Consider the following 57,671-nt stretch of genomic DNA (forward strand, 5'->3'; position numbering starts at 1 on the left):
CGGTCTCTGCGCAGAGCCTGTTCGGCACCAATGATGCGCCAAGCGTACCCAATTCCGGCGATGCCAGCCCTGTCGAAGTTGGCGTCAAGTTCACCGCATCCGTGAGCGGAACGATAACGGGCCTGCGCTTCTACAAGGGATCGTCGAACACCGGAGCCCATGTTGCGAATTTCTGGAGCTCGACCGGCACTCTGCTTACAAGTGCTACATTCACGAACGAGACCGCCAGCGGCTGGCAGCAGGTCAATTTCTCCAATCCCGTGGCCATCACGGCAGGCACCACCTACGTCGCATCCTATCACACCAACGGCAACTATTCCGGTACCCAGAACTACTTCGTGACATCGCTTGCCAACGGCCAGTTGACGGCCCCGGCCGGTGCCAACGGCGTCTACAGCTACGGGTCCGGCAGTGTGTTCCCGACCAATACATTCAAGTCCTCGAACTACTGGGTCGACGTCGTCTTCAACGGCTCCTCCGCAGCCAGCGTGCCGCAAGCCAACGCCGACAGCGGCTTCACGGTTACCCAAAATGGTGTGCTGAACATCCAGGCATCAGCGCTGCTCGCGAACGATACCAACACGTCCGGGCTGGCTTTCTCGCTTACCAGCGTCGGTAATGCCGCCAATGGAAGCGCAAGCTACAATTCGCAGAACCAGACCGTGACGTTTACTCCCGCCGCCGGCTATGCCGGGGCGGCGAGCTTCAGCTACACGATCACGGACACGAGCGGTCAAAGCGGTTCGGGCCAGGTGTCGCTCAAGGTCAACTATCCGGCCTCTGCGCAGAGCCTGTTCGGCACCAATGATGCGCCAAACGTCCCCAATTCCGGCGATACCAGCCCTATCGAAGTCGGAGTCAAGTTTACCGCATCCATAAATGGGACAATCACCGGTCTACGCTTCTACAAGGGATCGTTGAACACCGGTTCCCATATTGCGAATCTCTGGAGCTCGACCGGAGCCCTGCTTGCAACTGCCACGTTCACGAACGAGACAGCCAGCGGCTGGCAGCAGGTCAATTTCTCCATTCCCGTGGCCATCACCGCAGGCACCACCTACGTCGCATCCTATCACACCAACGGCAATTATTCTGGCACCCAGAACTACTTCGCGACACCCCTTGCCAACGGCCAGTTGACGGCTCCGGCTGACGGCAACGGCGTCTATAGCTACGGCGCCGGAAGCGTATTCCCGACCAATACCTTCAAATCCTCCAACTATTGGGTCGACGTTGTCTTCAACGGTTCCTCCGCCACCACAAATACCCCGCCAACCGCGGTCGCGGACGTCGCTGATGCGACGGAAAAAGGGGGCGCAAACAACGCTACGGGCGGCACGGCGGCCACCGGTAACGTACTGACCAACGATACTGATCCCGATTCCGGTGATACCAAAACCGTTAGCGCAGTCAGATTCGGCTCGACCAACGGGACGCTCGATACACCTCTCACGGGTGCGCACGGCACCCTCTTGCTCGGTGCTTCGGGTGCTTTCACCTACACGGTGAACGAGAACGATGCAGCCGTGCAAGCCTTGCGGCAGTCGGCCAATACGGTGAGCGATGTCTTCAGCTATACGATGCGGGATGCTGCCGGTGTCGCATCGTCGAGCACGCTTACTGTCACCATTCATGGGGCCAACGATGCGCCCGTACTGGGGATCCAGACCGGCAACCAGGCCGTTACCGTTGACTCGGCGCTCTCGCTGACGTTGCCCGCCGGCACCTTCACCGACGTCGACGCCGGCGACTCGCTCACCTACAGCGCAACCTCTGGCGGTGCAGCCCTTCCCGCCTGGCTCACGTTCAATGCTCAGAGTCGTACCTTTAGCGGCACGCCGACGTCGGCGGATGTTGGTACGCTCAGCGTTACCGTCTCTGCTGCCGATCTGGGCAACCTCGCGAGCAGCGCGACATTCGATATCGCAGTTTCGCCAGTTCCTTCGACTGTGAGCCTGTTCTCCAGCACCGATACTCCGGCCATACGATCGGGTTCGGACACTTCCCAAATCAACCTCGGGGTGCAATTCGCGTCGTCCGTGGCCGGAACGATTACCGGAATCAAATACTACAAGAGCGCAAACGATTCCGGCACCCATACGGGCTCGTTGTGGAGCAGTACCGGCGAGCTGCTGGCGACCGCGACGTTCACGAACGAGAGCAGCAGTGGTTGGCAGACAGTCACGTTCAGCAATCCCGTGTCAATCACGGCCGGAACCACTTACGTCGCGAGCTATCACAGCAACGGCCATTACGCCTCCACCACCAGCTACTTCACATCCGCTCGCACCAATGGTCCGCTCACGGCTCCTGCGAACATTAATGGCCTCTACAGCTACGGAACAAGCAATCTGTTCCCGACCAGTACCTATAAGGCGAGCAATTACTGGGTGGATGTCGTGTTCAAGAGCTCGAGCGGCGGCCCCAACCAGTCACCGGTCGCAGCGAATGACAGCGGCTTCCACGCCACACAGAACGTTCCGTTCGGGATTCCGAGCTCAGCACTGCTTGCCAACGACTCCGATCCCAACGGTGATACGCTCACGATCACAGGCGCGAGCGGCGGTATGAATGGCGTCGCCAGCTACAACGCCCAAAGCAACATCGTGACGTTCACTCCGACGGCCGGCTACACGGGACCCGCGTCCTTCAACTATAGCATCTCCGACGGTCATGGTGGCATAGCGGATGCATCTGTTGCGCTTGATGTAAGCGCTGCGTCTTCGACGACGGTGCGCCTGTTCAGCGCAAGTCAGGAGCCCGCCATCGTGGCGGCCAATGATCCAAATTCAGTGGAACTAGGCGTCAAATTTCAGGCGTCTACCCCGGGCGATATTATCGGCATTCGCTTTTACAAGGGGCCTTCCAATACCGGCACGCACGTTGCAGATCTCTGGAGCGGTACCGGGACATTGCTGGCGACGGCGACCTTTACAAACGAAACGGCCGATGGCTGGCAGCAAGTCAATTTCGCCACACCTGTGACGATCATGCCGGGATCCACCTACGTCGCCTCCTATCACACCTCCGGGAATTACGCCGCCGATCCGGGCCTGCTGGCCAATGCGATCACCAACGGACCTCTGACCGCCCCATCTTCGGCATCGATCGGCGGCAACGGTGTGTTTGCGTACGGCACGGACAACCTGTTTCCAACCAACACCTACAACTCAACGAGCTATGGCGTTGACGTCGTTTTCAGGCCGCAGCTGGCAGCAGCATAGGAGAGCAAGATGCACGCCGAACTCTATACCGATGGAATCGAGGAAATTACCGTTAGCGGAACAATCGTCCGCGTCGACCTAGTCAGTCTTTCTCCGACAGAGCGTGATGCCAGCAATGCCCCCAAACGGGTGTTCTCTCAGCGGCTGATCTTTTCGGTCGAGTCCTTCGCCAATTCGGTGGATGTGATGCAGAAGGCGCTTCAGGGCCTGGTTGATGCGGGCGTGGTCCGGCGGAATCAGCCTGCCCAGTCGCATAATGGCGCTTCGGGGGCGCGTGATGCGCTCGCGCCCAACACACGGCCTTTGAATGTCTCTTCAAATTTCCGCTGAACTCGACGAGGCTGGCGGCGCGACGGACCAGGTCGCGGAGGCGTCCGGCTTGGCAACGCAGACGGCATTGGAATGCCTGTCGAAGATTTCCGGTCACCATGGCATCGATCTTCCGGTCGAACGCCTGAAGCACACCTACGCGGTGGCCGGCCCGCTTCCGTTGACTCTCCTACTGCGCATGGCGAAGGATGCAGGCCTGCGCGCGAGAAGCACGAGACTGGATTGGGGCGCGCTGATTCGTCTTGGAGAAGCCTATCCCGCGCTGGCTCGGCTCGCCAATGGCAACTGGATCGTCGTCCTTGGTGCAGGCCAGGGAACCGAGGGCATCGAGGTCGTCAGCGTCTTCGACCCGCTTGCCAATCGCAAGGACGAGGTGCTGGTCGTCGACCGGGACCGATTCTGTGCTCAGTGGGCCGGTGAAACGGTCCTGATCAAGCGCGAACAGTTGGCACAGGATGCACGGAGGAATTTCGGCCTCCGCTGGTTTTTGCCGGAGCTGCTTCGCCAGTGGCGACTGTTCAGGGATGTCGCGATCGCCGCGATCATGCTCTATGCGTTGGGCCTCGTCGTCCCGATCTTCTTCCAGCTCGTGATCGACAAGGTTCTGGTTCACGAGAGCTTCACCACGCTCTACGTGCTCGCGGCAGGGGCGGCCGCAGCGCTCGTCTTCGATGCGATGTTCGGCTTTCTGCGGCGTTACCTGCTGCTCTATGCGACCAACAAGGTCGATATTCGCGTTGCGACAAAGACGTTCGGTCATCTCCTCGGGCTTCCGGTCACGTTTTTCGAGCATATGGCCGCGGGAGTCTTGGTCAAGCACATGCAGCAGGCAGCCCGTATTCGCGAATTTCTGACCGGGCGACTGTTCTTGACCACTCTCGATGCGCTTTCGCTGTTCGTCTTCCTGCCGGTACTTGCTCTCTACAGCGTCAAATTGACTCTTATCGTTCTGGCCTTCACTGCCGCGAGCGGTGCTGTTGTCGGGCTGCTCATGGGTCCTTTCCGGCGGCGTCTTTACGACCTTTACCAGGCGGAAGGCGCGCGGCAGGCTCTTCTCGTCGAAACGGTTCACGGCATGCGCACGGTGAAGTCGCTGGGGATGGAGCCCCTGCAGGGGCGCATCTGGGATAGCCGCTGCGCGCAATCGGTGACCATGCGGTTCGGTGTCGAGAAGATTTCCGCAGGCGCCCAGGCGCTCACCGGATTCCTCGAGAAGATCATGACACTCGGAATCATCTCCGTCGGAGCAATCGACGTCTTCGCGGGAGAAATGACAATCGGCGCGCTGGTCGCCTTCAACATGTTGGCCGGGAGAGTTTCCGGACCGCTGGTCCAACTCGTGACCATGGTCCACGAATACCAGGAGGTTGCTCTTGCGGTGAAAATGCTCGGTGAGGTGATGAACCAGAAGCCCGAGCGTGATGGCAGGAAAGATGGGCTGCGGCCTGACCTCGCCGGCAAGATCGAGTTCGAGAGTGTTTCGTTTCGTTACGGAGCTGAAGGCGCGCCGGCGCTTGATGATGTCTCCTTCACCATCGAGCCAGGTTCGATCTTCGGGGTCGTGGGCCGGAGCGGCTCCGGCAAGACGACGCTCACAAGGCTGATCTCGGGGATGTATCCGGTGCAGCAGGGGCTGCTGCGTATCGACGGATATGATTCAAGGGAGCTCGACCTGACACACCTGCGCCGACACCTCGGAATCGTCCTGCAGGACAATTTCCTGTTCCGCGGGACGGTCCGCGACAACATTGCCTGCGTGAAACGTGACGCGACCTTTGCCGAGGTTGTCGCTGCGGCGCAGCTCGCAGGCGCCGACGAGTTCATCGAGCGGTTGCCGCGTGGCTTCGACACCATGCTGGAGGAAGACGCTGCCAACCTCTCCGGTGGACAGAAGCAGCGGCTCGCGATTGCGAGGGCTCTGATCGTCAATCCACGGATCCTGATTCTCGACGAAGCGACGAGCGCTCTCGATTCCGAAAGCGAGATGATCATCAGGCGCAATCTCCGTCGGTTGGCAGCAGGACGTACCGTCATCATCGTCTCGCACCGGCTGTCGATGCTGACCGAAGCAAGCCGGATCCTCGTCATGGACCGCGGCCGGATCATTGACGTGGATCGCCACGATCACCTCCTGTCGAAATGCACGATCTACAGGCATTTGTGGAACCAACAGATGAAGCAAGTTGCATGAAGCAGACGAGGCAATCACGCGCGGATGCAAGTCCGGACGGACTGGTCGTGGCCAGGACGGTCGAGCGGCGCCGAAAGGTCAGGCCGGGCCCGAGGCCAGCGCGATTGATCGCAGAGTTCCAGTCCGATGCAGCCGAGGTGGAGCAGCAAGCGCCGCCGCGGCTGGCGCGTCTCACTCTCTACGGCGTACTTGCACTGATCGTCTTTGCAGTGACCTGGGCATCGGTTTCGCAAGTGGAGATGATCGTCACGGCGCAAGGCAAACTAACCACGACACGTCCGAACTTGGTCGTGCAGCCCCTGGAAACATCGGTCATCCGCGAAATCCACGTGAAGGCCGGTGATCGTGTCAACCGCGGCTACGTTCTGGCGACCCTCGATCCAACCTTCTCGCAAGCGGATTTCGACCAGTTGCGCGGCAGAGTGGCCGGATTAGATGCCTCGATCGATCGCCTGGGCGCCGAACTGGATGGGACCGAGTATGCGGTCAAGGAGCTCACGAATGCGGACCAGATCCTGCAGGGCAAGGTGTTTCTGCAGAGGAGAGCCGCTTATCAGGCGCAGATCCAGAACTACGACACACAGATCGCTTCCGCCCAAGCCAATCTCAAGACAGCGAAGGATGAAGAGGGGGTCCTTCTTCAGCGGCTCGACACCATGCGCGCGATAGAAGCCATGCGCAGCACGCTGATGGACAAGGAGGTCGGCTCGAGGTTGAACTTCCTGCTGTCTCGTGATGCGCGGCTCGAGATTGAGAGCAATTTGGCACGCGTTCGCGGCAGTATCGCCGACAGTGCGCATCGGCTGGAGAAAGCCCGTGCTGACCAGAAGGTCTTTGCCGAGGAATTCCGCCGCACGACCTACCAGGAACTGGCGGAGACGGTGCCGAAGCGGAATAGCGCAGCTGAGGAATTGAAGAAGGCCGAGCTTCGACGACAGTTGATCGTCCTGCAAGCGCCCGCAGACGCCGTGGTGTTGGAGATCGCAAATCGCACAGTGGGCTCGGTCGTTCGCGAAGCGGAAACGCTGTTCGTCCTAGTCCCGCGCGACGTGCCGCTGCAGGCGGAGGTCAAAGTCGAGGGGCGTGATATCGGCCAGGTGGCGCTTGGACAAGCGGTCCGCATCAAGTTCGAAGCATTTCCTTTCCAGAAGTATGGAACTGCGACGGGAGAAGTCCGCGTCGTCAGTCAGGACACGTTCTCGCCGGATCCGAAGGCCGAAGGTGCGGGCCACGCGCCAGCTCCCTATTACCGCGTACTGGTCGATTTGTTGGACACGCACCTTCGGCTGCCGCCCGAGCGCATTCAACTGATTCCAGGCATGGCGGTTACGGCCGAACTGAAAGTCGGCAAGCGCACCGTGATTTCCTACTTCCTCTATCCGTTGCTACGCGGATTGGATGAAAGCATTCGAGAATACTAACCCGGCTTGGAATGGCGGTTCACCATGATGATTAGTCCGAACTTTGAAGTGAAGCTCGTGGTGCCTACGGCGGCGAGTACGCTCTCGCAAAATGCACCATTGGTGAATTACGCGCTCAACGGGCTAGAGCGTTGTTGGCTACCTGAACACCGGCGGTGGTCGCATATCTACCATCTCGATGGACGTCAGTCGCCAAACGAGTCGATACCAAGCAGCGACGTATTCTATACCCTCAACGTTCTTCTCGGCATGTCGCGCGTTGCCGAAGTTCCAAGTGGCATTGATATTCCCGAGATATTCCGTCGCAACGCTCTGCAACTCACGCAGCTTCCGGTAAGGAAGTATGCCTTCGGCATGGCGCTATGGAGCGCCGCCGAACTTGGTCTCGAAATACCGGACCCGGTCAAATGCGAGCTGAGAGCCATTCTTTCCGATGAGGGCCGGTGGAAGAGCTTCCGGGCGCAGGATCTTGGCATGCTGCTCACCGGAGTCGTGGCCCAGGCGAGGGCAGGCGAGAACGAGTGGTGGCGCTACGCCATGCCGCTTTATCGCCTTTTGAAGGAGCGCTTCCACAGCGAATCGGGATTGTTCTTCGATGCACCGTTTGGCCTTCGTCGCCGGTTCTCGTCGTTTGCGACGCAGACCTACCTCTCGATCGCCTGTTATCAGTATGGCGAGTTTTCCGGCGACGCGTCCGCGCTTGTCATGGCCGATACTTGCGTTCGTAATCTGATAATGCTCCAAGGCCCGCAAGGTGAATGGCCTTGGTTTTTCGACGCGCTGAGCGGCCGCGTCATTGATTTCTACGAAGTCTATTCGGTCCATCAGTATGGAATGGCCCCGGCGCTGCTGGAATGGGCCGAGCGCTTTGGGCAGAGGCAATCGCGGGACGCCCTGGTCAAGGGGTTCAACTGGGCCCTTGGCCACAATCAACTGGGGCGGGCCATGCTCGTTCCCGAACTGAACCTGACTGTCCGCTCGCAGGTTCGCAAGGGTGAATCGAGGACAAAGGCGCCGCGGGTGTTGCGCGCATTCAAGAACGCCTGGCTCGGAAACAAGGGGCGGCTGATCGACGCTGCGAATGTGGAAGTTCGGCTTGAATGCCGCAGCTACGAGCTGGGTTGGATCCTGTGGTCATTCGGGCGACGTACTGATCTGCCGGAGTTGACACACAATTGTGCCTTTGATGGCGTCTGACGAAATTCCGTTTCGCTAACGGTTCCAGGCGACCGCCCGTCGACCTCGCAAGTGCGAGAGCATGGTCACGGCGCGGTGCGTCCGGACAGCACACAACACGGCAATTGCTTTGAGGCGGACGCCGGTGCCATGTAGGCGGTCGCTGGTCAGCACAGTCACTGCGTTTGGCGCGAGTGATGCGAAGACGAGCAACGCTTGCGCGATCCAGCGCAATTGCCAGACAGGTTTACCTTCCGCCATGTTGCGATAGTGTGCGATGTGTCGGTCCCACTTGGTGTAGAGCTCCTGGAGAGAGCCGCGAGCCGGATGGAACACGATCATTTCTGGGATGTATCGAAATCGAAGTCCTGCGCGTAGCGCGCGCTGCCCCCATTCCATATCTTCGGCTACGTCAATGCCGGCAAAGGGACCGACGCGATCGAAGTCGCGGCGGAACAACGCCATATTGCCAGTACCGGAATAACCGTGCCGCTCGATATAGAGCTTGAAGCGATACGCGAAGACGCTCTCGTAGGCCGCGATGGCGTCAAGCTCCGTATTCTGCGGCCGCCAAATGCGAACGTCGCCCCCGAGAACCGTGCCGGCTGGCGATGAGTAGGACCATGCCATCACGCTGCTCAGCCAATCCGGATGAGCTCTACAATCGGCGTCGATGAAGGCGAGGATCTCGCCTTTGGCGGCGGCGACGCCTGCATTTCGCGCCGGGCCAGGGCCCGGATGCAGTTCGTGCTGCAGTCGTACACCAGGATGACGCGCAACGACGTCGAGTGGGGGCGTTGCCGAACCGTTGTCCACCACGACGATCTCGAACGCGTCCCGAGTCAGGGTCTGTGCGTCCAGGCTGCGTAAACAGGCTTCCAGCGCGTCGGTGTGATTAAGATGGGGAATGATGACCGAAATCATCAATTAATTCCTCCATTTAAGTTGGCGTTGATTGTTGCTGGCGCGTTTGCGTAGAGGCCTTGTTTTTGCCGCGCATTTCGATTCATTTAAACCTTGCAATTAAATATCTGCTGCGTATTATCTCTATAATAATGTTAAATGCAAATTTAAACCGGACTCGGATTTTTTGGAGTAGGTTCCAATGCGCGCCTCATTTCTGGGATGTCCCGTCGACCTGCTGACGATGGCCGAGACCGTCGATCTCGCGCGCGGCGCTATGCGCAGCCGCCGGCGGCTGCAACATGTGGCGCTGAACGTCGCCAAGTTCATCAATATGAGATCCGATCCCATACTGGCGGCCGATGTCGCCAACAGCGACGTTGTCGGCCTCGACGGCATGGGGATCGTCTGGGGCGCTCGAGCGCTGGGCCTTCCGGCGACGTCACGGGTTGCTGGTGTGGATCTCCTTTCCGAGTTGCTCGCGGTATGTGCGCAGGACGGCTTCAAGCCCTACTTCCTTGGCGCTACTCCCGTCGTATTGAACCAGGCGATGCAGGTTGCGCGCGAGAAACATCCTTCACTTGTCTTCGCAGGCTGGCGCGATGGCTACTTCAAGCGCGAGCAGGAGGGTGACGTCGTACGCGACATCCGATCCAGCGCGGCCGATTGTCTCTTCATCGGCATGCCGACGCCTCGAAAAGAGCGCTTTCTCGCCGCCCACCGCGATGATCTCGGCGTGCCTTTCATCATGGGCGTGGGTGGTTCATTCGACATTCTGGCAGGCACGGTTCGGCGCGCGCCGGTCCAGATTCAGAAGCTCGGCCTCGAATGGCTCTACCGCATCTATCAGGAGCCTGGGCGGATGTGGTGGCGTTACGCCACGACCAATACGCTGTTTGCGGGCGTCCTGGCGCAAGCTCTCATCAGGCAGGCGCTTCGGCATCCGCTTGCTCCGCCTGGCCCTCTTCCGCCTGGTACGAGCCGGATCGGAGGTTGAGGCGTGCGGAAGCATTTTTTTATCCTTCTGGGAACCCGGCCGGAAGCAATCAAGCTCTTTCCGGTCATCAACCGGCTCAAGGCCGAGCAGAGCAAGGACCTCTCCGTAACAGTCTGTGCGACGGCGCAGCATCGGCACTTGCTTGATCAAGTCCTTAAGCTGGCCAAAGTGGTCCCGGATTTTGATCTGAACGTGATGACGACCAATCAGACTCTGGATCACCTGACCGCCCGGCTGCTCGGACAAGTCGGCGAACTCCTCGAAAAGCTGAAGCCCACCAGGGTCATTGTCCAAGGCGACACGGCAACCGCCATGGCGGGTGCGCTGGCATCCTATTATCATCGTATACCGGTCTCGCACATCGAGGCTGGACTGCGCAGCGGCGACATCTACGCCCCGTGGCCCGAGGAGGTGAACCGCAAGATCGTCGGCTCGATCGCCGATCAGCATTTCGCCCCCACAGAGCGCGCTGCGCAAGCGCTGCGTTCCGAAAACGTCTCGAATGACCGCATTCACGTTACCGGAAACACGGTAGTGGATGCTCTCATTCTCGCGAAAGCCATGGTCGAATCCGACCCAGGACTCTCGTGCCGATGGGACGGCATCAAGCAGCGTTACGGCAATCGGCGCATCATCCTGGTGACTTGCCATCGCAGGGAAAACTTCGGCGGCGGGGTTACCAATATCGTGAACGCACTGGAGACGATCCTGCGGCGTGAGGACGTTGCCGTGGTGCTTCCCGTTCATCCAAATCCGAATGTTCGTGATCTGTTTGCGTCGCGATTGTCGGACCACCCGCGAGTCGCCCTCATCTCCCCTCAGGAGTACACGGACTTCGTGAGCTTGCTATCGTTGTCCTACCTGGTCCTGACAGATTCAGGCGGAGTACAGGAGGAGGCCCCAACTTTCGGGAAGCCCGTCCTGGTGATGCGCGAGACCACCGAGCGTCCCGAGGGAGTAGAGGCGGGCACAGCGCGCCTGGTCGGTGCAAACTATGACAGGATCGTTGCGGAGACTTTTCGTCTCCTCGACGACGACGAGACTTATGCTGCCATGGCGCGCTCGCACAACCCGTTTGGTGACGGGCACGCGAGTGAGCGGATCGTGAAGGTTCTTCTCGATGCCTGAATTCCAAAAGATCGATGTCATTGGACTTGGTTATATCGGGCTGCCGACCGCGGCGCTAATTGCGAGCCGAGGGCTGCAGGTCGTCGGGATCGATACCAACGAACGCATAGTCGACACCGTCGCGTCCGGAAAAATCCATATCGCCGAGCCAGATCTGGATGGTCTTGTTTCCAAAGTCGTGTCGAGCGGTGCGCTCACGACGTCGAGAAAGCCGCGGCCGGCGGACGTGTTCATCATCGCGGTGCCGACCCCGATCGATCACGATAACCATCCAGACTTGTCAAGCGTGAATGCCGCCGTCGACAGTATCATCGATCTTCTGGTGCCCGGCAATCTTGTCATTCTTGAATCGACCTCGCCGATTGGGACGACCGAAGCCATCGCAAGTCGAATCGTTGGACGCCGGCCGGAGTTGCACATAGGCGTCAACGACAAGGAGGACGGAGCGGTCTACGTCGCATACTGTCCCGAACGCGTGTTGCCGGGTCGGATCTTGACCGAGCTTATCAACAATGACAGGTGCATCGGCGGGATTACGCCAACCTGCACGCGGCGTGCTCAACGCTTCTACAAGATGTTCGTTCGCGGAGCTTGCGTCGGTACTACCGCACGAGCGGCCGAGTTGGTCAAGCTGACGGAGAACGCCTTCCGCGACACCAACATCGCTTTCGCCAACGAGCTTTCGATGATTTGTGACCGGTTCGACATCAACGTCTGGGAAGTAATCGACATCGCCAACCGCCACCCTCGCGTGAACGTGTTGCGACCGGGACCGGGTGTAGGCGGGCACTGCATTGCGGTCGATCCCTGGTTCATCATCGACTCGGCCCCCGACCTGGCGCGCGTGATGCGCACCAGCCGCGACGTAAACAACACCAAGACCCACAAGGTCATCGAGCGCGCAGAGGCGCTGATCGACGATCATCCCTACGCGAACGTTGCTTGTTGTGGATTGACGTTCAAGGCCAATGTCGACGACTTGCGTGAAAGCCCGGCGATGGAGATAGCCACGCATCTCGCGGCGAAATACGGCGAGCGGATCAAGGTTGTTGAACCGAATTTGCGCCGTTTGCCTCCTCAACTGGCCGACTATCGCGTCGCATTCGTGAACATCGACGAAGCCATGCGCAGTTGCGAGATTGCGATTCTGCTCGTCGATCATGATGAATTCAAAATGGTGCCATTGGCAGAGCGGCGACACCTCGACGTCATCGATACGCGAGGCATATGGCAGGATATGCCTGCGCGAACCTAACGTACCGTATCGCAATTCCGAATCGATCGAGGTCAGTATGCGAGATAGTCAGCTTGGAATCGGGGTCGTGGGATACGGCTATTGGGGTCCCAATCTCGTCCGCAATTTTTCGAGCAATTCCGCCGCTGGTGTCGTCAGCGTCAGCGACCTCGATCCAGGCAGGCTGGCGGCCATTGGGCAGCTGTACCCGGGGGTAGCGACTACCACGCGATATGAGGATCTGCTAACGGACGCCTCGATCGACGCAATCGCCATCGCGACGCCGGTGCACACACATTACGAGCTGGCAATGGCTGCGTTGAGAGCTGGCAAGCACGTGTTGGTCGAGAAGCCCCTGGCGCCGAGCTCGGAGCTGGTGTCACGCTTGATTGACGAGGCGGAGCGGCGCGGATTGACGCTGATGGTCGATCACACCTTTCTCTACACGCCGGCGGTTCAGAAGATTCGGGAGCTATTGCTGAAGAAGGAGCTCGGAGACATCTACTATTACGACAGCATACGCTCCAGTCTCGGGCTGTTTCAAAAAGACGTAAATGTGATCTGGGACTTGGCCGTGCACGATATCTCCATCATCGATCATATCCTCGATGAGGAGCCGATCGCGGTTTCGGCGACGGGGTCGTGCCATGTTGTCGGTTCGCCGGAAAACATGGCCCACATCACGCTGTTCTTTGGCAACTCATGCGTGGCCCACGTCAGCGTCAACTGGCTCTCGCCTGTCAAGGTGCGACAGACGTTCATTGGCGGCAGCAAGAAGATGATCGTCTATGACGATCTCGAGCCGACCGAAAAGGTGAAGGTCTACGACAAGGGAATTACACTCGACAGGCCCCCCGAGAGCGCGCATCAATTTCGGATCGGGTATCGCGCGGGCGACATGTGGGCACCGCATATCTCGCCTAAAGAAGCGTTGCAAACAGAGGTCGAGCATTTCGTTGATTGCGTGCGCTCCGGGCGACAGCCGGTCTCGAGCGGCAGGTCTGGGCTTCGCGTGATCGAGGTGCTCGAGGCGGCCTCGCGATCGATCACCGAACAGGGCAGACCAGTCGAGATCAGGCCGTCGCCGCGCCGCCTGCCGGAGCTGGCCCGGGCTACGGCGTAGTTGGCCGTTTGATCGCGTGGCCATTCGCCAGCCGAGATGCCGTGACGGAGCCGCGATGAATTCAGTGCAGCGTTCTGTCTTGTTCTCTGCGGTCGACCGCTATGCGGGTCTTGTGCTGTTCTTCTTCTCGACCGCGGTGCTTTCGCGACTGTTGACGCCGGGCGAGTTTGGGATTTTTGCGGTGGTCAACGCGCTCACCGCCGTGATCGCGGCAGCTTTCCAGGAGTTTGGAGGAGCGAATTACCTGCTTCAGAAGCATGAGCTGTCGCGCGTGACTATTCGTACGGCGTTCACTATCAGTTGCGCGATCTCACTGGCAGTCGCGCTGAGCCTGCTAGCCGCGGCCGATATCGTATCGCAACTCTTTGGCCAGGACAGCATAAGGCGAGGTATCGAAGTTTCTGCGCTGAACCTGCTCCTTCTACCCGTCTCGGGAACGTTGGCCGCCTTGTTTCGCCGCGACATGTTGTTCGGGACACTCGCCCTCTGCAATCTTGCAAGCAACATGACGATCGCGCTGGTTTCGATTGGTCTTGCGGTACTGAATTTCAGCTACATGGCCCCGGTCTGGGGTAGTGTGGCAGGGAGCGTGATCCTCACGACCATGCTGCTGATCTCGTATCGGGATTTCAGCGTGCTGCGTCCTTCACTGTTCGAATACCGAGACGTCCTCAAATTCGGTCTCTATTCGAGCGGCGTCGGCGCCATCAACATCTTGTACAACCTTGCACCCCAGCTCTTTCTTGCAAAGATTCTAGATTTCACGGCCGTTGGTCTCTATAGCCGAGCCATAAACCTAACCCAGGTATTCGACAGGCTCGTCACGCAGGTGCTGAACCCGATCATCATGCCGGCAATCGTCGAGAGGCGTGCAGCCGGGGCAGATCTGAAGGGCGTATATCTGGACGCGGTCCAACTGCTTTCCGCCGTGCAGTGGCCATTTCTCGCGTTCGTCGCGATTATGGCAAGGCCACTTGTCGCGATCTGGCTTGGTGAAGCCTGGCTTGATGTTGTTCCGCTGGTGCGCATTCTCTGCGTTGCAAATCTCGCGCTGTTTGCGGCATGTCTGACGTATCCCGTATTCCTGGCGGTCGGACGCGTGCAGGACGCGCTGACCTCGTCCTTCATCTCGCTGCCACCGTCGTTACTTGCTCTCCTGGGTGCGTCCTTTTTTGGCGTCGAGGCAGTCGCGGCTTGCGCATTGCTGACGCTGCCATTTCAGGCGGCAGTGGCGATATACTATCTCAGTCGGCACCTGGCACTGCGGCCGGGCGAGTTTGGCCGTGCCCTTCTGAAGAGTGGTGTCGTTGCCGTGGCGACCGCATCGGGCGCAGCCACATGGGCCGTTTTGATCGAAGCAGGGGCTGTCAATGTCATTGTAGGCCTCGGGTCGGCATTTGTGTTCGCCGCGTTGTGCTGGTGGTTGGGTCTTATGGTAACAGGGCATCCTCTGCTGCAGCACCTACGTCAAACGGCAACGGGTCTTGCCAGGATGGCGCCCAGGCTGCTCCATTCACGTTCGGCGCTATGAAGGTTTACTTGACTGTAGAGACGGGGAACTGACATGCCGATAAAGGACACCCAGCTTGGCCGCGATGTCCGCATCCTGCATCCGGATCTGGTCAACCTGTATGGTTGCGCCGTTGGTGATGAGAGCAGAATTGGAACTTTCGTCGAGATCCAAGCGGGGGCAAAGATTGGTGATCGATGCAAGATATCGTCGCATAGCTTCATCTGCGAGGGCGTCACGATCGAGGACGAAGTGTTCGTCGGTCACGGCGTGATGTTCACGAACGACAAATATCCAAAGGCGACAACCGCGGGTGGTCGCCCTCAGCAAGCCTCGGACTGGGCGCTGCAACGCACTCATGTCGGTAGAGGGGCTTCGATCGGCTCGAACGCTACGATTCTGTGCGGCGTCACGATCGGTGCGGGTGCATGCGTAGGCGCGGGTGCGGTGGTGACAAAGGACATTCCGCCGGGGGCCACTGTCGCCGGCGTGCCCGCTCGGATTCTGCCCGCGCCTGAGAACATGGTCCGGAACGCTCGGAGCTCAGCAAAGGAGCTTCAGAAATAGCATTAGCATTAATATGCATTCGCTATTTAATGCTTGATTAAATATGATAATGATCTTTAAATGGATAATAATCTTAGTCCAACCCGCGGTGTTGAATCTTGATACCCTTCCTGGACCTCAAAGCGCAATATAGCCAGATCAAGCCGGAAATCGACGCGGCAGTCGCGAGGGTCGTCAGTAGCGGGCACTTTGTGCTCGGACCCGAGGTCACGGCCTTCGAGGGACGCTTTGCAGATTATTGCAGGACCGCCCATTGCCGCGCGGTGAACAGCGGCACTTCGGCGCTTCACCTTGCCCTTCTGGCAGCCGGCGTCGGTGCCGGCGACGAAGTCATCACGGTCTCCATGACGTTCGTCGCAACCACCGCGGCCATTCTCTACAGTGGGGCCAAGCCGGTATTTGTCGACGTCGATCCGGTCACATGGACGATGGATCCCAGCTTGATCGAAGCCGCCATAACACCGCGAACCAAGGCGATCCTGCCAGTCCATCTCCACGGGCTGATGGCGGACATGGATCCGATAATGACCATCGCGCGTCGTCACGGGTTGGTCGTCATCGAAGACGCCGCGCAGGCGCACGGCGCGGAGTACCGTGGACGTCGTGCAGGCTCGATCGGCGATCTGGGATGCTTCAGCTTTTACCCCGGCAAGAATCTCGGAGCGTTGGGCGAGGGTGGGGCGGTCGTCACCGACCGGCCTGAATTTGCCCGTCGCGTGTCACTGCTGCGAGATTGGGGGCAGGAGGCGAAATACGACCATGCCATCCCCGGATACAATTATCGCATGGACGAAATTCAGAGCGCGGTACTGAACGTCAAGCTTGACTACATTGAGCGCTGGACGGAGGCGCGTCGGTCGTTGGCTGAACGATACAATGCATTGCTGTCCGATCTCCCGTTCGGACGGCCGCAGCCGCCGCAGCACTCCCGTCACGTGTATCATGTCTACGCGGTCAGATTGGACGGGCGCGATGACGCCCTGAAGCTGTTGCGCGACGCCAATGTTGGCGCTGGGATTCACTATCCGGTTCCGGTGCATCTGCAAAGAGCCTATGCAGAACTCGGCTATCGCGCCGGTGATCTCCCCGTCACTGAGATGCTCGCGAAAGACTTCCTCTCCCTTCCGATTTATCCGGAGATGCCGCCGGATGGGGCGAACGAAGTTGTCGCCACGCTGAGGAGCGCGGCGGCATGGCAGCCCAGCGTAGCCGTCAGCAACCAGGCCGAGCGTCAACTTAGTATCATGACATGGTCGCACAACAGGAGAGCGTCTTGATTGATCTCAAGGGTAAACGGGTTCTGGTCACCGGCGGGGCAGGATTCATTGGCTCCCACATCACCGACCTGCTCTGCGACGAGGGGTGCATCGAAATTGTCGCCCTGGACAATATGATCAGAGGCCGGCCGGAAAATCTCCGTCGCGCGCTCGGGCGTGGGCCGGTGAGATTGGTTCACGGTGATATTCGCGACCGCAAGATGATGGAAGCATTGGTCAAGTCCGCGGACATCGTCTTTCATCAGGCCGCGCTCCGCATCACTCATTGTGCGGCCGAACCACGCGTCGCCAAGGAGGTCATGGTGGACGCCACCTACGACCTCCTGGAGCTTTGCATCAAGCACGATATTGAGAAGATCATCGCGGCATCTTCGGCTTCCGTATATGGCATGGCCGAGGAGTTTCCGACGACAGAGCGGCAGAACCCGTACAACAACCGAACTCTCTATGGGGCCGCCAAGGCGTTCAACGAGGGGCTCCTGCGGGCTTTCAACGATTCATATGGACTCGATTACGTGGCATTCCGGTATTTCAATGTTTATGGCAGCCGGATGGACATCCACGGACGGTACACCGAGGTCTTGATCCGCTGGATGGAGCGTCTGGAAGCTGGATTGCCTCCCGTTATCTTTGGTGATGGCCATCAGAGCATGGATTTCGTTCACGTCCGCGACATCGCGCGCGCCAACATCCTGGCAGCCAGGGCGAAGATTACTGATGAGGTCTTCAACGTGGGGAGCGGCACTGAAACAAGCCTGATAGAGCTGGCTACGGTGCTTGCGTCCGTGATGGGACGCCGCGGCCTGAAACCCGAATTCGCGCCGGAGCGCTCGGTCAATCCGGTGCCACGACGACTGGCATCGACGGGCAAGGCAGAGCGTTTGCTAGGCTTCCGCACCACGGTTTCGTTGGAGCAGGGGCTCTCCGATCTCGTAAAATGGTGGCGATCCGAGCGCGAGCTCGCCTCGGACCATCAACGTCAGGCGGCGGTTTCGTGATTCCGATCGCCACGCCACTGCTTGCCCACGAAGAGGCTGACGCTGCGCGCGCAGTCGTGCTGTCGGGCTGGGTATCGCAAGGCCCGCAGGTCGCAGCGTTCGAGCGCGAGTTCGCTGCACTTCTCGGCGCGCCGCACGCCTGTGCCGTGTCCAATTGCACCACAGCCCTGCAGCTCGCCTTGGCGGCGTTGGACATCGGCGCCGGCGACGAGGTGATCACGGTCAGCCACTCCTTCATTGCGACCGCGAACGTCATCCGACATCAAGGCGCCACTCCGGTTTTTGTTGATATCGACCCCGAGACATACAATCTGGATTGTACTCGGCTGGCCGAAGCCATCACCGAGCGGACGCGCGCGATCATTGCAGTTCATCAGATGGGCATGCCATGCGATATGGCGGCGCTCTTGCCCATGGCGCGCCGCCACGGCATCGCCGTGATCGAGGATGCCGCCTGTGCCGCCGGATCGCGGATCCGGATGAATGGCGAATGGGAGCCGATCGGCAAACCGCATGGAGACATTGCGTGCTTCTCCTTTCATCCGCGAAAGGTGATCACCACAGGTGAGGGGGGGATGCTCACCACCGCGGATGCCGAGCTTGATCGCAAGTTCAAGCTGCTGCGCCAGCACGGTATGAGCGTTCCTGACACGGTGCGACACAGTTCGTCGAGCGTGATCTTCGAGGATTACGTCGCCTTGGGCTACAATTTCCGAATGACGGATATGCAGGCCGCAATTGGGCGCAGACAGCTCGAGCGGCTTCCAGAGCTGGTAGCACGTCGGCGGGCCGTCGCCGCCAGATATATCGAACAGCTTGGCAATCTGGAAGGACTGCGGTTGCCAACCGAACCGGCGTGGGCCAGATCCAACTGGCAGAGCTATTGCGTTCGTCTTCCAGACCGCCTCGACCAACGGATCGTCATGCAACGCCTCCTCGATAACGGCATTGCGACCCGCCGCGGCATCATGTGCGCCCACCGTGAGGCGCCGTATTCGGGGCTCGCGCAAAGACAGGATCTGCGCCAATCCGAGCGCGCCCAGGATCGGTCGATCTTGCTGCCAATCTACGCACAGATGAGCGCGGAGGATACGTCGAAGGTAAGTGCTGCGGTGCGAGCAGAGCTAGAACGATGACTTCGGGGATCGCCGATCGGAAGCCATTGCGACTTTTTGTCGTGATCGCGAGCTATGGGACCGCCAACAATGCCTACCTGGATCGCGTGATCCAGGAGTACCGGTCCATGTCGTTCGATGTGGACATTGTCATCATTTCCAACATCGACAAGAGGCCCGCTGCAGACGTCGAATGCATCGTCGGCCTTCCCAACAAGAATCCATGGTCGCTCCCCTTCGCGCACAAGGAGCTGTTTGCAGCGCGCGTTGATCGATACGATCTGTTCATCTATTCCGAAGACGACATCTTGATAACTGAAAGTAACATCAGGGCATTCCTGGACGTGACTTCGGTGCTGAATGAGGACGAGGTTCCCGGATTGATGCTCGTCGAGAAAGCCTCAGACGGCGAACTGAACTATCCGCAAGCCCATGGCTCCTTTCACTGGGATTGCACGTCGGTCAGGATCAGGGGCAAATACTACCTCGCGCAATTTACCAACGAGCACGCTGCCAGCTATGTGCTCACCCAGCAGCAGCTTGCGAGAGCGATTGCGTCCGGTGGATTTCTGGTTGGACCTCATGAAGGCAAATACGACCTTCCGTGTACCGCCGCAACTGATCCATACACCCAGTGTGGTTTCAAGAAGCTGATACCGATTTCCCACATCGATGATTTCTCGGCCCACCATTTGCCGAACAAGTATGTCAACCAGCTCGGCGTTGATCGCCACCAATTGGACGCTCAATTATCTGTCCTGATGCGGATTGCGCGCGAGGGCAGCAATGCTGTTCCGCTATTCAGTGCCGAGACCCGGCTCTGGCATAGCATGTATTCGAAGGACTATTACGAGCCGGCCAGGGTCGAAGTGTTGTCCGCTGTCCCCGAAAGCGCCGCGGTATTATCGATTGGATCCTGCTCGGCTGCGAATGAGCGTCGACTGCTGGAGCGAGGAAACCGCGTGGTGGCTATACCCCTCGACCCCGTGGTGGGCAGCGGCTTGGCCCAGCTTGGGGCTGAGGTGGTGTTGGGCGACGTTGTGACGGCGCGAGCGAAGATCGCAACGGAGCGTTTCGACCGCTTGCTTTTTGTCGATGTCCTGCAGTTCGTCCGTGATCCGGCTCATCTGCTCAGGCAATTTGCCGATCTCTTGGCTCCGGACGGCAAAGTGATCATATGCACGCCGAATCGACCCTCTCTTCGTTACGTCTGGGAATGCGCGAAATCCAGCAACGTCTTTCGGCACTGGGGGACCTTCGAGGCTGTAGGGATTCACGACACGACCATCGGAAAAATTCAAAGGTGGTGCGAGCAGGCTGGTCTGGCGATCGAAAAGATTGAAAGACGCGCTCCAAAAAGAACTCGTCCGATGTTGCAACTCCTGTCGCCCATACTTGCGCCCGATCTGATTGTCACCGCCAAAAGACATGAAGCGTGGAAGCCATTCTTTTGTGGCGGGCACGGGATGGAGCAAATGGAGGTTTCCGGAAGGAGAGCCACTTCATGAGCATGGAGGCCGCCACAAGGATCGAAATCCGGGATATGCAGGGGCAGGGGCGTGCCTTGCCGGTCTCGGATGCGAAAGATTACTATAGCCGCTCTCGCCGCGAGATACGGTCGTTGCTGCCCAGCCGCGCCTCGCGGATACTCGAAGTTGGACCTGGCGCAGGCTTCACTCTGATCTGGCTCAAATCGCTCTACCCTGACGCCACGACATTCGGGGTCGAGCTCAATCAGGCACTCGAGGTTGACCTGCGAGAGCATGCCGATGTCGCGATTATCGGAGACATCGACGACTTGATATCACGAGTCGGCAGCAAGTTTGACCTGATCTTGTTGCTCGATGTGCTTGAGCATGTCCCGGATCCAACCCGTACGCTCCAGGCGATCACGAGGAGGCTTCTCATGGATGGTGGTCGCGTGATTGTTTCCGTTCCGAATATCGCGCACCTTAGCGTGACCCTGCCGCTTCTTTTCCAACGTCGATTTGCCTACACGGATTCGGGAATTCTTGATCGCACTCATTTGAAGTTCTTTGTCGAAGAAACAGCCCTCCAGCTTCTCAATGAGTCAAATCTGGTGGTCAAGGATGGTCTGGTCACGGGCCTTGAAGGTCCAAAGTCCAAGTTGCTGGACGGACTGACCCTCGGATTCCTGACCCATCACTTGGCAAAGCAATACATTATGGCGGGTGAGCTGACTGATGGGCCGGTTGCACAGCGGAAGATCAACTGGAAGAAGAGCCGGCTAATCAGCTAGTGCTGCGATTGGCAAGAGGCGGACCGCCTTGCTGCCCCGAAAATGCGCAATACCCCTCCAGCGTCTACGGGCCACTACACTCGGCGAACTGGCTCTCGGTCGCAGATTGTGAAATCATCGAAAGAAGGACCTCCGCATGCCGTCTGGAACATACGACGGGATCGAAGCGACTCCGTGAATCTGCGGACAGTTGTTCACGCACGCCAGACCAATGATCTCGGCGTGCGAGCACTGACGTCATGGCGCTGACGAGTTCATCCTTATTCTTCTGTGGCTGAAATCGCATAAGACATGAGGTATGCCAATTGGCCTTTTCGGAATCGCCGACCGGGTTCGCCACAACGAAGCCTCGGCTACCGTCCATACCGACCTGTTCACGCGCGCCGCCTACGTCACTCACAATCGCAGGCAACCCCGCGCTTAAGGCTTCCATGGAAGCCAGCGACCATCCCTCGAAGAAGGAGTTCAGAACGAAGCAATCGGCGGCGGCCAGCAGGACGGACGGATCAGGAAACGACTGCCGAAGGTGAATGCGGTCCTTGCAGGGAATCGTGTCGCGAAGAATGCGCACTTGACGTGTGTAAACTGCATCGTCCAGACGGCCGGCGATCAGCAGATGTGCCTTGCGATCATTCTCGGCGACCTCGGCAAAGGCCTGGACCAGGCCGTAGGCATTCTTCTGAACCGTATGACGGCCCAGCGAGAGAAAGAGAAATTCGTCATTGAGGCCTAGCCAGGCCCGGGCTTTCGACCGGTCTACTGCCGGGCGGTGAGTCTGGTTGAACGCGTTCGGGATGGTGATGACCGCGGACTCAGGATAGGATGGATTACCTGAAAGGTACTGACGCCTGACGAACTCGCTTACCGCGACGAAACGGGTGACGAGTTGTGATCTCTGGCGCTCTTCGCTCCAATTCGTGCTTATGGGCGTTGGAATGCCGTGGAGCGTCTCCAAGACCGGAATGCGGAAGTCACTGGCCGCCCGCAACAGCCAACCCGGCGGGTCGTGCGCGCTGACGACGTGAGGGCGGTTCGTCTCGAGCCATAGGCAAGCGTCTTTTGGTGAGGCGGCGACGACTGCTGTTCCCTCCCTCTGCAGAGTTGTGAACAAATGTCCGACGGGCGCCGGCGATGAATGTGCACACATTACCGTTACGCGAAGTCCAAAGTGGGGAAGGCGCCTTGCAAGAAAGGCGACAAATTCATCAAGCCCGCCAGCGTCAAGCACCGGAGTGACGATCAGGCAGTGCACGCGTCCCGGCGGTACAAGAAGTAAGTCGCCTGATCTCGACACGCTGGCGGTCGGAATCGAGGCGGGGGCGGCCGGTGCGGTCGGCGCGACGCTTGTAACGTATGGCACGAGGGGCCTCGACCAGTCGTCGATAATCCAGTCGCTTCTGGAAGCCAGCTGGCTGCTGATCAGGAGCTTTTTTGCGACACCTCTTACGCCTCGCGGCAGTCGCCAGGAGTTCCGTTGGGCCCAAAGTGTTGCGCGTTCGCGCAAAGAGAGGCCGTTCTGACTGAGACCCGTCTTCATGGGTTCAAATGCCGTCCGATGTCCTGATTGGGATATGCCGCAAATTAATAGATAATATATATTGCCTTGAAAATAAAAGCCAATTAAATGGACGTGCATTTTATTTGGCGCCCACTCTGGGAGTGCACGATCAATATGTCGCCTCGAGACCTCATAAGCGCCCGATCTAGATCGAGGGCGGTCAACATTGTCATCCAGGACTCTGGAATCACAGAGGCCCTTTTCGGGAGGCCTTCATGAGTTCCGTCGACGCGATCATTCCCTGCTATCAGTACGGGCATTTCCTCAAAGAGTGCGCCGAAAGTATATTGAAGCAGTGTGGATCTGAGTTGCGCTTGCTGATTATTGATGATGCGTCCACCGATAATACAGCCCAGGTTGCGCAAGAACTGGCTAGTTCAGATCCTCGGGTCGAGTTTCGCAGGCATGCTACCAATCACGGCCATATTGCTACCTTCAATGAGGGGATCGACTGGGCGGCTGCCGACTACATGATTTTGCTTTCCGCGGACGATTACTTGATGCCCGGGGCGATCGAGAGGTCCGTGAGGCTGATGGATGACAATCCGTCGCTCGGGCTCACGTTTGGCGGAGCGGTCGCGCTCCACGAGGGGCGGAAGGAGGCGGTGGCACCGCCGGCGGAACTTGGGCCTGGAACAAAGATACTGTCCGGCCGAGATTTCATCAGAATTGGCGGCGCCAGAAATATAGTGCTGTCGCCGAGCGTGGTCGTGCGTACGAACCTGCAGAAGAAAATAGGGGGATACCTACCGGATTTGACGCACAGTGGTGATATGGAGATGTGGCTGCGGTTCGCAGCGCACGGTCCCGTCGGTTATATCGATGCCATCCAGGCCGTGTATCGCCGACATTCGACCAATATGTCTGGCGGATACTCCGCCGAGCAAGATTTCCATCAACGCAAACTGGCGTTTGAGCATTTCCTCGATCGTTGTGCTGCCGTGCTTCCAGACCCCGATGAGCTCAGGTGCTGGCTGACGCGCCATTTGGCGCTTGACGCGATCAGTTGTGCGAGCCGTGCCTTCAATGAGGGAGACGTTGGCTTGTCGGAACGGCTTTCGGCGCTCGCGTCAAAGCTGGACCCGGAAGTTACGCGATCGCGTCGTTGGTGGTTTCTCGCCTGCAAACGTCAGTTGGGATCGCGTGGATGGCAGTTGCTGCGGCCGGCGATCGAGCGGCTAAGGACGCCGTGATCGGCTCCGAGCTTCCAGACTGCACTACACTGGTGTTTTCGACCCCCAAGCGCGACTGCTTCCGGCGCGGCGGCCGGAAAATCTTCGTGTATGAACTATTTTTCAGGGCTCAGGCCCGGTACATCGAGAACTCGCGCAGCGACGCCCGGATGCCGATGCAGACTCCCCAGAATATCCAGAGGTAATTCCAGTAGTGGACCGTTAGCCCGGTGAACATGAGCATCACGACCGCGATGGTGAACGCGATGCGCAGCTCTGGCGCGCTGGGATCCTCCACCACCCCATTGAAGCGACCTTTTACGGGCAGGATGCTCGCGATGTTTGTCAAGGCAAGTAGGATTATCATCGGAAGTCCGAACCGGAGCGCAAACACCAGCCACACAGAGTCAACCGTGGTATCGAGAATGTCGTGATTGAGGCGACCGAACGCGTATCCGGTGAGAGGAGACTCCATGATCTTTTGGATGGCTGCGTCCCAGATCAACATTCGAAAGTATCCTGACACTGGATCGAAGGTCAGGTGGGAGATGATCCAGCCGATCGGGTGATTGGCGACGGCCATGATCACGACAACGATCGTAACGAGACACATCTGGAGCGCACGCCATCGTCCCGAATATTCCTTCAGTGCCGTATGATAGAGGTAGAGCATCAGGACTATGAGGCACGACAGGAGGGGCGCGGAGGACAAGGACAAGAGGCAACCGAAGAAACAAAGACCTGCCCAGAGCATCTTCGACAACGGGCGTTGCTCTGAGAACAGGAAGATGCCGCAGGCAACGGTGCAGTAGGTGCCCAGCAGAATTGGGTGGTCAAAAGTCGAGGCGGCTCTTACCCAATACAGCCTGAAGTCGGGCGAGAGCGGCGCATGGCTGCCGAAAGCGGCAGAGAACATCTCTTGAACAATGAGCCGGCCCGCAAGGTTATCGAAAAGGGCCAGCAGGACGATATAGGCAGTCACGATCTTGAATGTTTGGATAAAGGTATGGATCGCCGCTGGGCCGAAGAAAAATCCGCGTGCTACAAGATAGCCGCCCAGAAACTCGAGGCTTTCGGCGCCGGTCGATGAGATCGCACTCGACCCGCTCGTGTAGGAAGCGGCCACGAACATCCAGGCCGCGACGGCGAATGCAAGATAGTCGGAGGCGAGCGTGTGACGACCGGCCCTGACCAGTCTTGTCACCGCAGGAACTATGAGAAGCAAGATACCGATCCGCCCAATCGTCAGTTTCGCATCGGCGAGATACAGTTGGACTTGCGCCGCCGGCAGAATGAGTCCGGTCAGCACCAGCCATGCTGGCAGCGTACTGCATCGCTCGGGGACTCTCGGCGAGACCGTTCTGGTCAGGCCGAACTCGCCGCCTGCTACCGTGACACTCATGAGAGGACCGCCTTAGCCGGCGATCCGGCTTCGATCTGAACGCGCCGGCTATGGTCCTCAGTCAGATACCAGGTGAAGGTGATCGAACGTGGCGCCAGCCCCGTCGCAAAACGTCCGTTGTGAAAGACGTAAGGCCGATAGCCGATGTTGGAAACGAATCTCGAAATCTCGTCCGATGCAAACGCGCACATGAGTGCAGGCTGGTATTGCCTCAGCGTGTGCTCCGATCCTTGAAGGATGTCCAGTTCGGCACCCTGAGCGTGCACCTTGATCAAGGAGGGAGCCATGGCAAAGGAATCGAGCGTGCGACATTCGATTCCGTGCTCGCTCACAGTCAACTTGGATTGATCGAAGCGGTACATGCGGCCGGAATCACTCAGCCATTCGGTCGCCGCCTCGCGGGAGGTCGCCGCCATACCATCGCAAGCCCACCGCCCGTATGAGGGAACGAAGATTGTAATGGTGCCCGGCTTAGCCCCGAGCGCGTAAGGCAATACTGAAACGGATCGGTCTCCGGCGAACCGTAGCTTGAGTCGGTCGGCCGAGAGGGGTTCTGGTTCGAAGGCGACGATACTCGATTGCGGCCTGAACTTCTTGAAGGCCCGAATGCTTTGTCCGCGGTTCGCCCCAATGTCGATAATCAAGCCGTCGGCTCTGGCGGTCCACGCGGCACCCCCGTACTCGGGTTTCGGAAGGTATGAAGCCGCCGCGTCCTTGAATGCAAATCGGGCGACGGCAACGCCGGGGATGTTCGCATATGCGAAACGGGCAAAAGGCTTCAAATTCATCGCGACGGGACCTTGCGCCATTTACGCGGCATGCAACCCGCTTCAGATTAAACAGAATAAATCAGATTGCAATAATCCGCGTTTAAATATATCAAATTATATGTATTAAATTGCGGAGCGGGTTCCAATGGCGACGGGGCTGAAGGCCAACGAAACGGATGCCTTGTATGGGCTGGCGGAAAGCCTCGTTTCGGAGGTCGCGGTGCTCATCGTGGGCTATCGCAACTCTGAGGACATCGTTGATTGTCTGCGAGCATTATCGCGAGCGACGACGTCTCCTTCTTTTGATATCTTCATCTGCGAAAATGGCGGTCAAGATGCCTACCGTCACTTGGTTGCCGATCTGATCAGCGAGGGAGGCCCTTGCATGCGTGGCCAGCCTCCCGAAACCGGGATAAATGACAATATCAGCCGATTTACCGACGTTGAGCGCCTGGTTCTGCGAGCAAGGTCATCAAATGTCTGGGTTGCGTGCGCTTCCGACAATCTTGGCTATGCAGGCGGGATTAACGCGTGGTTGCGTCCACTTTCCGCGATACCCACGTGGCGGGCGATCTGGATCTTGAATCCAGACACTCAGCCGACCGAATCTGCGCTGGCCGCGCTCCACGAACGGGCGGAGTCCGGCCGGAAGGCAATGGTGGGCAGCACTATTCTGGACAGCTTGGACGCGGATCACGTGAGATTCCGCGGTGGCCTGTCTTGGCAGAAGCTGGCGGCGAGAGACGTCGCCATCGGCCTCGGAGACGTTCTCAATGTGTCCTGCAACATCGCAGCCGTCGAAGACGCGATGGACAGCCCTTCGGGAGCATCGATGTATGTGACCCGCTGGTGCATCGAACGGATCGGCCTCATGGATGAAAGTTATTTTCTTTTCTACGAGGATATGGATTGGGGACTTCGCGCGAGACATTTGGGGTTGGGTTACGCGGCCGATTCGATCGTCGTTCACAAGCGAGGTACGACGACGGGATCGGCCAGAGGTTCATCGGCCATACCAGTGCTCTCCGTTTATCTCCAGCACCGCAATTGCGTTCGCTTTGTACGGCGACATTTTCCGTGGTCGGTGCCTCTTAGAGTCGCGGTCTCTCTCCTGTATGCACTCAGGTTCTTGCTGCAGGGAGCTCCAAACAACAGTCGTGCAGCGATCGAAGGGCTTGTCGCTGGATTAAGAGGCGAGATGGGCCGGCCAAAGGAGCGGATGGCCCAATAGCGAACGCAAATCGGGGGCACCTCCAGATGCGGCGAACGATCTTCATCCAGGCGGTTTTGTTGCTTGTCGTGGCGAGTTCCGGAGGAGATGGTATTGTTGCGCGCGCGGGCGAGCGTGACCCGATTCCCACCTCCGAGTGGCCCAACGCAACGAACACGGGAGTGCGTCCGAATGTGAAGCTAACGCGTTCCGGCGACGTTGTGGCAGATCAGGCGGGCGCAACCATTTCGGGCCTCGATATTGAAGGGCGCGTCCATATCAAAGCGCCGAACGTAACGTTGATCGACTCCAAGGTGACTTCCGGCTCATTTTACGTCGTGCGAATCGAGCCCGGTGTCACCGGCGCAGTGATCCAGAACTGTGAGATCAACGGCGTTGGCTCCGGCAACGATGGCTCCTACGGCATAGTGGGCCAGGGTACGTTCATCGCAAACAACATCTACAATGTCGAAAACGGGATTGGTGTGTCCGGGTCTGATACGCTCATCCAGGACAATTACATTCACGATCTCGTTGCGTCCGGCTCCCCGCACTACGACGGCATCTCGATCGACGGCGGCAACGCCAACATCGTTATCAGGCACAACACCGTCATCAACACGCACACGCAGACATCGGCGGTCATGATCGATAATTACTTCGGACCGATCTCGAATATCCAGGTCGACGACAACCTGCTGATGGGCGGTGGATACACGGTCTACAGCTCCGCGCAGTTCAATGGCGGGACGGTCGAAGGGGTTTCCTTCACGAAGAACCGGATGGGGAGAGGGAGGTGGGGGTATAGTTCGATTGTGAAGAACGTCCCGCTCTGGCGAGAAAACGTGGATAACGCGACGGGCCGCACCATTGGTCCACGGTAAATCATAGGAAGACCAGGTCCCCTATTTCTGCACGCGCCGGAACCAGAATGAACCTGGCTGTCGCCAGGGTTCGCGCATCAAGACCGGACATGCGTTGTTCAACCTGTTGCTGTGGTAGCGGGCAAGCCAGTTGACTGCGCCAATGATCTCGAAATGTGCATTGAAGCTCAGAAAGGCCTCAAGGAGATACTGCTCATTCCACAGCCAGCGGTCGCGAAGCAGCCATTGAGCAGGGTAATCGTGTGGCGTGAAGACGTCGTGGACATGCACGATCACACTGGGACGGAGGAGGCCGAGTACGTGCAGGTACTCGTGCAGGACGTCGCCCTGCGGGCGAATGATGTGAGAGGAGTCGATGAAGAGAATGTCGTTCTCGTCCAGCGTCTCAAACAGGCTGTCGGGGCAACACTCGACCTTTTTTCTCAGGACCGTCACGCGCGCTGATTCGAGCCACGGCTGCTCAAACGGTTCAATACAGATCTGCTTACATTCGTAGCCCGGATTGTCCGTCCTGTTCGCCTCGATAGCGAGGCGGGCCATGAGCGTCGAATTGCCACTTCCGACCTCGACGATCCGCTTGGGTCGGAAATGACGGATCATGTTATAGAGAAACTCGGCGTCTCCAGGCTCGAACGAGCCGTTGTGGTACCCAAATTCGCTGGGTCCCTTCTGAAGGGTGGGAATCTTGAGCAATTCATCGCGGTAGTTAAATTGCTCGACCAGCTCAAGCTGTGCCGCTTCGTTCAAGTCCAGTCCGGCAACTTCTCTCGGACGATCCAGATCGCGCTTCAGGTCATTCGCGTAAACGATGGGCTCATAGTAGTGATGCCGCACGATGGCGAACTGAAATCTGTCGCAGACGGACCTCGACAAAGGAGCTCGATCACGGAGGCGGCTCAGGACGACCGCAAGCGGAGCAAAAAGAAGAACGACGGGCGCCAGAATCAGATCGAGTATTGTGTAAACAGACTTGCGGAAATAGTGCATGGATCATCACTTCCGATCTGATGAAGAAGAAACGGGGACGGTCTGCGGCCTAACAAAGCTCCACCTCGATACACGAGAATATTGTGGCCCATCGCCATTCCGCCGTCCAGACCAGACCCTCGCATGCGGATATCATCCAGGGCGGCGCTAGAAGCCCGGCCGTCTTTACCAGGCGGTAATGGCTGTATCTTCAAACGTAGCTTGCCGGGACAGCGCTGCGAGCCTGGCCTCAGCGGCCGTCGATTGCAGAGGCACGAGGACTCAGCGCGCGCTTTAAGAGACGCTACGGCCACGCAACCGGATTGGCCGCGCTCCTGACAGCTCCTCAAGCGAGTTCGATTGCCATATCTCACGTGCGTGTTGGCAGTGGATGCGCAGCTCCTGCCCGAGCTCTGCTGACGAATCCGAACGAGGTCCGGAAGATCTAACGGTTCGACCCAGCCATTCGCGGTCAGGCGGCGTTCTGACAGCGAGCTTTAGATGAGGTCGAGCACTTATATAACGAAAATTAAATCGAGAAATATAAGGCCAACGGCGGCGGGACGCATGCTTGTTGTCAACGCCAGAAGATAAAAGTGAATAAGTTCGAGGTGTGCTCTTGTGGCAACGCGCGAACACCCGCAATCTATTGCAGCTTATATAGCGGTGATGCTTCGGTTTTTTTTAATCCGGTTGAATTGTTCGAGCGGGTATCCAGAAAATGACCCAAGTGGCGCCGCCATCTTGTCCCAAAAAAGCCCCCGCCGATGGAGCATGACACCGGCCGTGGCGCGTCTTGGGGATAATCGCGCCCACGTGCACTGCACGTTCGATTTAACTGCAAAGGAGAATATATCTTGGCAACGACGACTGCGTGGCCTGATGCTACGAACACTGGGGTGTCGGCGGGCGTGACCCTCACTCCACACTACGGGGATCTCGTAATCGACACGGCGGGCGCCGTGATCAGCGGCCTCGACATCCACGGATCGGTCTTCATCAACGCTCCGAACGTCACGTTGGAGAACTGCAAGGTTACGACCGACGCGTTCTACGCCGTGAGGGTTGCGACGGGCGTGACCGGAGCGGTGATCCAGCACAATGAGATCAATGGCGTCGGCACGGGCAACGACGGCGACTATGGAATCATGGGTCAAGGGACGTTCATCGCTAACAACATCTACAATGTCGAGAACGGGATCGGGGTGGATGGAGGGAATACCCTCATCCAGGACAACTACATCCACGATATGATTGCGTCGGGATCGCCGCACTATGACGGAATCTCGATCGACGGGAAGAACTACGATATCACCATCCGCCATAACACGGTCATCAATGACCATACCCAAACGGCGGCGATCATGATCGACAACTACTTCGGGCCCGTCTCGAACGTCACTGTCGACAACAACCTGCTGTACGGTGGTGGCTACAACATCTACAGCTCGGCCCAGTTCAACGGCGGATCGGTCACGGGAGTGTCGATCACAAACAATCATATGGGCGGAGGCTATTGGGGCCCGACCGCATTCACCGGCAACACTCCCGTTTACACCGGCAACGTCAATGACAGCGAGACCCTGATCGCGACGCTCAACACGTCGGCGAACAGCGGCTCGGGCTCAGCCCCATCTGCCCCGACTGCACCATCCGCTCCTGTCATCGCGTCGTTCTCGACCGATAGCGGCACCGCCGGTGACAAGATCACCAACGACAACACCATCGAGCTCAAGGGTTCCGCTGCGGCGGGCACCACGGTCAAGATCTACGACGGTACGACCCAGCTCGGTTCGACGACTGCGGATTCGAGCGGCAATTGGGACTACATCACAAAGGTCCTTACTGACGCCAAGCATACACTCACCGCAACGGCGACCAATTCGTCGGGGCAGACCAGTGCGGCATCGTCTGCGTTGGCAGTCACCGTCGACACCACGGCGCCGACTGTGCCGACCATCGCCAGCAATACCGTTAACAGCGCCAATCAGGCGGTGTTGTCGGGCAAGGCCGAAGCGAGCAGCGTCGTGAAGGTGTTCGACGGCACGACCCAGATCGGGACTGCGACGGCGGACGGCAGCGGTGCGTGGGCCTATACCTCCACCACCCTTGCAGCCGGTGCGCACAGCCTCACCGCGAAGGCAACGGACGTGGCAGGCAATACCAGCGTGGCGTCCACGGTGGTCACGGCCAGCATCAGCAGCTCGGCCCCGGCCACACCGACCTCGCCGACGTCACCGACCGCGCCGACTGCCGGTACGGTAGTCGAGTCGGCTGGCTCGACAACTCTCGTTGAGAGCAGCGGCAAATTTTACCTCAACGGCAGCACCGGCTCGGGCCCTACGCTGAAGGACAACGGTGTGGCGTTTGTGAAGGGGTCGGATGGCACCTGGGCACCGATTGGTGCGGAGAAGACCGCGACTGGCTATGAGGTTGTCTGGAAGGAGGCCAGCACCGGTCAGTACACGGCGTGGAACACCGACACCAACGGCAACTACGTTTCCCATGTCGACACCCTGACCGGGTCAACGTGGGGCGGCTCCGTGTCGGGTACGGACTCTGGCCTGAAATCGCTGGAGACCACCTTCCATCAGGATCTGAACGGTGACGGTCAGATCGGTACTTCCACTGCCACCGCACCGACGTCGCCAGCGCCGACCACTGGCAAAGTAGTCGAGTCTGCTGGTGTGACAAGTCTCGTTGAGAGCGGCGGCAAATTCTACCTCAACGGCAGCAGCGGAACGGGCCCCTCCTTGAAGGATGGCGGTGCCGATTTCGTGAGCGGGTCAGATGGCACCTGGACTCCCATTGGTGCGGAGAAGACGGCGACGGGCTATCAGGTTGCTTGGAAGGAGGCGAGCACGGGTCAGTACACGGCCTGGAACGTCGACAACAACGGCAACTACGTCTCCCATGTCAGCTCCCTGACCGGCTCCGCGTCGGGCGGCTCCGTGTCGGGTACGAACTCCGGCCTCAAGTCACTCGAGACCGGCTTCCATCAGGATCTGAACGGTGACGGGCAGATCGGTACGTCCAGCGTAGCTACGTCGTCCACTGCAACCAACAGCACCGTTGCTGCTGCGGGCAGTACGTTGGTAGCCTCCCCAGGCAACACGACCCTGAAGAGCACCTCAGGCAATGACACCTTCGTTGGCAGCAGCCAGGCCGACACTTTCGTGTTTGGCGCAAACTTCGGCAACGACGTCATCAAGGGGTTCGTTGCCCGCGGTCCTGCGCACGACACGATCGAGTTCAGCAAGAGTGTGTTCGACAGTTTTGCGAGCGTTCTCTCCCACGCGACTCAGTCGGGCGCCGACGTCGTGGTCGCGACCGGGAGCGATACGCTCACGCTGAAGAACACGCAGCTCGACAAGCTGAACAGCCACGACTTCCACTTCGCGTAGGAGAAGGTCGGCCATTACGATTTGGTACTCAATAACTGCCTCGGGGGATCACTTGGGGATCGCCCGACAAAGGCATCACTAAAGGGCAGGTGTCATGACTGACGTTGGGCGGCGGGGGGTATTCCCCCCGCCCGCGAATCTCTATCGAATTCCACTTTTGCATTTGTCAGGACTATGGTCGTCCGGGCGCCAGTTGGCAGATGATGCCGAACGGCCGACGTGGCGGCTAGTCGACTGGGCAAGGCGCGGCGTTGAGGCCTTGCGGCAGCGGATATTCGTCGCTCGCTTCGGACCGGCGGAGAACTATGAGGAGCCGCAGTCGGAGATGTCGGCATTCCTGCGGTCTTGCCGCCGGATATTCTGGGCACTCGCGGCCTTTAGCGGGATGAGCAATCTCCTCATGCTCACTGGTTCGTTTTTCATGCTGCAAGTCTATGATCGGGTGCTGCCCGGGCGCAGCATACCGACGCTGATCGCCTTGATGGTTCTGGCCACGGTGCTCTACCTGTTTCAGGGTGGGCTCGACTTCGTCAGAAGCAGGATCAGCGCGCGGGTCGGTCGCTATTTCGATGAGAGGCTCGGAATTCGCATATTCGACGCGCTTGTTCGTCTGCCTTTGAAGACCAGGGCCGATGGCGACGGCCTGCAGCCGGTGCGGGATCTTGATCAGGTCCGCGGTTTCCTGTCGAGCGGAGGGCCGACCGCGCTGTTCGATCTGCCCTGGATGCCGATCTATCTCGGTGTCTGCTTCTTTTTCCACTTCTGGATTGGCGTCACTGCGCTGGCCGGCGCGCTGGTGCTGATGGGCACTACTATGCTCACCGAAACGCGCACGCGTGGGCCGGCAAAGGCGTCCTCGCGTCTGGCGGTCTCGCGAACGGCACTCGCGCTCGAGGGGAGGCGAAATGCCGAGGTTCTGCAGGCCATGGGCATGCGGCAGCAAGCGGCGTTGCGCTGGCAGGATGTCAACGCCAAGTACCTCGCGGCACATGAGCGGGCCAGCGACGTCGTTAACGGGCTGGGGGGCGCCTCCAAGATCTTTCGAGCGATCCTGCAATCGCTGGTTCTTGCGGTCGGCGCTGTCCTCGTCATCAACCAGGAATCGACCGCCGGCATCATCATTGCCGGATCGATCCTCACCGCGCGGGCGTTGGCGCCCGTCGAAATGGCCATTGCGAATTGGAAAGGGTTCGTCGCTGCGCGGCAATCCGGACGACGGCTCGATGCTTTGCTAAAGCTTCTCCCCGGCGAGGAGGAGCGGCTGGCATTGCCGCCTCCTGTTGATACTCTCACCGTCGAGCATCTCTATGTTGGCGCGCCGAACTCGGAGCGGCCCACGGTCAATGAAGTGTCGTTCCAATTGCGGAGCGGGCAGGCAGTTGGAATCATTGGGCCGAGCGGATCCGGCAAATCGACGCTGGCACGTGCGCTGGTGGGCGTATGGCCGAGCATTCGAGGCCGCATACGGCTGGACAACGCCGCACTCGATCACTGGTCTTCCGACGCCCTCGGCAAGCACATCGGGTACCTGCCGCAGGACGTGGAATTGTTTGACGGCAGCGTTGCGATGAACATTGCGCGGTTCGATCCGCAGGCGACGGCCGCCGCTGTTCTGGAGGCCGCGCATGCCGCGGGCGCGCACGATCTCATCCTCTCGTTTCCGGACGGCTACGGCACGAAGATCGGCGAGGGAGGATTGGCGCTGTCGGCGGGGCAGCGGCAGCGGATCGCGCTCGCACGCGCCTTCTACGGCAAACCGTTCCTGGTCGTGCTCGATGAGCCATCCTCCAATCTCGACGCCGAGGGAGAGGAGGCGCTGACCGAGGCGATCCTGAACGTGCGCCGCCGCGGCGGCATCGTCGTCGTGGTCGCGCATCGCCCGAAGGCGCTTGAAGGCGTCGATCACGTCTTGTGCCTCGGGGAAGGCAGGGTTCAGTCCTTCGGCAAGAGAGAGGAGGTCCTGAAGAAGGTGTTGCGAAACCCCGTGCCGCTCAAGGTGGTAGCGGAAGCTCAAGGAGGCAACCGATGAACGGACAGGTGGCGCCGGCGATGCAGTCCATCCAGCGTTACATGATCGTCGGTATGATCATGTTCGGCCTGGTGACATTTGGGGTCGGCGGTTGGGCGACAACGAGCCAGCTGTCGGGCGCGGTGATCGCCCAGGGCGTGGTCGTGGTGGATTCGAGCGTCAAGAAGGTTCAGCACGCCACCGGCGGGATCGTGGGTGAGTTGCGCGTGCGCCAGGGCGATCGGGTCAATGCGGGCGACGTTTTGATCCGCCTCGACGAGACTCAGACGCTCGCCAATGCGACGATCGTCACGAACAGCATCGATGAGCTGCTCGCGCGCCAGGCTCGTCTTGAGGCCGAGCGCGATGGTGCCGAGCAGCTCGTGTTTCCCAAGGTGCTGCTCGACCGAGCCAAGGAGAGCAACTCCGAGGCTAGCCGCGTAGTCACTGCGGAGAGGAAGCTGTTCGACCTTCGCCGTCAGGCAAGGAGCGGCCAGAAAGCGCAGTTGCAGGAGAAAGGCGCACAGCTGGAGAACGAGATCAAGGGCTATACGGGGCAGACCGAGGCCAAGCAGAAGGAAGTCGAATTCATCCGCCAGGAGCTGGAAGGCGTGCGCAGCCTCTGGCAAAAGAATCTGGTGCCGATCACGCGGCTCAATTCCCTCGAACGCGACTCCGCGCGCATCGAAGGCGAGCGCAGCCAGTTGGCCGGCATGATTGCGCAATCCAAAGGCAAGATCTCCGAAATCGGCCTCCAGATCATTCAGATCGACCAGGACCTGCGGACGGAAGTCGGCAAGGACCTGATCGAAACGCGCTCAAAGCTCTCCGAACTGGGCGAGCGCAAGACTGCGGCGGTCGATCAATTGCATCGGATCGATATCAGGGCGCCACAGTCCGGCCGCGTCCACGAGCTTAGCGTCCACACGATCGGCGGGGTCATCTCGCCCGGTGAGCAAATCATGCTGATCGTACCTGACGCGGACTCGCTTGCCATCGAGGTCAAGATCGCACCGCGCGACATCGACCAAGTCTATGTGGGGCAGACCGCGACAATGCGCTTCGCAGCGTTCAACCAGAAGACCACTCCGGAGATCGACGGAGAGGTCAGCATGGTCTCGGCAGATATCACGCAGGATCAGCGCGCAGGCACGAGTTATTACACGGGCCGCATCCTGCTGAAGCCGGAGGAGTTGGCGAAGCTCGGCTCGGCCAAGCTGCTGCCCGGAATGCCGGTCGAGGTCTTCATCAAGACGGCTGGTCGGACCGCGCTTTCATACTTGCTCAAGCCGCTGCAGGATCAGGCCGGGCGTGCGTTCAAGGAGCGCTGAGTTGGTGCAAAATGGCAGCAGCGCTCGACTGCATGTCTTCGGGACTGGCGCCCTTGCTCTGATCGTCGGTGGTGCGACCAGCTCCTGAAGGCACGGCCGGGCGGTCGCAAGCACCGGGAGCGGTCGTGCCGGTCCAACGATCGCCCACCTCAAACCGGACCGGAGTCTGCGGTCTGGTTTGAAGGGGCCGCGGCATTCTGGCTATAGGCGCGCCGCAAGACATCGGGTGGAGCGAACGTAATGAGATCGCGCACCTCCCGATCAACCGTAGTAAATCGCGCGTCATTGAATGGCTCAACCGCGCGAGATGCTTGTTGCCCCTCGCAGAGACGGTGGGATGCTCGAACGATCGTCCGCTCAGTACGTCCATCCGTCTGGCGTGCAGGCTCATTGCGGCCACGAATCCGAGTATCGAAGCTTCGGCTCCCAGAATGACGAGTAGCTCGACTGGCATGTGAACTAGGTCCTGCTCGAGGAAGTTCACTCCGGTAAATATTTAAATCAAAGATAAAATATGTCGGTGGCGATTTATTGCCCGCGATGGCGACGCACGACCTGCGTCGCGCCGAGCAACAACGCTTTCCACCAAGGGCAAGCGGCGCCTATCGAGGCGTCTCTCATCGTCCCTTCGTCTGATTACCGCTCGTCCTTGCGGGGCCACCGCCGTCACCGTGTCTCTCGCAAAGGTAGGTTGTATTTAGCAAATATTGCCATTGCCATTTAAATTGCGATATATATAGAATATTAAACTTGGATTCTGCGGTCAAGCCCGCCCGCGCCGGCTGGACCCGACATGGTTTGGCGTTCGGAGGGGATCGGCAGATGCGCCGAACCTCGGGCCCGGTCATCGCGGCAACCATAGCGATCGTGATCGGGGGCGTTCAGTGGGCGCTGGCGTTGTCGACCTTGCCAGCGGGCCCCCAAGCGGACCTCGCGCACATCGAGCTGGGACGCCCGACGCTTCCGCCACTCACTTACACGGTGTTCTGTCTGCGCTATGAGACCGAATGTCGTCCGCGACGCTTTTTCCGCGGCGGGCCGGTCCGCCTGACGTAGGAACGGTGGGCAGAGCTGAAAGCAGTCAATCGCGCAGTGAACCGGGCCATTGCTCCGCAACTTAACGAACTCGGGCTAGCAGGTGAGGAGTGGCTCGTTAACCCGGCTCGCGGCGATTGCAACGACTACGCAGTGAGCAAGCGTCATGAACTGCTGAAACGTGGCTGGCCGGCGCGGGTTTTGCTATTGAGCGAAGTGGTGACGGGTTCTGGAGACCATCACCTTGTGCTCGTGGTGCGCGCCAGGACTGGCGATCTGGTCCTCGATAATCTAACGCCAGAGATCAAGCCTTGGTCGCGGGCACCGTACGGTTGGGTCCGGATGCAGGCCCCGCGCGATAGTCGAATGTGGGCGACGACCGGCCGCTCAGGAGCATGATTCCTGCGGCGGGCGGCAGAAGCCGGCGACAGGCGAGAGCTGACGCGCCCGCCGTCAGGATGCCGCGAGGCCCAGCGTGTTGCCGGCGGCGGTAGAGTCCACCCAACGCCGGATCGTGCCATCATATATGTCGGCTCCGTAGAGCCAGCCGTCGGGCCCTTTCTGCAGGTCCACAATGCCTTGCACGTTGTCCACCAACTGAACGCTTGCGATCTGCCGGTTCGCATCCAAGGTCGCGGCGAAGATCGTTCCGTTGTAGACGTCGTCGAAGAACATCGTGTTCTGGTTATAGAAATCCCCCGCGGTGATCACATGGGCATTGTCGGGTGCCCCGTGGCTAAGGGGCAGGATCGGGAACACGGCAGGCGGGTCCGACAAATTGTTGCGGTTGCCATTATCGTAGAAGGTGATCGCCTGGGAGAGGTTCTGGTAGCTGGCGGTTTTGTCCGGACCTTCAAAGTAAGGCCATCCGAAATTCGAGCCGGCGGGGCCCGTATTGATCTCGTCCCAGTTGTTCCAGCCCACGTCTCCGAGCACAGGCAGATTCGTGACGGGATCGAAGCTGAAGCGGTACGCGTTGCGAACGCCGTAGTAGAACACTTTCGACTGATTGCTGTTTGGGTCGCCGGCCTGATAATACGGATTGCCGGGCGCTCCCTCACCCGTAATGGGATCGATCCGCAAGAGCTTGCCCGAGAGATTGTGGATGTCCTGAACCCGCACTGCGCGGGGATCGACGAAGTTGTACGACGTGCCATCCCCGACCGTGAGGTAGAGATAGCCGTCGGGACCGAAATGAACGGCACCGATCGAATGCGAATCGCTGTCGGTTGCAAGATAGTCACGGATGTTCTGGTTCTGGATGCCGGCCCTGTCGGGATCGTTGTCCTGCGCTCCCGTCTCAATCTGGCTCGCGGGAGCCGTGATTGTGCTGCCGTTGACGATCCCGGAAGGAACAATGCTGAGATCACCGCCGCTGTTCGCGTCGGGACGGCTGGTATAGGCCCAGATGCTGTTCTTGCCGACCAGCACCACTTCGCTGGATGGATCGGCAATCATCGTGGTGGGGTCGACGGTGACTCTCACAAGACGGCTTGGTCGATTGCCAGCTCCATCGGGCGCTGCGAGCCCGCTCTGAGTAGCCGTCTCGGGCGGATCGTAAGTGTAGAGCAGGTAGACATAGTGGTCGCTTGCAAAATTCGGGTTCACGGCGATCCCCAGCAGCCCGCGATCGCCGGAATCATTGACCTCGCTCGAAAGGTCGATGAGCGGAGTCGATCGCAATGTGCCGTTGTCCACCACCCGCACCACGCCGTCCTTCTGCGCGACCAGCATGTAGCGGCCGTCGGGAGTCCAGTCCATCGCCGCAGGCTGGTTCAGACCCGTCACGGCGGTCTCGCCCACCAGGTTGCCGAGCGCGGGGTTGTCATTATCCAGGATCTTCACCGTCGTCGTCGCCTGGGAGCCGAGAGTGGCGTCCGTCGGGTTGCTCAAGGTGACGGTGAAGGTCTCGTCATTCTCCGGACTCGTGTCATTGACGATCGGTACCGAGATGGTCTGGCTCACCTGTCCAGCGGCAAAGGTCACCGTGCCGGATGTGGTCGTGTAGTCGGATCCCGCGAGTGCGCTGCCGCTGCTCGTCGTGAAGCCGACCGTGGCTGCTTGATTGACAGGCCCGCTGCGCAGCAACGTAATGGTCGCGGTCGGACTACTCTCTGCAACACTCAGGAGAACGTCCGCCATTGCGACTGTGCCGGGTGAATCGTTGTCGACGATCGTGACGAGCACAGTGCGTGCGGCTCCGAGTGATCCGGAGCCGGGATTCTGAAGGCCGATGGCGAACGTTTCGTTGCCTTCGGTCAGTTGATCGTCGACGATCGGGATGGTGAAGCTCTTCGTGCTCTCGCCGGGTTCGAAGACGATCTGGCCGGTGTTCGCCCGACCGTTGAAGGTAGGCTGGATGAAGTCCGATCCTGCCGTCGCGCTTCCGGCGGTGCCGATTTCGTTCGTCGTGTACTCGACGGTGTTTTGCGACGAGAGGTCGCCGGAGCGTGTGACGGTGACGGTAGCCGTGCCGGCTCCTTCACTGACATAGATCGTGGACGTGTTGAGGAGCGCGATGATGTTGGACGGGGCGAACACGACGTCGCGGAAGTAGTTTGCATTCTGATAGACGTTGGTCGGGAAAACGCCCTCGGTGTAGTCGAAGACGCCGGCGCCGACCGGCGCGTTCAGGATCTCATTGCTCATGCCGAACGCGAAGCCCTGGGTGGTGGAGACGTAGTAGCTGTTGATATTGACCGAGACCACGTAGGTCGTGCCGGCCGCGATGGTGAGCGGCGTGGCAAGGGCCGCCTGCTGCCAGCCCGATGCGCCTTCATTGGTGAACGTGACGGTCGCCAGCTCCTGGCCCGTTGCCGACCAGATGTGGCCGACATGGGTGCCGGTCTCGTTCGAGGCCTTGTAGTACCGGATTGCCTGGATCACGCCGGACGTGTCGGCGGTGAAGCGCATCCCCAACTCATAGTCCGCCGCCGCTCCGTCGGTGGCATTGGTGTTGACCGGCGTCTGGGTGGTGAACAGGGTGGTGGTGGCGCTCGCGGCGCCGACCGTCGCCGTGGCCGGGCTGGTTACGTTCTCGGCGGTGCCGAGCTGGTCGGTGTAGGTGGCGTCTACGCGGATCCGCTTGCCGACGAGGCTGCTGTCGAGGGTGAGGCTCGCGGTGGTGGCGGACAGATTCGTCCAGGTGGTGCCGTCGGGGCTGCTCTGCCAGCGATAGGTGATGCTCGCCGGGACGCCGTCGGGATCCACGACGCTGGCCGTCAGCGTCTGGTTCTGGGTTGCCGTGCCGCTGATCGTGACCATGCCGACGTCGTTGACATTGGCCACTTTCGTGGCGGTCGCGGCGCTCACCGGGGTCTCGCTGCTGCCCAGGGAGTCCGTGTAGACGGCGTTGACACGTATGAAGCTGCCGACCAGGGACTGCCCGAGCGTCAGCGTGCTCGCCGTCGCGCCCGTGATGTTGGTCCACGAGTTGCCGTTCGTGCTTCGCTGCCATTGATAGGTGATGTTGGCTGGCACGCCATCGGCATCGCTCACCGTCGCGGTCAAGGTCTGGTTCTGCGTCGGCGTCCCGCTGACGCTCACCGTGCCCGGGTGGTTGTTAGGGTTGGTCGCGCTCGCAGCGAACACGACGTCGCGGAAGTAGTTTGCATTCTGATAGGTCGCGGTCGGGAAGACGCCCTCGGCGTAGTCGAAGACGCCGGCGCCGACCGGCGCGTTCAGGCCGCCATTGCTGATACCGGACGCGAAGCCCTGGGTGGTGGAGACGTAGTAGCTGTTGATATTGACCGAGACCACGTAGGTCGTGCCAGCGGCGATGGTGAGCGGCGTGGCGAGCGCCTGCTGCTGCCAGCCCGATGCGCCTTCATTGGTGAACGTGACGGTCGCCAGCTCCTGGCCCGTTGCCGACCAGATGTGGCCGACATGGGTGCCGGTCTCGTTCGAGGCCTTGTAGTACCGGATTGCCTGGATCACGCCGGACGTGTCGGCGGTGAAGCGCATCCCCAGTTCATAATCCGCCCCAGTCCCGTCCGTGGCATTGGTGTTGGCCGGAGTCTGGGTGGTGAACAGGGTGGTGGTGGCGCTCGCGGCGCCGACCGTCGCCGTGGCCGCGCTGGTTACGTTCTCGGCCGCGCCGAGTTGGTCGGTGTAGGTGGCGTCTACGCGGATCCGCTTGCCGACGAGGCTGCTGTCGAGGGTGAGGCTCGCGGTGGTGGCGGACAGATTCGTCCAGGTGGTGCCGTCGGGGCTGCTCTGCCAGCGATAGGTGATGCTCGCCGGGACGCCGTCGGGATCCACGACGCTGGCCGTCAGCGTCTGGTTCTGGGTTGCCGTGCCGCTGATCGTGACCATGCCGACGTCGTTGACATTGGCCACTTTCGTGGCGGTCGCGGCGCTCACCGGGGTCTCGCTGCTGCCCAGGGAGTCCGTGTAGACGGCGTTGACACGTATGAAGCTGCCGACCAGGGACTGCCCGAGCGTCAGCGTGCTCGCCGTCGCGCCCGTGATGTTGGTCCACGAGTTGCCGTTCGTGCTTCGCTGCCATTGATAGGTGATGTTGGCTGGCACGCCATCGGCATCGCTCACCGTCGCGGTCAAGGTCTGGTTCTGCGTCGGCGTCCCGCTGACGCTCACCGTGCCCGGGTGGTTGTTAGGGTTGGTCGCGCTCGCAGCGAACACGACGTCGCGGAAGTAGTTTGCATTCTGATAGGTCGCGGTCGGGAAGACGCCCTCGGCGTAGTCGAAGACGCCGGCGCCGACCGGCGCGTTCAGGCCGCCATTGCTGATACCGGACGCGAAGCCCTGGGTGGTGGAGACGTAGTAGCTGTTGATATTGACCGAGACCACGTAGGTCGTGCCAGCGGCGATGGTGAGCGGCGTGGCGAGCGCCTGCTGCTGCCAGCCCGATGCGCCTTCATTGGTGAACGTGACGGTCGCCAGCTCCTGGCCCGTTGCCGACCAGATGTGGCCGACATGGGTGCCGGTCTCGTTCGAGGCCTTGTAGTACCGGATTGCCTGGATCACGCCGGACGTGTCGGCGGTGAAGCGCATCCCCAGTTCATAATCCGCCCCAGTCCCGTCCGTGGCATTGGTGTTGGCCGGAGTCTGGGTGGTGAACAAACTTGCCATCTTTGTTCTCCGCGCAGTCGAGTCCTGTTGGTGAATTGACAAATCAAACGGCCGAAATCGAAGTTTCCAAAATTAGAAGCGATCAGCACGTGCGCGAAGGTAGATTTCTCTTGAAGGATGTGCTGCTGGTTTCCTCTGAGTTCATGAAAAGCTGGTTGGCGTGGCTTCCGCTCCCTCTCAGACGAACGGTCGCAGCAGCTATGCGAATCGGTCGGGCGTACGCCGACACCAAAAGCTGGCGCGCCGCGATTCCCGCGTTTTACCTTCGAGTCCCAGCCCTTATGCCTCCATCCGTTTCGCGATCAGATCGGCAAACTCACCCAAGTTGCGCGCCGCCTCGACCTCGCCAACCCGAAATCGGACGCGAAACTTCTGCTCGACGGCGATGACGAGGGAGATCTGCATGAGCGAGTCCCACTCCTCGACATCGGCCGCCGAGAGCTCGGGCTTGGCCGCGACCTTCTCCAGGAATATCCCGTCGAACACCTCCTGCAGCTTCGCCAATATCTCAGCCTGCTTCATAAGCCCTCCGGGTCACGCGGATCGTTGTCGAGCGCATCTGATAGTTCTCTACCTCGAGCTCGAATTCTTTTCTGGCGGCGGAGTCTTTCCCACGCGCGAAGCCGAATTCCTCGTAGATTCCGGCGACGATCCCGTTTTTGGCAGTCGGGAGATAAATGCCGCGCACTTTCACGCAACCGGCTGCCTCTGCAAGTCGAAATATCTCGTTCATGATCTCGTCCTCGACCTGGCGCTTGAGCACGCGGCAGCTCATGAGCCAGGTATCGAGAATGAAGACGCCGTTCTCGATCTTGGCAATGACTACGGAGATGAGCCCAGAATCACCGAACCGATCCTCCAGCCGCATCGTGAAGCACCGGTAGTCCGGCCTTCCTAGAAGTCCCTGGATCTCGGTCTCGGACCGACGGACCGTCGTCAGGTTAAACTGGTTGCTGCGCGCGACCAGCTGGGCAATGCGGGGGACGTCGAGGATATCGAACTCCTTGATCCTGCCTCGCATCTCAAGCGAGGCGAGGTAGGCCGGCATGTCGGTTACGCTCGCCGCGAGCTCCGCACGTCGCCGTTCTTGCCTGTACTGCGCCGTTCGCTCGAGGTCCTCCTCGGTAACGTTCCGTGGCTCGAAATGTCGCCCGGCCTGCAGGCGGCTGATGAATTCGGCGGGGTCTGGCCCGAGGAGAACGCCTGCGACCTGGGGCTGAAATTGACGGACAATCTCGATTTCAGCCGGGTTGTCGTCGGCGAACACGAAGCTATCCAGACCAAGGCCGAGTTCATCCGCGATCCGCTGCAGGTTGTCGGATTTCGGGTCCCAATTCGCCTTGAAGGCTGCGAAGTGCTCCAGGCGGAGAACCATCTCGGGATGTTTCTCGAAAACTTCGACCGCGCGCTCATGATCGTTCTTGCTGCATACCGCAAGCAGGACGCCGCGCTGGGAAAGCCCAAGCAGGTACTTCTGGAAGGCCTTGAAAGCTTCGCCGCGAGGAGAGGAATCGCCGAGCTCGATTCCCTCGACACCGTCTTCCGCGATCACGCCGCCCCACAGCGTGTGATCGAGATCGATTGCCAATACCTTCTTGGGGCCTTGCTTCCGGGAGGCGATCAGATGGCTCAGCTCTTGCGCGATGTCGACCAGAAAGTCAGGTGAGCCGAGCTGCTTGGATTCATACCACGCTCGCGCGTCCGCCGCGGCTGAGATTCCCCGGCGCGCCGAGAGGAACTCGATGTCGCAGATTTGCACGTCCGTTGGGGCCCGGAGCCCGAGCTCGAGGTTTACCGCCTTTCGGAAACTCCAATCGGCACCAAGCGTGCGTGACCGAAACGAGCCGAGATCGAGATCGCCCGGCAGCGCAAAATTGGCGAGGATCACCACCGCGCTTGAGCGCTCGGTGAAAGTCTGCGCGAGGTTGAGGAGGTGCTCGGCGGCGCCGATTGCGGCTTCGCGCTGATGTTCCACGGCATTGAGGAGCGAACCGGAAAATCGGCAGTGGTTCGCGCTCGGCAATATGAAGACGAGATCCGGCTTGAAGGCGTAGAGTGGGCTCGAGCCGTCGAGGATTTCCGAGACGAAATTGTTGTAATCGCCGAGGAAGCGCTCGCACTCGACCCCACGAATGGCCAGGAGATGTTCGACCAGCTCGTGCAACGGATAAAGGTTGTAGCCTCCAATCAAGGCGAGGCGGAGTCGTGGCCGGGCGCTATCGGGCGCATGGAGCTTCGCCTTTTTTCGGAGCGTCGACAGAAAGAACAGCTCGGAAAAGCTCGACGCTTGCCGCGAGCGGGCGACGAGATGCCCCCAGAACGCGACATCGCCAGATAACGCCAGGGATTTGAGCTCGGCATCAGTGATGGGCTGGTCCGGAAATACGGCTGCAACGGCGAGAATGGTGGCCTCCATCGAGGACAGCGGCATCATTTTGATTGATTGCCATCTACATTAAATAATGGTAGAGCTCGGGTCAATTAAATAAATTTAAATGTCTTGTTAAGGTGCAATAAATACATGACGGCGCACGTGGGACAGGAGCCGCCGAGCACAGGCATGCTTTTCACCAAGGCGGAGAATCTCAAACGCCTTCCCGAAGGAAATAACCTGTTCCTGCGAGAGGTCCGACTGGAGGATTCCGCGCAAATCATCGCTTGGCGGAACGATCCCATTCTCGGCAAGTTCCTGACCCGCGAAAAGCTGACCTTGGCCCAGCAGGAAGAATTTTTCCGGAAATATCAGGCGAGGGTGGACGACTACTATTTCATTGCAGAATTCAAGCGCTCTAAGAAGCCGGCTGCCAGCATCGCGCTTGGCAACCTGGATTTCGCGGCGAGACAGGGCGAAGTCGCGCGGTTGATCGTCGATCCCGGCGCGCGTCTCTTCCTGGCAGAGATATTCGACCTGCTATTTGCGTTTGCATTCGAGCAGCTCGGACTTTCGGTCGTCGTCGCCAAAGTGCAAAGTAAGAACGCGCCCGCAAAGAACTTCCATATTCGCCTTGGTTTCCAGATCGAAAAGATTGCACCGAATGCTTGGTGGAACGGCGATGACGTGATCACGTTTCGAATGTCGCGCGAAGATTATCCGCGGTTGAAGCAGGCATGGTCGGCGCTGCTCTTCGATGCGCGCGAAAGTTAAATTGTCCGAGCGGCCAACGATCAGCAGGAGCAACCCTTCGCGCTCCCGAGGCGGCGGATTCACGCTGGAGTTGGGAGCTGCTCCTGGGCACCCCATGACAGCGCCTGGATCATGGATCCTTTGCCTCGTCCGGTCTGCGCAGCACCGGAGGAAATTTCCTGTCGATTACCTGCGCGCGAGGATCGACAATCCCGGTCTTTCTAGTCCGGCCGAACGGGCCAAGGACGAGAGGAACAGCAGATGGAGTTGCATTTTCATCATGTGGGAATGGCGTGCCGAAACATCGCGGCGGAGTTGCCCGAACTGGCGGTGGCTGGCTACAGTCCCGAAGGACCTATGTTTGAGGACCAGATCCAGCAGGTTCGCATTCAATTCGTATCAGGCGGCGGTCCGCGCCTGGAGCTCATTGAGCCGGCCGGCGCAGAATCCCCCGTGGCGGGGGTCCTGAAGCGCGGCAGTAAATTTTACCATCTTGCCTACGAAGTGGCTCGCCTCGACGAAGCGATCGCCTGCTTCAGGGCGCAGCAATATCTTCCGGTATCCTCACCTGCGCCCGCAGTTGCGTTCGACAAGCGCCGCATAGTGTTTCTAGCCTCCGCAACGCTCACGCTCATCGAGCTCATCGAGGCGAAGGCCTAGCAAATAGGCGGTTGACCGGAATGCTGCGTAACGAGTTGCGCGAGTCCATCAGACGAAACAGTTCTGCTGCGCCGAACCCACTCGGCAGCGCGTAGTCCGCCTGCCTGCAATCTCACGATCGGTTCAGGGCCGATCTCCGACAGCAGAATGCCCATATGCCCCGGTCCCGGAGGCTCTGTTGGCCAAACGCCCAGGCCATTTGCTGACAATGCGGATCGATCTACATCGCCCCAGAACTGCACGACAATGGCACCAGCGGGCGCGCACGCAGCGAGGTGAGCTGCTTCCGGCGAACCGATACGAGGCTCAGCCGTCGGTCGCAGCGCAACGATGATTGCATCCCACTGGTCCCGAAACACAGCCCGGACGTCGTGGAAGACCTCCACACTTGCTCCATAACAGGCGAGACCGGAGCGAAGCGAGCCAATAAACTCATTGTCACACAGCACAGCAATGCGATTCTTGTAAACGGATAAACCGCAATCGTGCAGTTGCTTCACGCATAGCGGACCGAGAAACGAGAAGACATCGACTGACTGATGGCGTTCGTTCACGCCGACGATCGGAATTCCGCGCCGCAGGCATGCTTGCATGTCGAGGTCCTTGGGGCGAAATTCCCAGGCCTCGAACATCAAGGCGATAACGGCGTCCTTTGGCAGCTCATCAATGAGCGCAGCGGTAAGAGGCCGAAGGTGGCCGCTATTGGTTACGATATCCGTCTGGTGGAGGATATCCGGGGTGATCTGCTCCAAGACCTCAATGCGATGGGCAACACCGACCGAATCTGCGAGCTTTAGGGTCTGTTCCCTGGCTTCAGCCGAGGTGCCGTGTGGCGTGGTTCTCGTGAAGGCATAGACGTGCCTGGCTCCGGCCATCGATGCGAGAACGGCCGTCACGGCATACGCGCCCGTCGCCGCCTCGGTGAGAACCGTTAGTTCCGAAAGGTCCAGGAGGGTTCCGGTAAGGGCTCGGCTCATCAGGGCGCCCATACGCGGCAATGAGAATCCCGGTCGCAAGGCGGTGTCGAAGCCAGATCGAAACTGCCCGAATGCTGCATCGGCCTCGGCTCCGATCATGGACTGCTTCCTTCGCCAGTTGAGAGTAGGGGTCGTTTTTGCGGATGTGCCGTGGCTGCTCTAGGCTCGTTTGCGACAAAGGCGGCGGCCAAAGAGTGATGCACCTCATTTGAGGAATTAAAATTATAATGTTTCTAATTTAAAAGAGTCAAACGTGCCGTGTGTGTATAACACGTATGGTATAAGTCGCCCCTCGCATCTTGCGGGGGCGTTGCGGGCCGCACTTGACCAGGAATTCACCTCCAGCCGTGTGCGCAACGGCAGCGTCGCTTCCGATAGGCTGGCAATTTATATCTGGAGATTAACATATTTAACTTGCGGCGCATTAGAATTCGCTTATTTTTAAGTCCGACAATCGCAGGATGGCGCCGATGAGCCAATTCGACAGCGACCGTGACGACCGACGTGAGTTCTTGAGGAGCTGCGGAAAATTTGCCGCCGTCACTCCGCCCGTGATGACTTTGCTGCTTTCGACCTCTTTGACCTCAACCGCCATTGCCAGCTCTGGCGGAAAGATTGTGCAGGGCAATAATGGTAAGGGCAACGGTGGTGGCGACGGCACCCCCAACGGCAAAGAGGATGGTACTCGCTAAAATCCCCGGTCCTGACACCGGCGTGCCCGTGACGGTCAGAGGCTCAGCCGGTCCGGCGCCGCCTTTGTGCGGACGAGCGATCGATCAAGAGATCGTTTAGTTTCTTACCAGCTCGTAGCTGCGCTTTGAGCCATCGAGGTTGCTTGCCGCGACCGGACCAGGTTTCTGACGGGTTCTTCGGGTTCTGATATTTCGGTAGCACCGGGGGGTAGGGGCGGCGCTGACGTTCCCGGTTTGGGGACGAAGCGGCGGTCCCCTCAATCTTGCGCAGCCGCTCTTCGAGCTTGGCCTTTTCCGCGGTCATCCTGCGACTGAGAAGGGTCGTGACCTCATCGTAAAGCCGCCACAGCTCCGCTGTGGCCAAGTTGGCCCAGTCACCCTTCTCCATGGAAGCCGTCCCCAGCTACTTTCGAATCGAAGCGGAGGGGGATTATCAGGTCATACCAGGGTTGGGCAAGCGCGATCCGCGCCCGCGCTGACGCTCGTGTGCAGCGCAGTACTTGGTGCTAGCGGTTGAGACTGCGTCCCCGACGGCGCGGTCGCTTCCCAAGCACCCTCCGTCCGGAGGCTCGTCGCTTGGGCTCAAGCAATCGCTGCTCAGCTTTCAACACGCGATTACGTAAGTTCTGCAATTCGGTGAATTGAACGATAAGGGCCTTATGTGTTTGACGCAAAACTGCCGAAGAATACATGTGACCACCTACTCATGGCCAACGACGACCGTGCTTTTCATTGAAATTGCTGACATGACGAAATTCAGCTTCAAGCGCGGCACTTCATTGGTACTACACGGGCTGCGATCAACCGCAGCCTTGGTCTGTCCTTGATTCCCAGTCGTTGCATTGATGAATAGTAATACGTTTTCACCTCTCTTTCCGCGGGGGGCCTTCATGAACGGCCCTCGCTCAGTGAAACTTCGTCGAATGTTAGATTTGAATCGTGAATGTCCCTATATATCGTTGGTAATATCCGGCTCTAGCCAAGTTAGTTGGATGTTGACCATAATAGTAATGCTCCGAACAGTAGCTTAATGACATCCTTGGAGTGAATTGTAAGATCGCGGCTATCAAAAATTGCAGAGGAAAAGTCACTATCCTCGAAGAGTTCGCGGTTTTAAGTTTTGCGTCGAGCACCGCATTGTTACGGTGCTGCACTCATTCTCTGAGCGAGCTACGGTAGCGTGGCCATCAAGCGTTGCCGCCCGGTGCTGTCTCAGGCCTGAGATCCTGCGACGTTATGACGGAGCTGAACGGTTATATCTCGCGCGTCTCAAAAGGAGGGTCGGATTAAGCGGCCGCAAGCGGGGTTGATAGCAACAGGCAAGGGAAGCATGCGCCGTATCAGAATTGTCATCGCTGATCGACACCCGATCGTCTTGCAAGGGATCAGGAGCGTTCTTGCGGCGCAGCATGATTTTGCGGTCGTTGCTTCTTGCAGCAATGGCGCAAGCTGTATCGAGGCAATTCGATTTCTTACGCCGGACGTCGCGCTTGTCGATGCTGCACTGCCCGACTTCAATCGACGGCAGATCCTCGCCCCTGCAAACGAGGTCGACCCACGTGCTCCGATAATCTTCTTCACCGGTATTATGGGCGACAGTGAGTTGCAAAGGCTGGCCTTGGATGGCCCCTGCATCGTCCTCTCGAAGGATTCGGACGTCGAGATGCTGGTCGCAACCCTGCGGAAAACAGCCCAAGGCCAAGCGGCGGCCTCGCCGAGCACTGGGCCGGTCAGCGATGACCCCCGGGCCGGTGTGAAGCCCCTGACACAACTAACTGACCGGGAGCGGCAGATCATGCGGCTCGTATCGGAGGGGCTATCGAACAAGGAGATTGGGCGTCGGTTGAATCTTTCCGACGGCACGATCAAGGTCCACCTTCATCATATCTTCCAGAAGCTGGATATCAGCAATCGTACGGTTCTTGCGGCTTTGGCGATTTCGCGAAGCGAACTGCATGCAGCGCCGGGTGAGCTGGATTCCCTTGATCTGTTGCGTCAGAATCCGGCCAGCGCGAATTGACGGGTACGTCTGGCGCCTTCGGGAGTGTGCGTGTGGGCCGGTCTATCCCGGGGCCAGATGCTCAATCATGTCGCGGCAGGCCCCTTCGGCCTCGGCCAACGTTCGAAAGGGCGATCCGCCAATCTTGATCGCGACCTGGTTGTTGTGAAGCGGACGCCAACTCGCCAGGTAGCCGAAGCGTCCGTGAAAGCCTGGACCTTCCGGGGCTCCGAAACTGATCACGAACGAGAACCCGTGGCTGTTCGCACTCCAGATCTCCAAGTCCCGGAGGGGTCGGTAGAATTGCAGTGGCATTAGCAATGATCCTTCAGCTAAACCGCGCACTGGCAGTTAAATAAATTAATTAAATTAAATGATAGGGCGCAACCATCAATTTTCGCGGCGGCAAGGTGCGCTGAGGAATCGGGCAGCACGGCGGAAAGTGCCGGCGTTACGGCCGGGACACGTTCAGCAACCTCCATTAGGACAAGAAAATTAGTGGTTGAGAGTTAATTTAATATATAATAATGTTTTAAATCGAGGAGGGCGTCGTGACCCGAGACGGCAACGAAAACGATGATCGGCGGGCGTTTTTGAAAACCTGCGGAAGATTTGCAACCGTGACGCCCCCTGTTATGACGCTGCTTCTGTCCACCTCCCTGACCTCAAAAGCCATTGCACGTTCGGGCGGTCTGCACGCGGCGAGGCATAGCGACAGCAGTCAATCGTTCTTCGACAATGATCGGTCGTCCGCGACAGGGCCGCCGAGCTCCAGCGGCGGATCATCAGGGGGTGGGGGATCACCTGGCGGTCGTCCTGCCGGATCTTCTCGTGCCGGAGGGACATCCGGCGGCGGATCCGGGGGTAGCGGCGGGTCCGGTCCTGGCGGAGGCAATGCCAAAGGGCCCTTCGCAACCGGCGGCAGCTCTGGAATTCCAAGCGCAAATGGTGGGGTCGATTGCGCAGAAGAGAACGAGGAAAAGCGAAAGGCCGATTGCCCCGGAGCTAATACTCGCATTTCCAGTGCGACCGAGACCGGCCGGTAGGAGCCTCTCAGCCCGGCGAGGCTGTGGGCGCTATACGGCTAGGCAAGGCTGGGCCCTTTGCTCCGGCGCGCTGAACACTGGCCGAAAGCAGATCTAAACAGCCGAGCGGCCTCTTGACGCACTGCCGCAGCTCTTTTGCGAACGCAACTTGCCAAATGTTAGTGCGCGTGTCCTGGAATTGCATAATTTTCCCGACTCTCGAAGTTGGGCGACTTCTTCCCAAGAACGTCGATCAGGAGGCGCGTCATGAATAGCCACTTTCAAGCCGGCGATCCCGGGGCTCTCCTTCGAGAGCGTCTCGAAGCGCTTGTCTCCCAACTCGCCGAGCTTGAGAAGCTCAGAGAGCGGGTAGGTCGAGAGGAAAGTACGTCAGCGCGAGCTGCGCAAGGCGGCAGGTCCCCTAGCCCATTTCGGACCGCGAGCGGCCGTTCTGGCTTCGCAGAGGCAAAGCTCGTGCCTGCGCTCCTTGGTCCCAATAGGTCCGGTGTAACGAGCACCGCAGGGAGGATGAAATGAGGGATGTCTCTAGTTGGCTTCGGCCGGGAGCCAGCCCCAAAGCTGCAAAGTTCTTGAGCTCGCTTCCGCGCGCAGGACTGGGCGATTGTCACGACGGGGTCTCGCGCAGGTTTTGCGGAACTGCAAAGGTGCGCACGTTTCGTTCGCGAAAGCAAACGGGCTTTAAGAGCTTGTCCCGGCTCTTCGGCTAGCAGGCAAGTCGCCGCGCGCTCGCCCCCCGCGAACTAGCCCGAGCGCGCCCTGTGAAACTATCCGATCGATCTCGCGGCTCATGACCCTGTAGCATTCGCATGCCAACGCTTCGAGCCGCGGTCGATCAATCTCGAGCTGGCCGCGCCGATTGGATTTCAGCGCTCTTGATGCGCGCATTGTGCTCACGACATGTGTGACTGTGGTGCGGCGGACGCCCAGCAATTCCGACAATGTTTCCTGGGTCAGCGGGAGAAGATCGCTTCCATTCGCTCGATCGTGAATGTGAAGCAGCCAGCGCGCCAGGCGAGCTTCGACAGAATGCAGTGCATTGCAGGCCGCCACGTGCTGAAGCTGCGTCAACAACGATCTCGTGGAGACCTGCACCATGGATGTGATTGAAGGGCTGCGATGTTGCGCTGCCAGAAACTGCACCGGCGAGATCTGCAGCGCAGACCCTGACAGGCGAACGATCGCCGTCGCAGGCGAGTGGGATGCTCCAAGCGCTGACGTCAGACCCACAGCCCCCTCATGGCCGATTATCGCTGCGGCAACAGTTTGCCCGTTCGGCAGCTCCACGATAGCGGCGATCGCGCCGCTCAAGGGAAAGAGAATATGTTCGATCCGATCGCCCGATCGGATCAGCACGGAATCGCGTTCGATTTTGACTTTCCGCAGATGAGGCGCCAGCAAAGAGAAATCTGCTGGCGGCAACGTTGCTAGCAAGCGATTGCCTACTCTGGTGGTGTGGTCCATCATGGGATCGCCCCCGACGGATGCCCCGGCTCTAGAACACATGCCGGTTTGTCGAACTGCTCTCCTGAGCGTCAGCTCAACAGCAAGCCAACCGGCCAACACACATATGGTTCCCCAGCAATGGTGAGCATGCGCAGGCCGACAACCGCCCGGCGGAGATCCAGTGCCTCCGGCTAAGCCTGCCGCTCGGCAGGACCTCCGCCGGCATGAACCAGAAGAGCCCCTCTGAATGGTGACATCCGTTCTGCAGGTTAGATCGCACCTTCGTGTGGGCGGGATCTAAAGGCCGGTTTGACGCGCAGCAGACGTTACTTCTACTAAGTCAGTTGGTCGCGGTTGTTGGAGCATGAGAATCAAATATTGGTCGAGATTCGGATTTGGGAGAGCCAGATGAGTCTCACCCATCAGCGGAGAAGTCGAAGCGATCTGCCGCGCACGTATCGGCATTGCCCGCGCTATTGTGTGCAGGCCGCGTTTGCTGGCGCTCGATGAGCCTATTGCGCGCTGGATTTCTCGGTGCAGGCCGTCGTGCTGCAGCTGCTCGACCGGCTTCGGCGCGAGGAGGATGTCGACTTGGCCGAGTTCAGCCTCGATCTGCCGACACGCGCTTCAGTGACCAAGAGATCGGCAAAATCCCAGACCAAGGCGAGGGCGGTGTGACCACCGCGCCTGATTGCTTCTGCCGTACGGTCAACCGCGGCCGGATCGATATCGCCTAGCGCGATGCGTGCGCCCTTCCGAATCGGAGCGATGCTTGTCTTCGCAATGCTAGCTGGGTGGGCGACGGTCGCCAAATCCGAAGATCAGGACAGTCCCGTGGCAGTCGTCAAGGCGCTCTACGCGGCCTTTGATGTCGGCGATATGGAAAAGATCAAGAGCCTCATCGCGCCCGATGCGACGTGGACCTATTATGGTCCGGAGTATGCGCTTCCGTTTGCAGGGGCGCGCAAGGGACCGGATGGGGTCGCGGACTTCTTCGTGAAGGTCGATGACACTCTCACCGAACCCGGGGCTAGTCAACGTGAGTTCATCGCGTCGGGAGATCAGGTGGCGGTGCCGGGCACCGAGGAAAGTACGTCAAGGAGACGGGAGAGCACTACGTTGTGAATAATCTCCATCTCTGGAAGGTGGCGAACGGAAAGATCGTCCGTTTCGAGGAATACATCGACAGCGGTACGGTACTAGAAGCGTTCATGGCGGCTGACGCACAGCGAGGCAGGGCTTTCTTTACGACCTGCGCCGGCTGTCATGGCAATGGAGCTCAAGGCCGCGACGAGATGTTCGCACCAAATTTGACGGGGCAGCACTCAGAATATCTCATCAAACAGTTACGGAGCTTCAGATCCGGGATGCGCGGCAAGGTCGACGATCCCCACGGCTTTCAGATGCGAGGACGCGCCTCGCTTCGAACAGACGGCTCGTTCCCTCGTGACGCAGATCGTGGAAGTGCAAGTCTTCGATCTTGAGTTCATCGCATGCCCGGGTGAATGCCGCACTTACGGACCTATGGTTATGGGGAAAGACCCGCCCGTAGCCTCGCGTCACAATTCGCTGCTGTAGCACGACCTCCCAGGCATCATAGCCCGTTAGGTTGAGCAAAGGCACTTTCTGGTCGTTTCCATCCTTATTCCTCGGGTCCTTTCTGTCCTGAATAACCACCAGTCGTTTTTTCATGTCAACCAGCGGCCACTCGGGTTTGCAGATCTCTTCCTGGCGCAATGTCGTTGCGACGGCAAATCTCACGATCCGCCCCATCGGTATGAATTGCCGACGATTTGTCTCGAAGTATTCGATGAGTTCTTCGAGTTCATCTTGCGTGGGCCGTCGGTCGCGCTCTTTGCTCTTTCCGACCAGATTGAGGTGAGTTAACGCGACACGTGCGAGGCGTGTTTCTTCGGCTGAGACCTCAATACCGTGCACGGCGGCGGCGTGCGTTATGATTGTGCGGATGAAGGACATGTCGATCGCCAACGTCGCGGGGCCGGCGCCTTGCTTGGCGCGCTTTCTTCCGAACTCGATCAACCGCTCTCGATTGAGCGCGGTCAGCTTTACACTGCCGAGCTCAGTTTTCAGCGAGGTCATCACAGCAGCTTTTGATCGGCGAGGGGGCTTGCCGACTTCGCGCATGTCGTCGTCGTGCAGGTCAACCAGATCGCCAAACGTGTGAACGTTCCGGCTCACGCGCGGCTTGGACGATCCGTTGCGGTCAATGTTGCGCTCCATTTCGAGCGCCCATTCTTCGCCGTCCTTGCGCCGTCGGAAGGTCTCAGCCACATAACGTGTCTTGCGGCGGACTTGGACGCGCCAGTTTCCGGATGCCAATTGAGTAAAGGTCGCCACGCGTGTGCACTCCGGCTTTCGTGTGCACTATGTGTGCACCGAGAGGTCAGAACGGGTACAAACGTGTGCAATTTCGGCTAGTTTGGAGTGCACACGTTCGTGCTTCATCCCATTGAGAGTGTAAGGTAAATCATTGGAATCGCAACACTATCGCTTTTCTGTGGCACCCATGATGGATTGGACTGACCGGCACTGCCGGGTGTTCCATCGTCACCTGACGCGGCGGGCGCTGCTTTACACCGAGATGCTGACGACCGGCGCCATCATTCATGGCGACCGGGCGCGGCTGCTCGGGTTCGACGCGATCGAGCATCCGGTCGCGCTTCAACTTGGTGGCTCGGATCCGCGGGAGCTCGCGCAGGCGGCGGCGATCGGCGAGGCGTTCGGCTATGACGAGATCAATCTCAACGTCGGTTGCCCGTCCGATCGCGTGAAGGATGGTCGTTTTGGCGCCTGCCTCATGGCGGAACCGGAGCTGGTGGCGAGGTGCGTGGAAGCCATGAAGCGCGCAGTCGCCGTTCCCGTCACGGTGAAGTGCCGTATCGGCATTGACGATCAGGATCCGGAGGTTGCGCTTGATGCGCTTGCGCGCGCCGTGGTCGCTTCCGGCTGCGACGCTCTGATCGTGCATGCCCGCAAGGCTTGGCTCAACGGTTTGTCTCCGAAGGAGAACCGCGACATCCCGCCGCTCGACTATGAGCGTGTCTATCGCCTCAAGCGTGCCATGCCCGGCGTGCCCGTGATCATCAATGGGGGCATTCCCGGTATCGATGAGGCGAAGGCGCATCTCGAACATGTCGATGGCGTGATGCTCGGCCGCGCCGCCTATCAGGAGCCGTGGCGGCTGCTCGCTGTCGATTCCGATATCTTCGGCGAGGCGCCCCCGCATGGATCCATGCAGGACGCGCTCGCGGCGATGATGCCCTATGTCGAGCTGCAGCTCGCGCGCGGCACGCGGCTGCATGCGATCACACGGCATTTCGTCGGCGCATTCCATGCCGTGCCCGGCGCAAGGGCCTTCCGCCGCCATCTCGCCGAGCAGGGCGTGAAGCCGGGCGCGGGCCTCGAGGTGCTACGCGATGCGATCGCGCGCGTCGGTGCGCGTGCGCCGGCCGAGGCGGCGTAACTCGGCTAAAGCATGATCCGGAAAGGTGCGCAGCGGTTTCCCCTCGCGACAAACGCGGAACGCGTTTGCGCGGAGATCATGCTTGAACAACGAGCTTAAGCGCGATGGCTATTTATCCCAATCGCATCGCGCTTTAGTCGATCGCCGTGCGCGAGCGGCGGTGGGCGCTCTGAAGTTCGGGATAGCCCGTGAGCATCAGCTTGTCGGCGCGGACGCCCCAGCTCTCCAGGCGATCGAGGAAGCTCATGCCGAGCAGGTTGGTCTTCATCTGCCCCCGCTGGACGACGAGGGCCGGCACTGATTTTTCGACGAGATGGCCAACGGAGAGGCGGTCGAGCGTGAGGCGGGCCGCCTTGGTATAGCCACCGGCGGTTTCGAGATCGACGTCGTATTCGAGCATCTCGAGCGGCAGTCCGATGGCTTTCGCGGTTTCCCAGGTCAGCACGACCGAAGTCGCACCAGTATCGATCACCATCGGCGCCGCGACACCATTGATCTTCGCCCGGAGCGCAAATTCGCCGCCCTGGCCGCGGGGGATCTGCACGGCGGGGGCAGTCGGCGCCGTCGTCTGTGCGCGAAAGATGTGCGAGACCTTGTGGCTGGCGCGGGCGATCTGCTCGGGATCGCCATAGGCGACGACCGCACCTGCCGTGCCGGCGAGCATGACGAGAACGAGGAGGAGGCGGATCATTGCGCGCCTCCGCAAGCGCGCAGGCCGTTCAGGTGCTTTTCGCCGATCCCGCGATCGGCACAAGTCCCGCTTCCGTCATGCGGGCCGGCAACCGGGCCATGAGCGCGAGCCGGTCCGCGCTTTCCATGGCGTGCCAGCGCGCGATCTCGGGCAAGGTCCGGCCGCAGCCGAAGCATAGCTTGGTCCTGGGATCGATCATGCAGACGGCGACGCACGGCGTTTCTTTGCTCATTCGGACATAGTGGGGGATTGTCGGGCATGTCTGCAAGCATCTGGTTAAGAGCCCGTACCTGCGCTCATGATTGGCTTGTTGCGCGGCCGGCGCTTCTCGTCGGGCAGTGCGGAACTCTCCGGTTGGAGCGGTGGAGAATCGTCCGACAGCGGCGCAAGCGCGCTCATCACGCGTTCCGGCGGGAAGGTGACGATCACCTCGGTGCCGATGCGCAGCTTGGATTTCAGCGTGAACGTGCCGCCATGCAGGTCGATCAGATTCTTGGCGATCGGCAGGCCGAGGCCGGCGCCCTGTTCGGCCGACTTGATCGAGTTGGAGCCTTGGCCGAACGAGGCGAGCACGACCGGGATCTCGTCCTCGGGTATGCCGGAACCGGTATCCTTCACCGAGAGATATTGTCCGCCCGAGGCGGTCCAGCCGGCCTTGAGCCAGATCTCGCCGCCCTGCGGGGTGAACTTGATCGAGTTGGAGAGCAGGTTGAGCACGACCTGGCGGATCGCGCGCTCGTCTGCCCAGAGCCGCGGCATGGCCTGCTCGAACACTTCGTGGATGGTGATGCCGCGGCTCGAGGCACGCAGCTTCATCAGATGATGGCAGTCGGCGACGATGCCGACCAGCGACACCGCTTCCTCGTTCAGCTCGTAGCGGCCGGCCTCGATCCGCGACAGGTCGAGGATCTCGTTGATGAGGTTGAGCAGGTGCACGCCGGAATTATGGATGTCCGCGGAGTACTCCTTGTAGACCGGCACCGCATGCGCGCCGAAGATCTCGCTTTTCATCACCTCGGAGAAGCCGAGGATGGCATTGAGCGGCGTCCGCAGCTCGTGGCTCATCTGCGCGAGGAAGCGCGACTTGGCGACGTTGGCGGATTCGGCGCGGTGGCGGGCTTCATCCGAGATCGCTTTGGCCTGTTCGAGCTCGCCGATCAGCGCGTCCTTCTCGGCGCGTGCTTCCAGTGTGGCGAAGGTGGAGGAGTGCAGGCGATGCGCCAGCAGCACGAAGTAGCCTTCGGCGCCGAGCGCGAGCGCAGCCAGGACG

Annotated in this window: 43 protein-coding genes and 4 pseudogenes (2 of these 47 running past the window's edge); 32 read left to right on the top strand and 15 right to left on the bottom strand. The window is 59.6% G+C overall.

Features of this window, described 5'->3' with window-relative positions; all coding sequences use genetic code 11:
- The 5 genes from ACFDR6_RS08165 to ACFDR6_RS08185 all read left to right on the top strand — a co-directional run.
- On the top strand, positions 1 to 3,224 hold the 3' portion of the coding sequence (locus ACFDR6_RS08165; RefSeq protein ID WP_375858004.1) for a DUF4082 domain-containing protein. Its footprint begins 3,685 nt before the window's first position; 3,224 of the gene's 6,909 nt are visible here — the last part of the coding sequence; the start codon falls outside the window, past its left edge; it ends in the stop codon at positions 3,222 to 3,224.
- A gap of 9 nt (positions 3,225 to 3,233) precedes the next feature.
- Complete coding sequence (locus tag ACFDR6_RS08170; protein WP_317240034.1) at positions 3,234 to 3,554, top strand: hypothetical protein; 321 nt, start codon at positions 3,234 to 3,236, stop codon at positions 3,552 to 3,554.
- On the top strand, positions 3,532 to 5,745 hold the full coding sequence (locus ACFDR6_RS08175; RefSeq protein WP_375858005.1) for a peptidase domain-containing ABC transporter: 2,214 nt from the start codon (positions 3,532 to 3,534) through the stop codon (positions 5,743 to 5,745). The genes ACFDR6_RS08170 and ACFDR6_RS08175 overlap by 23 nt, the downstream gene beginning before the upstream one ends.
- A gap of 104 nt (positions 5,746 to 5,849) precedes the next feature.
- Complete coding sequence (locus ACFDR6_RS08180) at positions 5,850 to 7,166, top strand: HlyD family type I secretion periplasmic adaptor subunit (protein ID WP_317240032.1); 1,317 nt, start codon at positions 5,850 to 5,852, stop codon at positions 7,164 to 7,166.
- 24 nt (positions 7,167 to 7,190) lie between these two features.
- Positions 7,191 to 8,363, top strand: coding sequence for a hypothetical protein (locus tag ACFDR6_RS08185; RefSeq protein WP_375858006.1), 1,173 nt, complete (start codon positions 7,191 to 7,193; stop codon positions 8,361 to 8,363).
- A 15-nt stretch (positions 8,364 to 8,378) separates the two neighbouring features.
- Here ACFDR6_RS08185 and ACFDR6_RS08190 read toward each other — a convergent pair whose 3' ends face one another.
- Positions 8,379 to 9,266 (bottom strand): glycosyltransferase family 2 protein, encoded by an 888-nt coding sequence (locus ACFDR6_RS08190; protein WP_317240030.1) that lies wholly within the window; start codon positions 9,264 to 9,266, stop codon positions 8,379 to 8,381.
- Between the two features lie 181 nt (positions 9,267 to 9,447).
- On the opposite strand from ACFDR6_RS08190, the gene ACFDR6_RS08195 reads away from it, so the two are divergent.
- The 11 genes from ACFDR6_RS08195 to ACFDR6_RS08245 all read left to right on the top strand — a co-directional run bounded on the left by ACFDR6_RS08195 (position 9,448) and on the right by ACFDR6_RS08245 (position 21,454).
- Positions 9,448 to 10,242: a WecB/TagA/CpsF family glycosyltransferase gene (locus tag ACFDR6_RS08195; protein ID WP_494516593.1), complete on the top strand. Its 795-nt coding sequence runs from the start codon at positions 9,448 to 9,450 to the stop codon at positions 10,240 to 10,242.
- Between the two features lie 3 nt (positions 10,243 to 10,245).
- Entirely contained in the window at positions 10,246 to 11,370 is a 1,125-nt protein-coding gene (wecB, locus tag ACFDR6_RS08200) for a non-hydrolyzing UDP-N-acetylglucosamine 2-epimerase (protein WP_317240028.1), read from the top strand.
- Positions 11,363 to 12,625 (top strand): UDP-N-acetyl-D-mannosamine dehydrogenase, encoded by a 1,263-nt coding sequence (gene wecC, locus ACFDR6_RS08205; RefSeq protein ID WP_375858007.1) that lies wholly within the window; start codon positions 11,363 to 11,365, stop codon positions 12,623 to 12,625. Before wecB ends, wecC begins: the two co-directional genes overlap by 8 nt.
- A gap of 37 nt (positions 12,626 to 12,662) precedes the next feature.
- A complete protein-coding gene (locus ACFDR6_RS08210; RefSeq protein WP_375858008.1) occupies positions 12,663 to 13,727 on the top strand; it encodes a Gfo/Idh/MocA family protein in 1,065 nt (354 codons plus the stop codon).
- A gap of 55 nt (positions 13,728 to 13,782) precedes the next feature.
- Entirely contained in the window at positions 13,783 to 15,258 is a 1,476-nt protein-coding gene (locus ACFDR6_RS08215) for an oligosaccharide flippase family protein (RefSeq protein WP_375858009.1), read from the top strand.
- Between the two features lie 33 nt (positions 15,259 to 15,291).
- A complete protein-coding gene (locus tag ACFDR6_RS08220) occupies positions 15,292 to 15,804 on the top strand; it encodes an acyltransferase (protein WP_375858010.1) in 513 nt (170 codons plus the stop codon).
- Positions 15,805 to 15,902: 98 nt separating this feature from the next.
- Positions 15,903 to 17,081 carry a DegT/DnrJ/EryC1/StrS family aminotransferase gene (locus tag ACFDR6_RS08225; RefSeq protein ID WP_375858011.1) on the top strand — a complete coding sequence of 393 codons (1,179 nt, stop codon included), beginning with the start codon at positions 15,903 to 15,905 and terminating at the stop codon, positions 17,079 to 17,081.
- The gene (locus ACFDR6_RS08230; RefSeq protein ID WP_375858012.1) at positions 17,054 to 18,079 is read left to right on the top strand and encodes an NAD-dependent epimerase/dehydratase family protein; all 1,026 of its coding nucleotides are present in this window, start codon (positions 17,054 to 17,056) and stop codon (positions 18,077 to 18,079) included. The genes ACFDR6_RS08225 and ACFDR6_RS08230 overlap by 28 nt, the downstream gene beginning before the upstream one ends.
- A complete protein-coding gene (locus tag ACFDR6_RS08235) occupies positions 18,019 to 19,215 on the top strand; it encodes a DegT/DnrJ/EryC1/StrS family aminotransferase (RefSeq protein WP_375858014.1) in 1,197 nt (398 codons plus the stop codon). The genes ACFDR6_RS08230 and ACFDR6_RS08235 overlap by 61 nt, the downstream gene beginning before the upstream one ends.
- Entirely contained in the window at positions 19,212 to 20,702 is a 1,491-nt protein-coding gene (locus tag ACFDR6_RS08240; protein WP_375858015.1) for a class I SAM-dependent methyltransferase, read from the top strand. Before ACFDR6_RS08235 ends, ACFDR6_RS08240 begins: the two co-directional genes overlap by 4 nt.
- Positions 20,699 to 21,454: a class I SAM-dependent methyltransferase gene (locus tag ACFDR6_RS08245; RefSeq protein WP_375858016.1), complete on the top strand. Its 756-nt coding sequence runs from the start codon at positions 20,699 to 20,701 to the stop codon at positions 21,452 to 21,454. Before ACFDR6_RS08240 ends, ACFDR6_RS08245 begins: the two co-directional genes overlap by 4 nt.
- A 64-nt stretch (positions 21,455 to 21,518) precedes the next feature.
- On the opposite strand, the gene ACFDR6_RS08250 is transcribed toward ACFDR6_RS08245, so the two are convergent.
- Positions 21,519 to 22,991 carry a glycosyltransferase family 4 protein gene (locus tag ACFDR6_RS08250; protein ID WP_317240018.1) on the bottom strand — a complete coding sequence of 491 codons (1,473 nt, stop codon included), beginning with the start codon at positions 22,989 to 22,991 and terminating at the stop codon, positions 21,519 to 21,521.
- A 236-nt stretch (positions 22,992 to 23,227) separates the two neighbouring features.
- Here ACFDR6_RS08250 and ACFDR6_RS08255 point away from each other — a divergent pair, with 236 nt between their 5' ends.
- Entirely contained in the window at positions 23,228 to 24,205 is a 978-nt protein-coding gene (locus tag ACFDR6_RS08255; protein ID WP_375858017.1) for a glycosyltransferase family 2 protein, read from the top strand.
- A 109-nt stretch (positions 24,206 to 24,314) separates the two neighbouring features.
- On the opposite strand, the gene ACFDR6_RS08260 is transcribed toward ACFDR6_RS08255, so the two are convergent.
- A complete protein-coding gene (locus ACFDR6_RS08260) occupies positions 24,315 to 25,586 on the bottom strand; it encodes an O-antigen ligase family protein (protein ID WP_375858018.1) in 1,272 nt (423 codons plus the stop codon).
- Positions 25,583 to 26,395 (bottom strand): FkbM family methyltransferase, encoded by an 813-nt coding sequence (locus ACFDR6_RS08265; RefSeq protein WP_375858019.1) that lies wholly within the window; start codon positions 26,393 to 26,395, stop codon positions 25,583 to 25,585. The genes ACFDR6_RS08260 and ACFDR6_RS08265 overlap by 4 nt, the downstream gene beginning before the upstream one ends.
- A gap of 106 nt (positions 26,396 to 26,501) precedes the next feature.
- Here ACFDR6_RS08265 and ACFDR6_RS08270 point away from each other — a divergent pair, with 106 nt between their 5' ends.
- A complete protein-coding gene (locus ACFDR6_RS08270; protein WP_317240014.1) occupies positions 26,502 to 27,587 on the top strand; it encodes a glycosyltransferase family 2 protein in 1,086 nt (361 codons plus the stop codon).
- A gap of 26 nt (positions 27,588 to 27,613) precedes the next feature.
- Positions 27,614 to 28,450: a right-handed parallel beta-helix repeat-containing protein gene (locus tag ACFDR6_RS08275; protein WP_375858020.1), complete on the top strand. Its 837-nt coding sequence runs from the start codon at positions 27,614 to 27,616 to the stop codon at positions 28,448 to 28,450.
- Between the two features lie 21 nt (positions 28,451 to 28,471).
- Here the strand turns inward: ACFDR6_RS08275 and ACFDR6_RS08280 are convergent, their stop codons facing one another.
- Positions 28,472 to 29,437 carry a class I SAM-dependent methyltransferase gene (locus ACFDR6_RS08280; RefSeq protein ID WP_375858021.1) on the bottom strand — a complete coding sequence of 322 codons (966 nt, stop codon included), beginning with the start codon at positions 29,435 to 29,437 and terminating at the stop codon, positions 28,472 to 28,474.
- Positions 29,438 to 30,273: 836 nt separating this feature from the next.
- On the opposite strand from ACFDR6_RS08280, the gene ACFDR6_RS08285 reads away from it, so the two are divergent.
- The 4 genes and pseudogenes from ACFDR6_RS08285 to ACFDR6_RS08300 all read left to right on the top strand — a co-directional run.
- Entirely contained in the window at positions 30,274 to 32,820 is a 2,547-nt protein-coding gene (locus tag ACFDR6_RS08285) for an Ig-like domain-containing protein (RefSeq protein WP_375858022.1), read from the top strand.
- Positions 32,821 to 33,145: 325 nt separating this feature from the next.
- Positions 33,146 to 34,849, top strand: a complete 1,704-nt coding sequence (locus ACFDR6_RS08290) for a type I secretion system permease/ATPase (protein ID WP_317240010.1) — start codon at positions 33,146 to 33,148, stop codon at positions 34,847 to 34,849.
- Entirely contained in the window at positions 34,846 to 36,159 is a 1,314-nt protein-coding gene (locus ACFDR6_RS08295) for an HlyD family type I secretion periplasmic adaptor subunit (protein ID WP_317240009.1), read from the top strand. The genes ACFDR6_RS08290 and ACFDR6_RS08295 overlap by 4 nt, the downstream gene beginning before the upstream one ends.
- Before the next feature lie 1,068 nt (positions 36,160 to 37,227).
- Positions 37,228 to 37,593 (top strand): annotated as a pseudogene (locus ACFDR6_RS08300) (transglutaminase-like cysteine peptidase); the annotation flags it as partial.
- A gap of 54 nt (positions 37,594 to 37,647) precedes the next feature.
- Here the strand turns inward: ACFDR6_RS08300 and ACFDR6_RS08305 are convergent.
- From ACFDR6_RS08305 to ACFDR6_RS08315, 3 genes are all read right to left on the bottom strand, one after another.
- The gene (locus ACFDR6_RS08305; protein WP_375858023.1) at positions 37,648 to 42,285 is read right to left on the bottom strand and encodes a DUF4082 domain-containing protein; all 4,638 of its coding nucleotides are present in this window, start codon (positions 42,283 to 42,285) and stop codon (positions 37,648 to 37,650) included.
- 279 nt (positions 42,286 to 42,564) lie between these two features.
- On the bottom strand, positions 42,565 to 42,807 hold the full coding sequence (locus ACFDR6_RS08310; RefSeq protein ID WP_317240006.1) for an acyl carrier protein: 243 nt from the start codon (positions 42,805 to 42,807) through the stop codon (positions 42,565 to 42,567).
- Positions 42,794 to 44,719 carry an HAD-IIIC family phosphatase gene (locus tag ACFDR6_RS08315; RefSeq protein WP_375858024.1) on the bottom strand — a complete coding sequence of 642 codons (1,926 nt, stop codon included), beginning with the start codon at positions 44,717 to 44,719 and terminating at the stop codon, positions 42,794 to 42,796. The genes ACFDR6_RS08310 and ACFDR6_RS08315 overlap by 14 nt, the downstream gene beginning before the upstream one ends.
- 126 nt (positions 44,720 to 44,845) lie before the next feature.
- Here ACFDR6_RS08315 and ACFDR6_RS08320 point away from each other — a divergent pair, with 126 nt between their 5' ends.
- A complete protein-coding gene (locus tag ACFDR6_RS08320; RefSeq protein WP_375858025.1) occupies positions 44,846 to 45,430 on the top strand; it encodes a GNAT family N-acetyltransferase in 585 nt (194 codons plus the stop codon).
- A 240-nt stretch (positions 45,431 to 45,670) separates the two neighbouring features.
- Complete coding sequence (locus ACFDR6_RS08325; protein ID WP_317240003.1) at positions 45,671 to 46,069, top strand: VOC family protein; 399 nt, start codon at positions 45,671 to 45,673, stop codon at positions 46,067 to 46,069.
- On the opposite strand, the gene ACFDR6_RS08330 is transcribed toward ACFDR6_RS08325, so the two are convergent.
- Positions 46,066 to 47,145 (bottom strand): hypothetical protein, encoded by a 1,080-nt coding sequence (locus ACFDR6_RS08330; RefSeq protein WP_317240002.1) that lies wholly within the window; start codon positions 47,143 to 47,145, stop codon positions 46,066 to 46,068. The genes ACFDR6_RS08325 and ACFDR6_RS08330 overlap by 4 nt on opposite strands.
- A 371-nt stretch (positions 47,146 to 47,516) precedes the next feature.
- Between ACFDR6_RS08330 and ACFDR6_RS08335 the strand changes: the two genes are divergently transcribed.
- The gene (locus ACFDR6_RS08335; RefSeq protein WP_375847664.1) at positions 47,517 to 47,738 is read left to right on the top strand and encodes a hypothetical protein; all 222 of its coding nucleotides are present in this window, start codon (positions 47,517 to 47,519) and stop codon (positions 47,736 to 47,738) included.
- 43 nt (positions 47,739 to 47,781) lie between these two features.
- Here ACFDR6_RS08335 and ACFDR6_RS08340 read toward each other — a convergent pair whose 3' ends face one another.
- Entirely contained in the window at positions 47,782 to 48,126 is a 345-nt protein-coding gene (locus tag ACFDR6_RS08340; RefSeq protein ID WP_317240000.1) for an H-NS histone family protein, read from the bottom strand.
- A gap of 942 nt (positions 48,127 to 49,068) precedes the next feature.
- On the opposite strand from ACFDR6_RS08340, the gene ACFDR6_RS08345 reads away from it, so the two are divergent.
- Complete coding sequence (locus tag ACFDR6_RS08345; protein ID WP_317239999.1) at positions 49,069 to 49,758, top strand: response regulator transcription factor; 690 nt, start codon at positions 49,069 to 49,071, stop codon at positions 49,756 to 49,758.
- Positions 49,759 to 50,372: 614 nt separating this feature from the next.
- Positions 50,373 to 50,642 (top strand): annotated as a pseudogene (locus tag ACFDR6_RS08350) (hypothetical protein); the annotation flags it as partial.
- A gap of 819 nt (positions 50,643 to 51,461) precedes the next feature.
- Here ACFDR6_RS08350 and ACFDR6_RS08355 read toward each other — a convergent pair.
- Complete coding sequence (locus ACFDR6_RS08355; RefSeq protein ID WP_375858026.1) at positions 51,462 to 52,247, bottom strand: Crp/Fnr family transcriptional regulator; 786 nt, start codon at positions 52,245 to 52,247, stop codon at positions 51,462 to 51,464.
- A gap of 427 nt (positions 52,248 to 52,674) precedes the next feature.
- Here ACFDR6_RS08355 and ACFDR6_RS08360 point away from each other — a divergent pair.
- The 3 genes and pseudogenes from ACFDR6_RS08360 to ACFDR6_RS08370 form a co-directional block, all read left to right on the top strand.
- Positions 52,675 to 52,841: pseudogene (locus ACFDR6_RS08360) on the top strand (ABC transporter ATP-binding protein); the annotation flags it as partial.
- A gap of 219 nt (positions 52,842 to 53,060) precedes the next feature.
- Entirely contained in the window at positions 53,061 to 53,351 is a 291-nt protein-coding gene (locus ACFDR6_RS08365; protein WP_375858027.1) for a nuclear transport factor 2 family protein, read from the top strand.
- 86 nt (positions 53,352 to 53,437) lie between these two features.
- Positions 53,438 to 53,554, top strand: a pseudogene (locus tag ACFDR6_RS08370) (c-type cytochrome); the annotation flags it as partial.
- Positions 53,555 to 53,582: 28 nt separating this feature from the next.
- Here ACFDR6_RS08370 and ACFDR6_RS08375 read toward each other — a convergent pair.
- Entirely contained in the window at positions 53,583 to 54,584 is a 1,002-nt protein-coding gene (locus ACFDR6_RS08375) for a tyrosine-type recombinase/integrase (RefSeq protein WP_375858028.1), read from the bottom strand.
- A 133-nt stretch (positions 54,585 to 54,717) separates the two neighbouring features.
- Between ACFDR6_RS08375 and dusA the strand changes: the two genes are divergently transcribed.
- Complete coding sequence (dusA, locus tag ACFDR6_RS08380; RefSeq protein WP_375858029.1) at positions 54,718 to 55,710, top strand: tRNA dihydrouridine(20/20a) synthase DusA; 993 nt, start codon at positions 54,718 to 54,720, stop codon at positions 55,708 to 55,710.
- Positions 55,711 to 55,843: 133 nt separating this feature from the next.
- Here dusA and ACFDR6_RS08385 read toward each other — a convergent pair whose 3' ends face one another.
- The 3 genes in view from ACFDR6_RS08385 to ACFDR6_RS08395 are tightly spaced (at most 44 nt apart) and all read right to left on the bottom strand, a layout consistent with a single transcriptional unit that may run on beyond the window.
- Positions 55,844 to 56,401 carry a TIGR02281 family clan AA aspartic protease gene (locus ACFDR6_RS08385; protein ID WP_212092536.1) on the bottom strand — a complete coding sequence of 186 codons (558 nt, stop codon included), beginning with the start codon at positions 56,399 to 56,401 and terminating at the stop codon, positions 55,844 to 55,846.
- 28 nt (positions 56,402 to 56,429) lie between these two features.
- The gene (locus tag ACFDR6_RS08390) at positions 56,430 to 56,633 is read right to left on the bottom strand and encodes a DUF1289 domain-containing protein (protein WP_375858030.1); all 204 of its coding nucleotides are present in this window, start codon (positions 56,631 to 56,633) and stop codon (positions 56,430 to 56,432) included.
- Positions 56,634 to 56,677: 44 nt separating this feature from the next.
- Positions 56,678 to 57,671 carry the 3' portion of a sensor histidine kinase gene (locus ACFDR6_RS08395; RefSeq protein ID WP_212092534.1) on the bottom strand. Its footprint extends 602 nt past the window's final position, so the window shows 994 of its 1,596 coding nt (coding positions 603-1,596); the start codon falls outside the window, past its right edge; the stop codon is at positions 56,678 to 56,680.

It is taken from the genome of Bradyrhizobium tunisiense (assembly GCF_042263385.1).
In the GTDB taxonomy this organism is placed as follows: Bacteria; Pseudomonadota; Alphaproteobacteria; order Rhizobiales; family Xanthobacteraceae; genus Bradyrhizobium; species Bradyrhizobium tunisiense.

Bases quoted from the DNA above. Each gene is read 5' to 3' on its own strand.
- ACFDR6_RS08170 (WP_317240034.1), top strand. From the start codon at position 3,234: ATGCACGCCGAACTCTATACCGATGGAATCGAGGAAATTACCGTTAGC.
- ACFDR6_RS08175 (WP_375858005.1), top strand. From the start codon at position 3,532: ATGTCTCTTCAAATTTCCGCTGAACTCGACGAGGCTGGCGGCGCGACG.
- ACFDR6_RS08185 (WP_375858006.1), top strand. From the start codon at position 7,191: ATGATGATTAGTCCGAACTTTGAAGTGAAGCTCGTGGTGCCTACGGCG.
- ACFDR6_RS08190 (WP_317240030.1), bottom strand. From the start codon at position 9,266: ATGATTTCGGTCATCATTCCCCATCTTAATCACACCGACGCGCTGGAA.
- ACFDR6_RS08195 (WP_494516593.1), top strand. From the start codon at position 9,448: ATGCGCGCCTCATTTCTGGGATGTCCCGTCGACCTGCTGACGATGGCC.
- wecC (WP_375858007.1), top strand. From the start codon at position 11,363: ATGCCTGAATTCCAAAAGATCGATGTCATTGGACTTGGTTATATCGGG.
- ACFDR6_RS08210 (WP_375858008.1), top strand. From the start codon at position 12,663: ATGCGAGATAGTCAGCTTGGAATCGGGGTCGTGGGATACGGCTATTGG.
- ACFDR6_RS08215 (WP_375858009.1), top strand. From the start codon at position 13,783: ATGAATTCAGTGCAGCGTTCTGTCTTGTTCTCTGCGGTCGACCGCTAT.
- ACFDR6_RS08220 (WP_375858010.1), top strand. From the start codon at position 15,292: ATGCCGATAAAGGACACCCAGCTTGGCCGCGATGTCCGCATCCTGCAT.
- ACFDR6_RS08230 (WP_375858012.1), top strand. From the start codon at position 17,054: ATGGTCGCACAACAGGAGAGCGTCTTGATTGATCTCAAGGGTAAACGG.
- ACFDR6_RS08235 (WP_375858014.1), top strand. From the start codon at position 18,019: ATGGTGGCGATCCGAGCGCGAGCTCGCCTCGGACCATCAACGTCAGGC.
- ACFDR6_RS08240 (WP_375858015.1), top strand. From the start codon at position 19,212: ATGACTTCGGGGATCGCCGATCGGAAGCCATTGCGACTTTTTGTCGTG.
- ACFDR6_RS08245 (WP_375858016.1), top strand. From the start codon at position 20,699: ATGAGCATGGAGGCCGCCACAAGGATCGAAATCCGGGATATGCAGGGG.
- ACFDR6_RS08250 (WP_317240018.1), bottom strand. From the start codon at position 22,991: ATGAAGACGGGTCTCAGTCAGAACGGCCTCTCTTTGCGCGAACGCGCA.
- ACFDR6_RS08255 (WP_375858017.1), top strand. From the start codon at position 23,228: ATGAGTTCCGTCGACGCGATCATTCCCTGCTATCAGTACGGGCATTTC.
- ACFDR6_RS08260 (WP_375858018.1), bottom strand. From the start codon at position 25,586: ATGAGTGTCACGGTAGCAGGCGGCGAGTTCGGCCTGACCAGAACGGTC.
- ACFDR6_RS08265 (WP_375858019.1), bottom strand. From the start codon at position 26,395: ATGGCGCAAGGTCCCGTCGCGATGAATTTGAAGCCTTTTGCCCGTTTC.
- ACFDR6_RS08270 (WP_317240014.1), top strand. From the start codon at position 26,502: ATGGCGACGGGGCTGAAGGCCAACGAAACGGATGCCTTGTATGGGCTG.
- ACFDR6_RS08275 (WP_375858020.1), top strand. From the start codon at position 27,614: ATGCGGCGAACGATCTTCATCCAGGCGGTTTTGTTGCTTGTCGTGGCG.
- ACFDR6_RS08280 (WP_375858021.1), bottom strand. From the start codon at position 29,437: ATGCACTATTTCCGCAAGTCTGTTTACACAATACTCGATCTGATTCTG.
- ACFDR6_RS08290 (WP_317240010.1), top strand. From the start codon at position 33,146: ATGTCGGCATTCCTGCGGTCTTGCCGCCGGATATTCTGGGCACTCGCG.
- ACFDR6_RS08295 (WP_317240009.1), top strand. From the start codon at position 34,846: ATGAACGGACAGGTGGCGCCGGCGATGCAGTCCATCCAGCGTTACATG.
- ACFDR6_RS08305 (WP_375858023.1), bottom strand. From the start codon at position 42,285: ATGGCAAGTTTGTTCACCACCCAGACTCCGGCCAACACCAATGCCACG.
- ACFDR6_RS08310 (WP_317240006.1), bottom strand. From the start codon at position 42,807: ATGAAGCAGGCTGAGATATTGGCGAAGCTGCAGGAGGTGTTCGACGGG.
- ACFDR6_RS08315 (WP_375858024.1), bottom strand. From the start codon at position 44,719: ATGATGCCGCTGTCCTCGATGGAGGCCACCATTCTCGCCGTTGCAGCC.
- ACFDR6_RS08320 (WP_375858025.1), top strand. From the start codon at position 44,846: ATGCTTTTCACCAAGGCGGAGAATCTCAAACGCCTTCCCGAAGGAAAT.
- ACFDR6_RS08325 (WP_317240003.1), top strand. From the start codon at position 45,671: ATGGAGTTGCATTTTCATCATGTGGGAATGGCGTGCCGAAACATCGCG.
- ACFDR6_RS08330 (WP_317240002.1), bottom strand. From the start codon at position 47,145: ATGATCGGAGCCGAGGCCGATGCAGCATTCGGGCAGTTTCGATCTGGC.
- ACFDR6_RS08335 (WP_375847664.1), top strand. From the start codon at position 47,517: ATGAGCCAATTCGACAGCGACCGTGACGACCGACGTGAGTTCTTGAGG.
- ACFDR6_RS08340 (WP_317240000.1), bottom strand. From the start codon at position 48,126: ATGGAGAAGGGTGACTGGGCCAACTTGGCCACAGCGGAGCTGTGGCGG.
- ACFDR6_RS08345 (WP_317239999.1), top strand. From the start codon at position 49,069: ATGCGCCGTATCAGAATTGTCATCGCTGATCGACACCCGATCGTCTTG.
- ACFDR6_RS08355 (WP_375858026.1), bottom strand. From the start codon at position 52,247: ATGATGGACCACACCACCAGAGTAGGCAATCGCTTGCTAGCAACGTTG.
- ACFDR6_RS08385 (WP_212092536.1), bottom strand. From the start codon at position 56,401: ATGATCCGCCTCCTCCTCGTTCTCGTCATGCTCGCCGGCACGGCAGGT.
- ACFDR6_RS08390 (WP_375858030.1), bottom strand. From the start codon at position 56,633: ATGAGCAAAGAAACGCCGTGCGTCGCCGTCTGCATGATCGATCCCAGG.